The organism is Sphingomonas naasensis, assembly GCF_004792695.1.
GTDB classification, from domain to species: domain Bacteria; phylum Pseudomonadota; class Alphaproteobacteria; order Sphingomonadales; family Sphingomonadaceae; genus Sphingomonas; species Sphingomonas naasensis.
Map to the genome: position 1 here is coordinate 336175 of NZ_SRXU01000002.1, position 57671 is coordinate 393845.

The 57671-nt window shown below is 68.2% G+C and carries 38 protein-coding genes (2 of these 38 only partly in view); 16 read left to right on the plus strand and 22 right to left on the minus strand.

Annotated features, from left to right (window positions below; translation table 11 throughout):
* Together E5A74_RS06650 and E5A74_RS06655 are read right to left on the minus strand one after the other, a co-directional pair.
* Positions 1-1196: the 5' portion of a glycoside hydrolase family 127 protein gene (locus E5A74_RS06650; protein WP_240699702.1), read on the minus strand. Its footprint begins 1183 nt before the window's first position; only the first 1196 of its 2379 coding nucleotides appear in the window; the start codon lies at positions 1194-1196; the stop codon falls past the left edge of the window.
* A 75-nt stretch (positions 1197-1271) separates the two neighbouring features.
* Positions 1272-2018 (minus strand): FadR/GntR family transcriptional regulator, encoded by a 747-nt coding sequence (locus E5A74_RS06655; RefSeq protein WP_240699703.1) that lies wholly within the window; start codon positions 2016-2018, stop codon positions 1272-1274.
* Positions 2019-2158: 140 nt separating this feature from the next.
* On the opposite strand from E5A74_RS06655, the gene E5A74_RS06660 reads away from it, so the two are divergent.
* The 3 genes from E5A74_RS06660 (at position 2159) to E5A74_RS06670 (ending at position 7251) form a co-directional block, all read left to right on the plus strand.
* A complete protein-coding gene (locus tag E5A74_RS06660) occupies positions 2159-4900 on the plus strand; it encodes a DUF5695 domain-containing protein (RefSeq protein WP_135983474.1) in 2742 nt (913 codons plus the stop codon).
* A gap of 7 nt (positions 4901-4907) precedes the next feature.
* On the plus strand, positions 4908-6740 hold the full coding sequence (locus tag E5A74_RS06665; protein WP_135983475.1) for an Svx/AvrXca family virulence/avirulence protein: 1833 nt from the start codon (positions 4908-4910) through the stop codon (positions 6738-6740).
* 100 nt (positions 6741-6840) lie between these two features.
* On the plus strand, positions 6841-7251 hold the full coding sequence (locus E5A74_RS06670) for an endonuclease domain-containing protein (protein ID WP_338111799.1): 411 nt from the start codon (positions 6841-6843) through the stop codon (positions 7249-7251).
* Between the two features lie 71 nt (positions 7252-7322).
* On the opposite strand, the gene E5A74_RS06675 is transcribed toward E5A74_RS06670, so the two are convergent.
* The 6 genes from E5A74_RS06675 to E5A74_RS06700 all read right to left on the minus strand — a co-directional run bounded on the left by E5A74_RS06675 (position 7323) and on the right by E5A74_RS06700 (position 21254).
* Complete coding sequence (locus E5A74_RS06675; protein ID WP_206365786.1) at positions 7323-10352, minus strand: TonB-dependent receptor domain-containing protein; 3030 nt, start codon at positions 10350-10352, stop codon at positions 7323-7325.
* A gap of 29 nt (positions 10353-10381) precedes the next feature.
* Positions 10382-11380 carry a glycosylasparaginase gene (locus E5A74_RS06680; protein ID WP_135983476.1) on the minus strand — a complete coding sequence of 333 codons (999 nt, stop codon included), beginning with the start codon at positions 11378-11380 and terminating at the stop codon, positions 10382-10384.
* Positions 11381-11840: 460 nt separating this feature from the next.
* Positions 11841-13757 carry an alpha-L-fucosidase gene (locus E5A74_RS06685; protein WP_135983477.1) on the minus strand — a complete coding sequence of 639 codons (1917 nt, stop codon included), beginning with the start codon at positions 13755-13757 and terminating at the stop codon, positions 11841-11843.
* Positions 13758-13768: 11 nt separating this feature from the next.
* The gene (locus E5A74_RS06690; RefSeq protein WP_135983478.1) at positions 13769-16087 is read right to left on the minus strand and encodes a GH92 family glycosyl hydrolase; all 2319 of its coding nucleotides are present in this window, start codon (positions 16085-16087) and stop codon (positions 13769-13771) included.
* The gene (locus tag E5A74_RS06695) at positions 16084-18648 is read right to left on the minus strand and encodes a glycoside hydrolase family 3 C-terminal domain-containing protein (RefSeq protein ID WP_135983479.1); all 2565 of its coding nucleotides are present in this window, start codon (positions 18646-18648) and stop codon (positions 16084-16086) included. The genes E5A74_RS06690 and E5A74_RS06695 overlap by 4 nt, the downstream gene beginning before the upstream one ends.
* On the minus strand, positions 18645-21254 hold the full coding sequence (locus tag E5A74_RS06700) for a beta-mannosidase (protein ID WP_135983480.1): 2610 nt from the start codon (positions 21252-21254) through the stop codon (positions 18645-18647). Before E5A74_RS06700 ends, E5A74_RS06695 begins: the two co-directional genes overlap by 4 nt.
* Before the next feature lie 247 nt (positions 21255-21501).
* Here E5A74_RS06700 and E5A74_RS06705 point away from each other — a divergent pair, with 247 nt between their 5' ends.
* From E5A74_RS06705 to E5A74_RS06740, 8 genes are all read left to right on the plus strand, one after another.
* A complete protein-coding gene (locus E5A74_RS06705) occupies positions 21502-22239 on the plus strand; it encodes a GntR family transcriptional regulator (RefSeq protein ID WP_135983481.1) in 738 nt (245 codons plus the stop codon).
* Positions 22240-22261: 22 nt separating this feature from the next.
* Complete coding sequence (gene galA / locus E5A74_RS06710; RefSeq protein ID WP_135983482.1) at positions 22262-25171, plus strand: beta-galactosidase GalA; 2910 nt, start codon at positions 22262-22264, stop codon at positions 25169-25171.
* 91 nt (positions 25172-25262) lie between these two features.
* Positions 25263-27395: a TonB-dependent siderophore receptor gene (locus tag E5A74_RS06715; protein ID WP_135983483.1), complete on the plus strand. Its 2133-nt coding sequence runs from the start codon at positions 25263-25265 to the stop codon at positions 27393-27395.
* A 29-nt stretch (positions 27396-27424) separates the two neighbouring features.
* On the plus strand, positions 27425-27718 hold the full coding sequence (locus E5A74_RS06720; protein WP_135983484.1) for a ketohydroxyglutarate aldolase: 294 nt from the start codon (positions 27425-27427) through the stop codon (positions 27716-27718).
* Positions 27715-29214, plus strand: coding sequence for a PepSY-associated TM helix domain-containing protein (locus tag E5A74_RS06725; RefSeq protein ID WP_135983485.1), 1500 nt, complete (start codon positions 27715-27717; stop codon positions 29212-29214). The genes E5A74_RS06720 and E5A74_RS06725 overlap by 4 nt, the downstream gene beginning before the upstream one ends.
* On the plus strand, positions 29211-29531 hold the full coding sequence (locus E5A74_RS06730) for a DUF3325 domain-containing protein (protein WP_135983486.1): 321 nt from the start codon (positions 29211-29213) through the stop codon (positions 29529-29531). Before E5A74_RS06725 ends, E5A74_RS06730 begins: the two co-directional genes overlap by 4 nt.
* 83 nt (positions 29532-29614) lie before the next feature.
* The gene (locus E5A74_RS06735; protein WP_135983487.1) at positions 29615-29806 is read left to right on the plus strand and encodes a hypothetical protein; all 192 of its coding nucleotides are present in this window, start codon (positions 29615-29617) and stop codon (positions 29804-29806) included.
* A gap of 61 nt (positions 29807-29867) precedes the next feature.
* Entirely contained in the window at positions 29868-30248 is a 381-nt protein-coding gene (locus tag E5A74_RS06740; protein ID WP_135983488.1) for a group III truncated hemoglobin, read from the plus strand.
* Here the strand turns inward: E5A74_RS06740 and E5A74_RS06745 are convergent.
* The 7 genes from E5A74_RS06745 to E5A74_RS06775 all read right to left on the minus strand — a co-directional run bounded on the left by E5A74_RS06745 (position 30224) and on the right by E5A74_RS06775 (position 40575).
* Complete coding sequence (locus tag E5A74_RS06745) at positions 30224-31465, minus strand: MFS transporter (RefSeq protein ID WP_135983489.1); 1242 nt, start codon at positions 31463-31465, stop codon at positions 30224-30226. The genes E5A74_RS06740 and E5A74_RS06745 overlap by 25 nt on opposite strands.
* Positions 31462-32883, minus strand: a complete 1422-nt coding sequence (locus tag E5A74_RS06750; protein ID WP_135983490.1) for a glycoside hydrolase family 30 protein — start codon at positions 32881-32883, stop codon at positions 31462-31464. The genes E5A74_RS06745 and E5A74_RS06750 overlap by 4 nt, the downstream gene beginning before the upstream one ends.
* Before the next feature lie 20 nt (positions 32884-32903).
* Positions 32904-34403 carry a tryptophan halogenase family protein gene (locus E5A74_RS06755; RefSeq protein ID WP_135983491.1) on the minus strand — a complete coding sequence of 500 codons (1500 nt, stop codon included), beginning with the start codon at positions 34401-34403 and terminating at the stop codon, positions 32904-32906.
* Positions 34404-34548: 145 nt separating this feature from the next.
* Positions 34549-37371 carry a TonB-dependent receptor gene (locus E5A74_RS06760; RefSeq protein WP_206365787.1) on the minus strand — a complete coding sequence of 941 codons (2823 nt, stop codon included), beginning with the start codon at positions 37369-37371 and terminating at the stop codon, positions 34549-34551.
* Positions 37372-37612: 241 nt separating this feature from the next.
* Positions 37613-38680, minus strand: a complete 1068-nt coding sequence (locus E5A74_RS06765) for a LacI family DNA-binding transcriptional regulator (protein WP_135983493.1) — start codon at positions 38678-38680, stop codon at positions 37613-37615.
* Between the two features lie 87 nt (positions 38681-38767).
* Entirely contained in the window at positions 38768-39964 is a 1197-nt protein-coding gene (locus E5A74_RS06770; RefSeq protein WP_135983494.1) for an exo-beta-N-acetylmuramidase NamZ family protein, read from the minus strand.
* Positions 39961-40575 (minus strand): DOMON-like domain-containing protein, encoded by a 615-nt coding sequence (locus E5A74_RS06775; RefSeq protein ID WP_135983495.1) that lies wholly within the window; start codon positions 40573-40575, stop codon positions 39961-39963. The genes E5A74_RS06770 and E5A74_RS06775 overlap by 4 nt, the downstream gene beginning before the upstream one ends.
* 75 nt (positions 40576-40650) lie before the next feature.
* On the opposite strand from E5A74_RS06775, the gene E5A74_RS06780 reads away from it, so the two are divergent.
* The gene (locus E5A74_RS06780; protein ID WP_240699704.1) at positions 40651-41094 is read left to right on the plus strand and encodes a DUF4126 domain-containing protein; all 444 of its coding nucleotides are present in this window, start codon (positions 40651-40653) and stop codon (positions 41092-41094) included.
* A gap of 4 nt (positions 41095-41098) precedes the next feature.
* Here the strand turns inward: E5A74_RS06780 and E5A74_RS06785 are convergent, their stop codons facing one another.
* Positions 41099-41638 (minus strand): DOMON-like domain-containing protein, encoded by a 540-nt coding sequence (locus E5A74_RS06785; RefSeq protein WP_135983496.1) that lies wholly within the window; start codon positions 41636-41638, stop codon positions 41099-41101.
* Positions 41639-41670: 32 nt separating this feature from the next.
* Between E5A74_RS06785 and tyrS the strand changes: the two genes are divergently transcribed.
* On the plus strand, positions 41671-42897 hold the full coding sequence (gene tyrS, locus E5A74_RS06790; protein ID WP_135983497.1) for a tyrosine--tRNA ligase: 1227 nt from the start codon (positions 41671-41673) through the stop codon (positions 42895-42897).
* A gap of 129 nt (positions 42898-43026) precedes the next feature.
* On the plus strand, positions 43027-43350 hold the full coding sequence (locus tag E5A74_RS06795) for a PilZ domain-containing protein (RefSeq protein ID WP_240699705.1): 324 nt from the start codon (positions 43027-43029) through the stop codon (positions 43348-43350).
* A gap of 17 nt (positions 43351-43367) precedes the next feature.
* On the opposite strand, the gene recG is transcribed toward E5A74_RS06795, so the two are convergent.
* The gene (recG, locus tag E5A74_RS06800; protein ID WP_135983498.1) at positions 43368-45428 is read right to left on the minus strand and encodes an ATP-dependent DNA helicase RecG; all 2061 of its coding nucleotides are present in this window, start codon (positions 45426-45428) and stop codon (positions 43368-43370) included.
* A 189-nt stretch (positions 45429-45617) separates the two neighbouring features.
* Between recG and E5A74_RS06805 the strand changes: the two genes are divergently transcribed.
* Both E5A74_RS06805 and mfd read left to right on the plus strand, forming a co-directional pair.
* Positions 45618-45884, plus strand: coding sequence for an FAD assembly factor SdhE (locus E5A74_RS06805; RefSeq protein ID WP_135983499.1), 267 nt, complete (start codon positions 45618-45620; stop codon positions 45882-45884).
* Positions 45885-46026: 142 nt separating this feature from the next.
* Positions 46027-49485, plus strand: coding sequence for a transcription-repair coupling factor (gene mfd, locus E5A74_RS06810; RefSeq protein WP_135983749.1), 3459 nt, complete (start codon positions 46027-46029; stop codon positions 49483-49485).
* A gap of 67 nt (positions 49486-49552) precedes the next feature.
* On the opposite strand, the gene trxA is transcribed toward mfd, so the two are convergent.
* The 5 genes from trxA to E5A74_RS06835 form a co-directional block, all read right to left on the minus strand.
* On the minus strand, positions 49553-49873 hold the full coding sequence (gene trxA, locus E5A74_RS06815; protein ID WP_135983500.1) for a thioredoxin: 321 nt from the start codon (positions 49871-49873) through the stop codon (positions 49553-49555).
* Positions 49874-49929: 56 nt separating this feature from the next.
* Positions 49930-53358: a double-strand break repair helicase AddA gene (gene addA / locus E5A74_RS06820; RefSeq protein ID WP_135983501.1), complete on the minus strand. Its 3429-nt coding sequence runs from the start codon at positions 53356-53358 to the stop codon at positions 49930-49932.
* Positions 53345-56275: a double-strand break repair protein AddB gene (addB, locus tag E5A74_RS06825; protein ID WP_135983502.1), complete on the minus strand. Its 2931-nt coding sequence runs from the start codon at positions 56273-56275 to the stop codon at positions 53345-53347. Before addB ends, addA begins: the two co-directional genes overlap by 14 nt.
* A gap of 140 nt (positions 56276-56415) precedes the next feature.
* The gene (locus E5A74_RS06830; protein WP_135983503.1) at positions 56416-57177 is read right to left on the minus strand and encodes a nucleotidyltransferase family protein; all 762 of its coding nucleotides are present in this window, start codon (positions 57175-57177) and stop codon (positions 56416-56418) included.
* On the minus strand, positions 57174-57671 hold the 3' portion of the coding sequence (locus E5A74_RS06835; RefSeq protein ID WP_206365808.1) for an aminoglycoside phosphotransferase family protein. It continues 477 nt past the right edge of the window; 498 of the gene's 975 nt are visible here — the last part of the coding sequence; the start codon falls outside the window, past its right edge; its stop codon occupies positions 57174-57176. Before E5A74_RS06835 ends, E5A74_RS06830 begins: the two co-directional genes overlap by 4 nt.

The following is a 57671-nucleotide window of genomic DNA, read 5'->3' on the forward strand; positions in this document are numbered from 1 at the left end:
TAGGTGAAGCCGCCGGTCGCGGGGTCCTGCGCCGACATCACGTGATTGAGATGCGCGCGCTCGTAAAAGTCGAACAGCGCGCCATCGGGCTGCCAGCCATAGAGGTGCCGGGTCAGCTTGAGCATGTTGTAGGTGTTGCAATGCTCGCAGGTCTGCTCCGTGACGTGATCGGCGACCGTGTCGGGGGTGAAGAAATATTCGCGGTCGGCATTGCCGCCGATCACATAGCTGTGGTGCTGCGTCACCCGTTCCCAGAAGAAGGTCGCCGCGGTCCGCCGCTTCTCGTCGCCGGTGATGTCGTAGATCCGCGCCAGCCCGATCAGCTTGGGCACCTGGGTATTGGCGTGGAAGTTGGCGAGCTTGTCCTCGCGGTTGCCCAGCGGATCGAGCACGCGATTGTCGTAGAGCGTCTCGGCCATCTTCAGCCAGCGGGGGTTGCCGGTGCGCTGATGCATCTCGGCGTAGCTCTCGTTGAGCCCGCCATATTCGCAGCCCAGCACTTCCTGCACCTGCGCCGGCGTCAGCGCCGCGAACACCCGCTCGAAATAGCCGCCAAGCCCCTCGACGACCGTCAGCGCCTTCTTGTTGCCCCACGCGCCATGGACGTCGAGCAGCCCGGCAAAGAGCTTGTGAACGGTGTAGAGCGGCGACCATGAGCCGTTGAGATCGAACCCGCCGGACTTGATCTCGCCCTTCATCACCTCGCCGAAGATCTCCTCGCCGTCGACGACGGTCCCGTCCTTCCGCTTGCGGCCGAGCGCGCCGACATAGCCGGTCCCGCGCTTCGCCTGCGCCTCGGCGAGTTCGTCGACGATGTAATCGGCACGGCGGCGCATCTCGGCGTCGCCGGTCTGCTGCCACATCAGCGTGAGCGCGGTGAGATAATGGCCGAGCGTGTGGCCCGCGATGGTGTCGCTCTCCCACCCGCCATAGATCGCCGCCCTGGGCTCCAGCCCGGCATATTTGCGGAAATTATGGAGCAGCCGGTCGGGGCTGAGCCGATGGAGATACTTGCGATTGACCTCGACGGCGGTGGCATAGTCGGAAGGCCGCAGCCGCACCGATCCGAGCGGCAACGGCTTCACGCCTTTGGGCGCGAACGCCCCCGCCCCGACGGCCCGCGCGACCCTCGCCTGCCCTCCCACCGCCAGCACGGCGGCACCGAACATCAGTTCCCGGCGGGAGGCACGCATCATCGGCATCTCGATCTCCTGAATACCGTATACGATTATCGCCGGTGATCCGGAGCGTCAATCCGCTTTCCGTCCTTCCTATTCGTCCCGCAGCGAAAGCTCGGTGTCCGCCAGCGCCAGCCGCACCAACTCGGTCATCGCCGCGCGCGACGCTTCGGGATCCGCCGCGGCGATCGCCTCGAGCAGCGCGCGGTGCTCGGGGATCGGATCGCGCGGCAAGGCGCGGTTGCGTTGCTTGTAGATCGTCGTCCACGCGATCGCCGCGAGGATCGAGCTCGCCAGCGCGATCATCGCGTCGTTGCGGGTCGCCTCGAGCATCGTCATGTGGAAATGCTGGTCGGCGATGCGGCCCTGTTCGGTGGCGAGTCCGTGCCGCGCCATCGCGTCGAGCGCTTCGCGCATCGCCGCCAACTGCACCTCGGAACGGCGTTCGGCGGCGAAGGCGGCAGCGGTAGGCTCGACCACCATGCGCAGCTCGAACAGGTCGAGCACGAATTTGAGGCTCGGCTCGGCCTCGAACTGCCAGGCGAGCAGATCGGGATCGAGCAGGCTCCACTGGCGCCGCGGCGCAACCCGGGTGCCCGCCCGCGGGCGGCTCTCGACCAGCCCCTTGGCGGCAAGCGTGCGGAACGCCTCGCGCAGCGCCGGGCGCGAGATGCCGATCTGCTCGGCATGCTCGATCTCGCTGGGGAAGACATGCCCCTCGGGCAATTCCCCCGAGAGGATCATCACGGCGAATTGCTGGGCGAGCGACCCCGTCCGCCGCAATGCCACCGCGGCCGGCAGCAGCGCGCCTCGTCTGTCGTCGGTGCGAAATGCGGACAAGGCCCTCTCCTCGCTGACAACGCTAGCGGCTCGCCACCGCAAAGCAATGCGTCATACATTATACGGTATAATTTTGTTGAGCTAGTTGGATGCGCTCGATATGCAGCAAGGCCAACGCCATCGACGCCATCGGGGAAGCCATGTCCAACGCCCGCACTCTCGCCCCCGCGGCGCTCTTCCTCGCCGGTATAACGACCGTGCTCTGTCTACCGGCCCTGCACGCGCAGGAACAACCCAAGCCGGTCTTTGCCCCGATCCAGACCAGTACGCACCGGGTCGGCGCCTTTCAGGTAGCCCTACGCGCCGACACCCAGACGCTCGCCCGCCTCTCCCCCGCCGCCGAGCCCGGCTTCAGCTTCGTCCCCACCGCGCGCGAGCCCGAGCGCGCCGGCGACGGCTACAACCATGTCGGCGACCTCAACCTGCGCGTCCGCGCGCCCGGCGGCGCATGGCAGGACTTCGCCTCGGCCCATGCCCGCAAGCCGATCCGCCGCCTGCCGGCATCCGGCAAGACCCTCGCCGCCGCCGACATCACCGCGAGCATGGGCGAGAACGCACCGTTCACGGTCGAGCGCCGCTGGCTCGACGAGGCCGGTCTGCTCGCGCTGCGCTTCCGCATCACCAATCGCTCGGGCGCCCCGCTCGAGATCGGCGCGCTCGGCATGCCGATGGTGTTCGACAACATCATCACCGATCGCAACCTCGATCAGGCGCATGCCGAGGCGAGTTTCGTCGATCCCTATATCGGGCGCGATGCGGGCTATCTGCAGGTCACCCGCCTCAACGGAAAGGGCCCGGCGCTGCTGGTCCTTCCCGAAAAGGGCAGCCCGCTCGAAGCCTGGGCCCCGCTCAAGAACCCGCGCGAGGCCGGCGAGTCGATCTTCACCGACAAGAGCCCGCGCGGCCAGACCTCGGAGGGATTCTACGACTGGACCGTCCACAGCCTCGGCTATGCCGATCGCGAGTGGAAGCAGGCCGGCGAGCAGTGGAACGCCCCTACCGGGCGCACCCTCGCCCCCGGCCAGACGATCGAGGTGGGCGTCCGTATGACCGAGGCGCCGTCGATCCGCGCGATCGAGGCGACGCTGATCGCCAACAAGCGCCCGGTCGCGATCGGCATCCCCGGCTATGTCGTCCCCGCCGACCAGTCGGCGACGCTGTTCGTCAAGGCGCCGTCGGCGATCCGCAAGATCGAGAGCTTTCCCACCGGTGCAGTCGAGGCCACGCCCGCCGGCAGCCGCAAGGGCTGGACCCGTCTCGACATCCGCGGCCGGCAATGGGGCCAGGCGCGCCTCACCCTGACCTATGCCGACGGTCAGGCCCAGACCGTCAGCTATTTCGTCACCAGGCCGCTCGAGCAGACCATGGCCGATCTCGGCCGCTTCTCGACCAATCAGCAATGGTATGAAGGCAAGGGCGACCCCTTCGGCCGCTCGCCCGCCATCCTCACTTACGACAACGAGGCGAAGAAGATCGTCGATGTCGAGCCGCGCGTGTGGATCGCGGGAATGAGCGACGAAGGCGGCGGCGGGGCATGGGTCGCGGCGACGATGAAGCAGCTCGACAATCCCGATCCCGCCGAGATCACGAAGATCGAGCGCCTCGTCACCGAGACCGTGGTCGGCAATCTCCAGGTGGCCGACGGTCCGCAGGCCGGCGCGGTCAAGAAGAGCCTGTTCTACTACGACCCCGCCAAATTCCCCGATCTCTACAAGGACGCCGACAAGTGGAAGTCGTGGACCTCGTGGAAACCGAAGGACGCCGGCGATCTCGGCCGCGCCTATAACTACCCCCATGTCGCGATCGGCCATTGGGTGCTCTATCGCACCGCGCGCAACCATCCCGGCCTCGTCACGCGCCACGACTGGCGCTGGTATCTCGACCACGCCTACCGGACCACCGTCGCGATGATGCGCGACGCGCCTTATTATGCCGAGTTCGGGCTGATGGAAGGCGATGTCTTCGTCGACATCCTCAAGGACCTCAAGCGCGAGGGCCTCACCGCCGAGGCCACCGAGATGGAGCGGCTGATGAAGCAGCGCGCCGATCACTGGCGCACGCTCAAATTCCCCTTCGGTTCGGAGATGCCGTGGGATTCGACCGGCCAGCCCGAAGTCTATGCGTGGATGCGCTATTTCGGTTACCAGCCGCAGGCCGAAATCACCCGCGAAGTGATCCTCGGCTATGATCCGACGATCCCGAGCTGGGGCTATAACGGCAATGCCCGCCGCTATTGGGACTTTCTCTATGGCGGCAAATATCCGCGGATCGAGCGCCAGATCCACCATTATGGCTCGGCGCTCAATGCGGTCCCGCTGTTCGACGCCTATCGCCAGAACCCCGGCGACCTGCATCTGCTCCGCGTCGCCTATGGCGGGATGATGGGCGGCATCACCAATATCGATCAGCAGGGCTTCTCGTCGGCGGCATTCCACGCCTGGCCCGATATGATGAAATGGGATCCCTATACCGGCGATTACGGCATGGGGTTTTACGGCCACGCCCTCGCCGCCGCGACCTATCTGGTCAACGACCCGACCTTCGGCTGGCTCGGCTTCGGCGGCGACGTGACCCAAGGCAAGGACGGCGTCCAGATCCAGCCGAGGGACGGCGCCCGTGCGCGGCTGTTCGTCGCGCCCGCCGGCGCGTGGATCACGCTCGACGCGGGCAAGATCGCCAATGTCACCTACACGCCGATCAACGGCGCGATCACGCTGACGCTCGATCCGGCAACAGCGGTGACCCCCACGGCCCGGCTCCGCATCGAGACCACGACTGCGAATGCTCGCGCGCTGACACCCTCGGCCGGCACCCTCGAGCGCGGCGCCTGGACGATCCCGCTCGGCACCGCGCCGACCCTCGTCAAGCTCAGCCCGCGCTGAGCCCCGCATGCGCCTGCGCACCGCCGCCCTCGCCGCCCTTCTCGGCGGCGTCCTCGCCGCACCCCCGGCGTTGGCCGGGGAGAACGCCCGCTGCGCGGCGGGCAGCTGGAAGCCGGTCGCGACCGACCCCGCCGACCCCAACGCCAAAATCCCGCTGCGCTACGAGACGCCGCATTTCGCCTTCCACTGGCAGGGCGACCTCGTCTCGCCCGAGATCGCGCGCGCGGCCGGCGCGCACCTCGAAGCCGTCTGGACGTATTTCCTCGACACGCTCGACTTCCCCGAGCCCGATTGCGCCACTGCCGCCAAGCGCAAGGCCAACATCTTCATCGCCGCCGATTACGGCCTGACCGGCGGCGTCGACGAAGCCGGCAATATCGGCATGTGGATCGGCCCGGGCGGGCTCGAGGATCGTTTCGGGCTGGCGCACGAGCTGACGCACGCGCTGCAGGGCGGCACCGGCGCGTTCCGCGACACGCCCTATGGCGGCTGGCTGTGGGAGAGCCATGCCAACTGGATGACCGTCCAGCTCCCCGAGTTCCGCGGCAACACGCATTGCTCGGTGCTGTCGGTCAACCATCCGCACCTCTATTACGGCTCCACCCGCGTCCGCTACTGCAACTGGCAGTTCCTCGAATATCTGAAGGACCGTTTCGGCTATGCCGCGATCAACGCCATCTGGCGCGACGCTCCCAAGCGCGGAACCGCCGGCGCCGACAGCGCCGATCCGATCGAAGTGCTGATGCGCAGCCGCGGCTGGACGGTGGCGCAGCTCAACGACGCGTTCGGCGACTGGGCGATGCACAATGCGCATTGGGACTATACCAATCCCGACGGCTCCGATCAGGGCGCGATCTATCGCCGCGCCTATGGCGGCTACGAACCGTCCGACGCCCGGCCGCTGCGCACCACCATCCTCGACCCGCTCGATCGCGACCGCCGCCGCTTCGCCGTCGCGCCCGCAGGCGCGCCGCAACGCTGGGGCTACAATATCGTCCCGCTCCACCCCGATGCGAAGGCGACCAAGGTCAGCGCCACCTTCCGCGGGGTGGTCCAGCGCGCTCCGGCCGTCACCAGCCTGCCCGGCCTCGCCGACGAGCCGACCACCATCCCCGCCCCCGCCTCGGACTGGCGCTGGGGCCTCGTCGCGGTCGATGCCGCCGGCAAGAGCCGCTACTCCGCCCTCCAGCGCGGCCCCGACGGCGCGGCGACGATCGCGCTCGAGCCCGGCGACCAGGGCCTGTTCCTTGTGGTGGTCGCCACCCCTTCGCAGTTCCACCACATCCAGTGGGAACAGCCCTACCATTCGATCTATCGCTACCCATGGATGGTCCAGCTCACCGGCGCGATGCCCGAGGGCTTCCAGCCCGACGCGCCCGCGCCCGTCCGCGGCGGCCACCGCCACCCGAACGGCGGCGGCTGGGTGGCTCCCGGCGCCGTGGTCGACGCGACCGCCTGGGTCGGCCCCTATGCCCGCGTCCTCGCCGGCAGCGTCCGCAACCATGCCCGCGTCGAAGACCATGCGGTGATCGCCAGCGGGCAGATCCTCGGCAATGCCCGCGTCTCGGCGCTGTCGGTGATCCGGGGCAACACCATCGTCAAGGACCGCGCCCGCGTCGCCACCACCTTCCTCGGCATCGGCGAGCTCGAGCAGAACATCGTGCTCTCGGGCACCGCGCAGCTGATCGGCGATGTCGAGCACCGCGGCGGCACCTTCGCGAAAGGCATCTATTCCGGCTTCGTCGACTCCGCCGCCGCCAACGACCCGCGCCGCGGCGCGAACCTCGCTGCGCCGCCGCCGGAGGTGACCGCCGCGCCGCGCTACGTCTGGCGCCCCTGATATGTGAACACGCCGTACGCGGCGCACTTATTCCCCTCCCTGCAAGGGAGGGGTCAGGGGTGGGTTGGCGAGCGCAGCGAAGCCATTTTACCCTCCTCGCATGCTGCGCCGAGTCGATCCGCGCCTGACCGCTCGCGCACGCGAATTGCGCAACAATCCGACGCCTGCCGAGATAGCGATCTGGCACCGCGTGTCACGCTATCGCCCGCCCTTCACGCGTCAGCATGTCGAAGCCCCGTTCATCATCGATCTCGTGTGCAGAAAGGCGAAACTGGCGATTGAGCTCGACGGCAGCCAGCATATCGAAACGGCCCACGCCGATGCCCAACGGACTGCGCACCTTCAATCCTTGGGCTGGCGCGTGATCCGGCTGTGGAACTCAGAGGTGCTCGCGAACCCCGATGGAGCGGCCCGGTATATTCTGTCCACCGCCGCCGAGTGCCTCGGCGGCACCCACCCCCAACCCCTCCCTTCCAGGGAGGGGCGTGCGAGACGGCCGAGATATCGCTGAGCCCCCAAAAAAAGAAAAGGCCCGCCTCCGGAGAGGCGGGCCAGTTGGGATCTGCAGGGGTGCAGAAAGGATCAGAAGTTGATCGTCGTCCCGAACGCGATCTGCCGGCCGAGCGAGTCGTAGCGGGCCGAGATCGTGTTCGCGCGCGACAGGCCGATATTGTACGAGTTCGGCAGGATCGGCGGAGTCTTGTCGAGCAGGTTGTTCGCCGCGATCCGGAACGAGAAGTTCTTCTCGACGCGGAAGTTGAGCGCGAGATCGAAATAATCGACCGCCGCAATGCGGTAGAAGGTCGTGCGCACGTCGGCCGGCTTCCAGCCGAGGCTTTCCTCGCCCGAGTTGGACACGTTGGTCAGCGGCCCGAGGTGGCGCCAGTTCAGCGAGGCGCTGAAGAACTGGTCGGCCGTGGTCCAGGTGGTGCGCAGATTGTGCGTCCACTTGGGGATGAACTGGCCGCAGCCCGCGCCGCCATAATAGCCGACGCAATTCTTCTCGAGCAGGATCGGCGAGTCCTGGCCCCCGGCCAGCGTGGTCAACGACCCCGCAAAGTCGAAGTCCAGCCGGCCGGCGCCGCCCAGCGGCAGCGCGTACTGGGCCTGGAAGTCCCAGCCGTGCGACTTGCTCTTGTAATAGTTGGTCGTGCCCTGACGGATGAAGCCCGTCGCGGGGTTGCCGTCCGGATTGCTGAACAGCGTCCCGTCGGCATTGCGCACGAACATGCTGCAGAAGAAGTCGCTGCCGGTGATGCGGCAGCCCTCCGAGAAGTAGCTATAGTCGTTGTAGCCGATCGAGTCGTTGAGATCGATCATGTAGCGATCGACCGAGACGACCAGGCCGGGCAGGAAGCGCGGCTTGAGGACGATGCCGATCGTCTTGGTATAGGCGGTCTCGGGATCGACGGTGAAGCCGCCGGCCCGATAGGTGCAGCCGATGTCGGTCGGGCAGAGCAACGAGGCGCTGCCGTAGAGATTGTCGGCAAGGCCGGTCGCGGCGCAGGTCTCGCGCGATGCCGCCGGGGCGCCATAGGTCGGGATCTGCTGGCCGGTGTTCGGATCGATCGTCGTGCCGGTGATCGTCGGCGCGCAGATGTCGTTGAACGCGGTGGTGATCCGGCCGTAGCTGATGTTGCTCCCCTGGAACGCCTCGACCACGGTCGGTGCGCGCTGGGCGCGGTTGATCGAGGCGCGGAAGGTGATGTCCGGGATCGGCGACCAGATCGCCTCGGCCTTCCACGTCGAGAAGGTGTTGGGGTTGCTGCTGTACTTCGACAGGCGATAGGCGCCGTTGACCTGCAGCAGATCGGCGAAGGGCTTGTCCTGCGCGATCGGCACCTGAAGCTCGACATTGCCTTCCCAGACATGCTGGGCGAGCGACTGGTCGCTGCCGCCATTCTGCTCGCGCCAATTGGCGTCGGCATAGCTCTTCAGCTGGTCCTCGCGATATTCGGCGCCGAACGCGATGGCGAGGCCGTCATCGGCCCAGGGGCTCTTGATGCCATAGGTGCCGAGATCGCCCTGCACGGTCGCGATCGCATTGTAGAGCGTGTTGACCGTGGTCTGGGTGCCGTAGGTGCCCTCGAGCAGATAGTCGAACAGCGCCGGGGTGTTGATCGTCGAGCCCGCGCTGAACGGGTCGAACGGCAGGCAGCCATTGGCCACGTCGTTCACGCAGCTGATCGAGCCGCCATTGTTGACGACGTTGAGCGCGTTGTTGATCCGGTCATAGCTCGGCGTCGCCCAGCTGGTGTCCATCTTGTTGCGGGCATAGACGCCGCCGACGTCATAGCTCCAGCCCTTGGCGAATTCGCCGCGGATGCCGCCGGTGATGCGGGTGCCCTGGTTGAGGTAGCGGTCTTCCTGGTCGGGCACGCCGCTGAAGCGGTAGCGCAGCTCGATCGGCACCATCGTGTTGGTGCCGGCCTGCGCGCCGCAGATCGTCGATGCCTGCGCGGCCGAGAGGAACGGATTGGCGCAGCTCACCTGATACGGGCCCGAATAGATGCCCGAGGTCAGCACGCGCGCCGGATAGAGGTTCACCGACTTGTCGCGGAACCACATCGCATTGGCATAGAGCTCGACAGCGTCCGAGATCTCGAACGACGTGAAGCCGCCGGCATTCCAGCGCTCGTCGGCGCGCTGGAACGAGTAGCCGTCATAGGGATTCTCGGCGACTGCGTTCGAATAGGGGATGAAGCTGCGCGACCCGTTGGGGTTGTTGACATAGGCGTTGCCGGCGTTCGGCCCGCTCTGCGGCGAGACATAGCCGGTCTTGGTGTAGGTCGAGAGCGTGCAGGTGAGCGGGCCGTCCTTGACCGCCTCGGTCAGCTGGCAGCCTGAGGTTTCGCGCGCGCCATAGGGGACGAGGTCGGCCTTGCGGTAATTGACATAGGCCGAGATGTGGAAGCGGTCGTCGAACAGCTTCTTGCCCGCGGTCAACGACAGGTCGACGCGGCCGCCATCGGTGACGAAATTGTGGTTCGGCTGTGCGAAGCCATATTGGCTGGCGACCTGCGAGATCAGGCCCGGCTTGTTCTGGTGCGCGTAGAAATTGTAATTGGCGTTGGCCTGGATGCCCTCGAAATCATCGTTCATGATGAAGTTGACGACACCGGCCACCGCATCCGAGCCGTAGACCGCCGAGGCGCCGCCGGTGAGCACGTCGACGCGCGAGATCAGCGCGGTCGGGATCATGTTGGCGTCGAGGCCGTTCATCGTGCCGAGGCGCTTGCCGTCGACGAGGATCAGCGTGCGCTCGAAGCCGAGATTGCGCAGCTTGATGCGCTGGCGGCCGTCCGAATCCTGATAGTTCTGCTGGCTGTCCGGGGCGATCTGCGGGATGCGGTTGAGCACTTCCTCGATGTTCACCGCGGCCTGCGCCTGGATCGACGCCGCAGTCACCGACTGGATCGGTGCTGCTGCCGCGGCGTTGGGCCGGTTGATGCGCGAGCCGGTGACGACCACCGCGCCTTCGTCGGTGACGCTATCCGCCGGCGCGGCCTGCTCGGCCTCGGGCGCGGCGCTCTGATCCTGCGCCAGCGCGGGAACCGCGAACAGACCCGCTGCACAGGTCGACGCCAACAACAACGCATTCCACTTCTTCATCGCCATTTTCCCTTTTGAGTCCCTGGTGCTCATTTCGTCCGGCCCGGCCCTTTCAGGCTCTCCGCTGCCCGAACCTCGGTGCGCCCCTGCGGATCGGTGACCGCAAAGGTGAATCCCGGCTGGAGGGCGAACGCCCCCACTGCGCCGCGCGTATCGATCGCCAGAAAGCCGACCTGCACGTCCCTGACCGCGTCGCCGCGCAGCTGCGCGATGTGCAGCACCGCCTCGCGGCACGCCGCCTGGGGGCTCATTCCGGCGCGCATCGACGCGACCACGCGCGCCGTGCCGACGATCCGCGTCACTTCCTCGCCGACGCCGGTCGCGGTCGCCCCGCCGACGCCCTTCTCGACGAACAGCCCCGAGCCCGCCTGCGGCGAATCCCCGACCCGTCCGCGCAGCTTGAACGCCATGCCCGAAGTCGTGCACGCCCCGGCCAGCCGCCCGTCGGGTCCACAGGCGAGCATGCCGATCGTGTCGTGATCGAGCGCCGAGCCGCGCTGGTTCTCGCTATTGGCGATCGGCTGATATTTCGCGGTCTTGAGCCAGTCGCGCCACGCCGCCTCGGCCTCGGGCGTGAGCAGCTTGACCGGTGCGAACCCCTCGGCCAGCGCGAACTGCCGCGCCCCCTCGCCGACCAGCATCGTGTGCGGGGTCTTCTCCATCACCCGGCGCGCCACCGAGATCGGGTGCATCATGTCCTCGAGCGCCGCGACCGCGCCGACATTGCCGGCATCGTCCATCAGGATCGCGTCGAGCGTCACATGGCCGTCACGGTCAGGATAGCCGCCAAAGCCGACCGAATGGTTCGACGCGTCGCTCTCGGGCACCTGCGCGCCCGCCTCGAGCGCGTCGATCAGCGAGCCCCCGGCCTTCCAGCGCGCAAACGCCGCCGCATTGGCAGCCGCGCCGAAGTCCCATGTCGAGACGAACAGCGCGCGCGCCGCCGGCGCCGCAACGGCGGCGGCAGGCGCAGCGGCCGCGACGCCGCCCAGGCCGAGCGCAAGCGCTCCCCGACGTGAAGTCTCCATCCCAACCCTCCGTCGACTCGCTTGATCGCGAGTCGTCCGTTGTGCGCCCGCGACGTTCGTGCCGCTGATCCGCAACACAGAATTCTCACAGGTGAAATATCATTTCAATACCAAAAACGAAATTGGTTTTATAAAATCTCGTCCTCGATAGGACCAATGGTCCTGCGCAGGCGCGACGTATCGTGCGCGGGCGGCTTCCCGCACGCGGGCGGGAACGGTATGGGATTGCCAGCGCCGGCATGTGGCGCTCCCCGATCCTCCCTCGCGTTAGCGGGGGAGGTGGCGCCGAAGGCGACGGAGGGGGCCTTTCCACAAGCGACGTCGCCCGTGGAGTGCGGGGTCGGATCGTCGCCCGGACGATCCTCGAACATGCGGGGCATGTTCGACCCCACACTCCCCCTCCACCACCGCTTCGCGGCGGTCCCCCTCCCCCGCTGCGCGAGGGAGGATTTGGTCGCCGCTACTGTGCGGCGGTGAATCCGCCGATCCCGGCGATCGCCAGCCGCGGCTCGGGCAGCGCGGTCTCGTCGAAGCGCAGCCGCAGATAGCGGGCATCGCGCGGTGCCGCGAAAGCGATGCGCTGGGTCGACAGCGCATAGGCGATGTTGCCGAATTCGCCGTTCGCAGCCGGCTGCCAATTGGTCCCATCCACGCTCGTTTCGGCGACATAGCCCTTCGGCGGCGAGGCTTTGGACATGACGTGCCGCGACGGCGTGAGGCTGAACCCGGCAAGTCGCGCAGCCTTGCCGAGATCGAGCGTGACGCTCGCCGGCGCGGCCGCGCTCGGCGTCGGGAGCACCCATATCGTCGCCGCGTCATTGTCGAGCAGTTTCTCGGCGCCGGGCGCGCTCGCCGACGCGACGCGCCAGCGGGTCGTGTCGAGCACGGTCGGATCGCTCGATACGATCGCCGCGACCGGCATCGGCGCTACCGCGCGGAACAAGGCGAACTCACTGATCGCCGGCGATACCGGCGCCTCGACGATGCGCAGCCGCACCCGTCGCGGCGCGATCGGTTCGGCGAGCCGGATCACGCGCTGCGCCGAGATGCATTGCCCCTCGGCGAGCGTCCGCCACGTGCCGTCGATCTCGGCATCGACCGCGAAGCGCGTCACGCGCACGCCGAGCGGCAGATATTCGCGCAGCCGGATCACGTCGAAGCGGGTGCCGGGCTTGAGATCGAGCGTCAGCGCCGGCGCGGTCACGCCGTCGGGCGTCGACCAATAGCTCTCGCGGTTCCCGTCGAGCACGCGCGCCGGCTCGAAGCCTTGCCCACGGCTATGGCTGGCATGCGCGAGCGCGCCCTTTGCGAGGTCGCGCGCGAAGGTCGCGCGGATCGTGTCGCCGAAGGATTTGAGGATCTTGACGTCCTGATCGGGAATCCGCCCGCGGCGGTCGGGCGGCAGATTGAGGTTGAGATTGGTCCCCCGCCCCACCGATTCGTCATAAAGCCGCACCAGCCGCGCGGGGCTCTTCACCTTCGAATCCTCGTCGGCATGGTAGAACCAGCCCGGCCGGATCGAGACGTCGGTCTCCGCCGGCCACCATAGCGGCCCGCCGCGCACCCCCGAATTGCCCTCGCTCTGGACATAGGGATGGTTCGGCATGGTCGGCCAGCACGGATCGCCGGCCACCCCGTCCTCATTGCCCACCCAGCGGATATCGGCGCCGAGCGGATCGAAGGTGCACGCGTCGGGCTGGAGTTTATGCACCAGCGCGACGATCGAAGGCCAGTCATAGTAGCGCGGCGCGTCGATCTTCCGCGCCTCGCGCGCGCCGCCATAATAGCCGTCGCCGCCATTGGCGCCGTCGAACCACACTTCGAACAGCCGGCCATAACGCGTGCACAGCTCGGTCAGCTGGGCGCGATAGTAATCGACATAGGCGGGCCGGCCATACTCGGCATGGTTGCGGTCCCAGGGCGAGAGATAAAGGCCGAAAGGCAGGCCCGCCCGCCGGCAGGCATCGGCCATCTCGCGGACGATATCGCCCTTGCCGTCCTTGTAGGGGCTGTTGCGGATGCAGTGCTCGGTGAGCCTGGTCGGCCACAGGCAGAAGCCGTCATGATGCTTGGCGGTGAGGATCAGCCCGCGCAGGCCGCCCGCCTTGGCCGCGGCGACGATCTGGTCGGCGTCGAAGTCCGAGGGATCGAACAGCCTCGGGTCCTCGTCGCCATAGCCCCATTCCTTATCGGTGAAGGTGTTTATCGAGAAATGGACGAAGGCATATTGCTCGCGGCCGTGCCAGCGCCACTGCCGGGGGCTCGGCACCGCGCCGAAGGGCCTGGGCGGCGCCACCCGCGCCAATGCGGGCGCAGCCGGAAGCGCGCTGGCGGCAAGGCCGGTGGCGATCAGGTTGCGCCGGGAAAGCTCGGTCATTCCTTACCTCTTCAAGCGGGAGTGCGGCCGAACGACGGCGGCCGGTCGGCCGGCGCATGGCCGAAGGCGCGATTGGGCGTGCGCGCCATGGTGAAGCGCAGCGTGCCACCCTTGGTCAGTTCGGAATGGCCGATCCAGCTCTTCGTCCACGGCCGCCCGTTCCACGTCACCGCGACGACGTATGGTGTATCGGGGCCGTTGCCCGGCGCCTCGATCACCAGGCTGCGCCCGCGCCCCACCGAGACCTCGGCGCGTTCGAACAGCGGCGAACCGAACACATAGGCGGCCTCGACCGGATCGACCGGATAGAAGCCCAGCGCCGCGAAGACGAACCACGCGCTCATCTGCCCGCAATCGTCGTTGCCGATGATCCCGTCGGGATCGTTCCGGTACATCTCGGCGCACAGCCGCCGCACCATCGCCTGCGTCTTCCACGGCGCACCCGCATAGGCATAGAGCCAGGGCGCGTGCTGATCGGGCTCGTTGCCATGGGCATATTGGCCCACCAGCCCGGCGATATCGGGCGGCGCATTGGCGGGGAGCGTCGAAGGCGCGCTGAACAGCGCGTCGAGCTGCGCCTCGAACTTCGCGTCGCCGCCCAGATGCGCGATCAGGCCGTAAATGTCGTGCTGGTTGAGGAAGCTCGCCTGCCAGCCATTGGCCTCGGTGTAGTCGCGCCAGTCGGGCTCGGGCATGTGGCCGAGCTGGATCGGATCATAGTCCTTCCACCAGCTGCCATCGGCGAAGCGCGGCCGGGCGAACCCGATATCGGCGTCGATGACGTTGCGCCAATTGCCCGATCGCTTCAGCAGTCGATCGGCGTCGGCGTCCGCCCCCGCCGCACGCGCGAGCCATGCCGAGGCCCAGTCGTCATAGGCATATTCCTGCGTGCGGCTGACGCTCTCGTTGACCTTGTCGGCGGGGACATAGCCGAGCCGATCGTAGAAATCGCGGCCGCGGCTGTTGGCGAGATCGGGCGCGCCGAAATCGAAGCTGCGTTTGGCGATCGCCGGCCAAGCCGCGGCATAGTCGGCGGGGATGCCCTTGGCGTGCGCCTCGGCGATCGGCACCACGCCGTGCCAGCCGATCATCGTTCCCGTCTCCCTGCCCTGGAGCGGCCAGACCAGCGGGCCGTACGGCGATTGCGCCGTCTGGCGGATCAGATCGTCGACCAGCGCCTTCGCCCGCTCGGGCGCAACGAGCGTGAGCAGCGGGTGGAGCGCGCGATAGGTGTCCCACAGCGAGTAGCTGCTGAACGCCGCCTCACCCGCGGGTGCCCGCTGCACCTTGCCGTCGAGCCCGGGATAGCGGCCGTCGACATCGGAGAGCAGGGTCGGCGCGACCTGCGCATGATAGAGCGCGGTGGCGAAGATCGTGCGCTGGTCGGGGGAACCGCCCTCGACCCGGATCGCGCCGAGCGACCCGGCCCAGCGCGCCTGCGCGGAGCGGCGGACCTTGTCGAAGTCCCAATGCCGCGCCTCCGCCGCCAGATTGGCCCGCGCGCCGGCGACATCGACCGCCGAGATCGCGCAGCGGATCAGGATCGGCGCGGCGCCGGCGTCGTCATAGTGGAAGACGGCCTTGAGCCGCTTGCCGGCGACGCGGCGCGTGCCTGCGGGCTGTTCGGCATCGCCGTCGCCGTAAAAGGTGACGCGGTCGGGCGCGCGCGAGAATTGCATCGCGAAGAAGACCCGCCGCCCCTTGGCCCAGCGGAACACGCGGCGTCCGCCGGTCAGCGTGCCGTCGGCGTCGAGTTCAAGCGCGGCTTCGTCGATCAGCGGCCGCCCGCGCGGGCTATCGGCGACCAGATGCGAGAGATCGACCAGCACATGGCCGCGGCCCTTGGGGAAACGATAGCGGTGCCACCCGACCCGGTCAGTGACGCTGAGCTCCGCCTGCACTCCGCTTTCGAGCGCGACGCGGTAATAGCCCGGCTCGGCATGCTCGCCCGAGAAACGCTGGCGATAGCCCTGATCGGGATCCTCGCGCGGCCCCGGCAGCAATTGCACCGGCCCGCGCGTCGGCACCACCAGCACATCGAGCATGTCGCCGATGCCGGTGCCCGAAAGATGGGTGTGCGAAAAGCCCATGATCGACGTGTCGGTGCGATGATAGCCCGAACACGCATCCCAGCGCTCGACATCGGTATCGGGGCCGAGCTGGACCATGCCGAAGGGCAATGTCGGGCCAGGATAGGTATGGCCGTGCCCGCCGGTGCCGATGAACAGGTTGGGCGCGGCGCCCGCCCGCCCGCGCGCACCCGCCGGCGCGGCGGCAAGCGTCAGCCCCACCGCGCTCGACGCGAGCAATTGCCGCCGCGTCACGTTCATTTGGGCAGTCCCGCTGCGTCGCCGGTGAGCGTGAATTCGGTCCACGCCCCCGCCCCGTCTCCGGGCTGGCCGCCGCCGAGCCAGAGCTTGTAGGTGCCGGGCAGCACACGCCGCGTGCCGTCGCGCGCCACGCTGCTGATGCTGCGCGGATCGAGCGTGAAGGAGAGCGTGGCCGTCTTGCCAGGGACGAGCGTGACGCGGCGGAAGCCGACCAGCTGGCGCTGGAGCACCGGTGCGGTCATCCCGCCGGCACCTTTGGGCGCGGGGGGCACCAGATAGGCCTGGACGACTTCGTCGCCGACGCGTGCGCCGGTGTTGCGCACGCTTATGGTCGCAGTGATCGGCGCACCGGTCGTGCCGCTCTTCGCCTGCGCACCGGCATAGGCGAAGCTGGTATAGCTGAGGCCATGGCCGAAGCCCCAGAGCGGGGTGCCGGTGAAGTAGCGATAAGTCCGCTCCTTCATGCCATAGTCGATGAACGCCGGCAGATCCGAAGTCGATTTGTAGAAGGTGACCGGCAGCCGGCCCGACGGGTTGTTCAATCCGGCAAGCGTCTCGGCGAGTGCGGTGCCGCCCGCCTCGCCCGGATACCAGGCGGCGAGGATCGCGTCGGCCTGTGCCGGATCGACGGCGACCGCGCTGCCGCTGGCCAGCACCAGCACGATCGGCTTGCCCGTGTCGCGCAGCGCCGTCAGCAGGCGCTGCTGGACGAGCGGCAGCGCGATATCGGTGCGATCGCCGCCGACGAAGCCCGGCACGCTCACTTGCAGCGCCTCGCCTTCGAGATCGGGCGACAGGCCGAGCACCGCGACGATCACATCCGCATCCTTCGCCGTCGCCACCGCCTGCTGGAGCAGCGGCTCGGCGGGCGGCAGCCAGAGCAGGCGGATGCCTTCGTCCTCGCCGGCATGATCGAGCTCGAGCCGGAAGCTGTGCCGGCGCCCGTCGCTGTCGATCGGGAACTCGATCCGGCCCCTGCCGAGCACGCCATTGTGGAGCTGCTTGCCGTCGATCCAGAGCCGCACCGCGTCGTGCGTGGTGCAGTCTTTCCAGCAGGCGGGGATGTCGATCGTCAATGTGGTGCGTCCAGGCCCCGGCGGCACCAGTTCGCCGCTCCAGCGCACCGCGAAGCCCTTGGGGTCGAGCCCGGGCAATGGCGCGACGCGGGTATAGTTGAAATCGATCCGGCGATCCTGCCGCACCGCGATCGGCATGCCGCCGACGCGCGGGGCGGCGAAATACTCGGCCTTGAGCCCCGGCTGGCCACCGGCGGCGAGCGCGGTCTCGGGCACCACCACCGGCGCGCCGTCGGCGAGCACCGATCCCTGCGCGTAGGTCACCTTGTCGGCACCGAACTGGCGGCGGATACCGTCGAGCGGCGTCACGGGGGCGACTGCGGTGCCGTGGTAATTGGCTTCGAGCGCGCCGAGATCGTCGGCATTGGCGCCGATCACCGCGATCCGGCTGCCCGGCTTGAGCGGCAGGCGCTCCGCATCGTTCTTGAGCAGCACGATTGCTTTGCGCGCGGCCTCGAGCGCGCGTGCACGGTGCGCGCGGGTGCCGATCTGGTCCGGGCGGATCGTGCTCCATGGGCTCGTCGCCCCGAAGATCGTGCCCAGTGCCTGCCGCGCCGAGAGCGCGCGGGTCAGCGCGGTGTCGATCTCGGCCTCGGTCACCAGCCCGCGCTGCACGGCTTGCGGGAGCGCCGCATAGGCCGAGCCGCAATTGAGGTCGTTGCCGCCACGGATCGCCGCCGCCGCGGCCGCCGCGCCGTCTAGCTTGTAATGGTGAAACAGGTGGATGTTTGCGACTGCGTCGCAGTCGGAAACGGTAAAACCGCTGAACTTCCAGTCACTTCGCAACCGCTCGATCATCAGCGACGGCATTGCGCACACCGGAGTGCCGTGAATCGCGTTATAGGCGCACATCAGCGAGCGCGCGCCACCTTCGGTCACTGCGAGGCGGAATGCGGGCAGATAGGTCGCCTCGAGATCCTGCGGGCTCGGGTCGACGTCGAAGCCGTCGCGCCCCGCCTCGGGGCCGCTGTGCACCGCGAAATGCTTGGGCGTCGCGATCACCTTGGGGTGGCGCGGATCGGGCCCTTGCAGCCCGCGAATGAACGCCACGCCCAGCTGCCCGGTGAGATAGGGATCCTCGCCATAGGTTTCCTGCCCACGGCCCCAGCGCGGGTCGCGGAAGATATTGATATTGGGGGACCAAATCGTCAGTCCCTCATAGATCCGCCGGTCCGCGCCGACCGGCCGGGCATTGAACTTCGCCCGCGCCTCGGTCGCGACAACATCGCCAACTTTGCCGAGCAATTCGACGTCCCAGGTCGCGGCGAGCGCGATCGCCTGTGGGAACACCGTCGCGTCGCCGTTGCGCGCCAGCCCGTGCAGCCCCTCGTTCCACCAGTCATAGGCCGGCAGCCCCGCCTCCCTGTCGGCGGGCGCGGTGCTCTGGAGCTGCGCGGCCTTCTCCTCGAGCGTCATCGTGGCGATCGCCTTGGCAACCGCATCGGGATCCGGATCGGCGGCGGCGAGCAGGAGGAACGGGATCATTGCTGCGGCCCCAGGCTGCGCAGCGTCAGCGCACGCGCCAACGCCGTGGAAGATGCCTCCGAAGCGATGTCGAGCGTCACGCTCTCGCCCGGCAGCAAATCGAACCCGTCGTCGCTCGGCTGCGCGGCGATGTCGCCGAAATCGAGCATCACCGCGCGGGCGAGCGCCGTCGCGGTGACCGTCACGCGCTTGCCCTCCCAGCGCGCCGACAGGCCGGGTGCGGGATAGGCCATCTCCTTCGGCACACCGCGCTCGACGATCTGGCGCGAGACGCTGCGCCCGTCGACCAGCAGTTCGGCGACCGCATAGCTGGCATTCGCCGCGGCTCCGGCGAAGAGATCACCATCGGCGAGGCTGGCGACTTCCTGCGCGGACAGCGGATCGAGCGTCATCGCCCCACCTTTCGCGCCCAGCTTGCCGCCAGCCATGTCGAACGCTGTCACGCGCCATTCGGCGGTGATCGGCGCGGTCGCGTCCGAGACCAGCACGATCCGCGTCGCGCCGTCGCGATGCTCGGCCACCACCGCCTGCGGCGCGAAGAAGCGCCGCGCGGCGTAGTGGAGCAGCTTCCACCGGCCGTGATAGTCGATGCTCGCCCACGAGATCGCCGGCCAGGTGTCGTTGATCTGCCAGTAGAGCGAGCCCATCGTCACCGGGCGGCAGGCGCGGTGGTGGCGCGCGGCGAGGTCGATCGCCTGCGCCTGATTGACCTGCGTCAGATAGACGAGATCGGCGAAATCCTTCGCGGGCCGCAGGCGCTGGTCGAGATAGAGCTGTAGCCGGGCATTGCCTTCGCCGGCGAGGAACTTCTGATGCGCCTTGAGCACCGGGCTGTCGATCGCCAGGCCGCCCGGGCCGGCAAAGCCACGGATCGTCGCCAGATCGGGCATCGCCTGGAAGCCATATTCGGACATGAAGCGCGGGCAGCCGTCGGTATAGCGCGCGACCGGCTTCGAGCCCGACCAGACATCCCAGAAATGACGGTCGCCATCCTTGTCGGTATCGGTCGGCCCCTCATAATCGGTCGAAGGCGAGCCCGGCCAATAGGGAATGCCGGGCGAACGCGTCAGCACCGCGTCGCGCAGCACGCGATCGAACAGCACTGCCATGCCCACGCCGATCCGCTCCTGCTCGTCGGCGCCGACGTGCTTCTTGAACGCCTTGCGATCGGACCAATTCTCCCAGCCCGACAGCACTTCGTTGTTGCCTGCCCAGACCACCAGCGAGGGGTGCGGCTGGAGCCGCTCGACCTGCTCCTCGGCCTCGATGCGGACATTGTCGCGGAACGCAGCGTCGGGCGGGGTGATCGCGCCGCCGAACATGAAGTCCTGCCACACCATGATGCCGAGCCTGTCGGCCAGCGCGTAGAACGCGTCGTCGAGATAATAGCCGCCGCCCCAGACACGCAGCATGTTCATGTTGGCGTCGCGCGCGCCCTGCACGATGCCGCGCATCTGGGCTTCGCTCACCCGGCCGGGAAAATTGTCGAACGGGATCAGGTTGGCGCCCTTGGCAAAGACCGGCACGCCGTTGATCTTGAACCCGAAGCTGCCCTCCTTGCGGATCAGCTCGACCGTGCGCAGCCCGATCGTCTGCGATACCGCATCGCTCGCCGCGCCCTGCACGATCAGGCTACCGGCGACTCCATAGAGCGACTGATCGCCATAGCCGACCGGCCACCAGCGCCGCGGCCGCGCGACACTGAGCGGGATGCTCACCTCGTTGATACCCGCCGCAACCTGCACATGGCGCTCGACGGTCTGCAGCGCGCCGTCGGGTGCGGTCAGCGTGGTGCGCAGCGTCAACGAGGTGCCACCATCGGCGACGATGCGGTAACGCGCGACCAGCCGCGCCTCAGCGTCGTTGAGCGCTTCCTGCTCGACGCGCAGCGCGTCGATCCACGCATCGTCCCACGCCTCGAGCCGCGCCGGGCGCCACACGCCGATATTGACCAGCCGCGGCCCCCAGTCCCAGCTATATTGGTATTTGGGTTTGCGGATATAGGGCGAGGTCTGCTTGCCCTTGGGCTCGTCGCCAAATGCCGAATCATACTCACCCGGCAGCGGATGCGCCTCGGCCAGCACCATCGGCTGCAAAGTCTTGATCGGCGAGGCGATCGCGATCACCAGCTCGTTGCGCCCCGCCTTGAGCGCGGCCTTGGCGTCGACGCGCCAGCGGCGATGCGCGTTGGCGGTGGCCAGCAGCACCTTGCCGTTGAGCGAGACGGTTGCGAAGGTGTCGAGCCCGTCGAACACTAGGTCGAGATGGTCGCGCGCCAGCATCGCCGGCGTCACGTCGATCACGCGCCGGAACTGCCAGTTGGTCAGCCCGGCCCATTGGATCGGCGCCTCGTTGATGCCCTTGAACGGATCGGGCACGCGCTTCGCGGCGATCAAGTCTTGCTGGACGCTGCCCGGCACGCGCGACGGAAACCAGCGCGCCTCGTGCGGATGCGCCCTGGCTGCCTCCGCATCGGCGGGATCGATCCGGACCTCCCACGCGCCGTCGAGCCCGATCGTCTGCCTCGGCGCACCCTGCGCCTGCGCGGCGGAGGCCACCAAGAGCGCACTCCACGAAACGCAGCCGGCCAGCCTGACGATGCCCATGCAATCTCCCTCATCGGGCGTCCCGCCGGACGCAGCGCCGCGGATGTAACCAATATGGGACCGGGCGCACAATAGGTTCATCAGTGAAAACTTTTTCAAAACAGCCGTCTCGCCGACGGCGCCGATCTGCCGGAAATAGTGCAGAAATACCAATTCAAGACCTATCCTTTTGGCCGGTTGCCTCGAAGGGTGCCTTGCGATAGCCGTCCGGCCGGGCGATGCGGCGAATACGCCGTCAGGAGGATCAATGGGGTTTTCGGATCAGGTGGGAAGGCTGCGGGCCGACAAGTCGGCGCCGCTCTATGTCCAGCTCCAGCAGCTCATCCGCGACGCGATCGGCGAGCAAGTCCTCGATCAGGGCGACGCGATCCCGCCCGAGCGCGACCTCGCGGTCGAATATGACGTGTCGCGGATCACGGTCCGCAAGGCGATCAGCGGTCTCGTCGAGGAAGGGCTGCTCTCGCGCCGGCGCGGCGCCGGCACCTTCGTCGTCGGGCGCGTCGAGAAGAGCTTCTCCAAGCTGTCCTCCTTCACCGAGGACATGGCGGCGCGCGGCCGCGTGGCGAGCAGCAGCTGGATCTCGCGCGCCGCCGGCCAGGTCTCGCCCGAGGAAGCGATGGCGCTCGGCCTGTCGCCGGGCGCGCCGGTGCTCCGCTTCGCACGGATCCGCTATGCCGACGAGGTCCCGATGGCGCTCGAATTCTCGACCATCGCGGGCTATTGTCTCGCCTCGGTCGATGCCGTCGACAATTCGCTCTACGCGGCGCTCGAAAAGGCCGGCACCCGGCCGGTGCGCGCGCTACAGCGGCTGCGTGCCGTCCCCTTCACCGGCGAGCATGCGAAGATGCTCGGCGTCGATCCAGGCCATGCCGGACTGTTGATCGAGCGGCGCGCGTTCCTTCGCGATGGCCGGCCCGCCGAGGTCACGCGCTCTTATTATCGGGGCGACGCCTATGATTTCGTCGCGGAACTCAGCGACATCTGACCTCTCCGCCGGAGCCATGATCATGCATCGCCGCACTCTTCTGCTCGGAGGCGCCGGCGTCGGCGCCTTGCTCGCCGGCGAACCGGTACTCGCCTTCGCTCCGGCTGCATCACGGGATCGGCCGGCTTCGGGCGACGGTTTCCCCATGCCCGCGCCGGGCAAGTCGCTCCCGCCCCGGCTGCCCGATCCCGACCCCTCGCGCACCTTGCTCGAGCTCGGCTGGCGCTTCCACGAGGGCGATATCGTCGTGCCGGAGCCCGCGGACCACAACGCGACCTATCTGAGCGTCAAGGCGGGCAATGCCCGCGGCGCCGCGGCCCCGGTCTATGACGACAGCGACTGGCGCGGCGTGCGGCTGCCGCACGACTGGGCGGCCGAACAGCCCTTTGTCGAGACCGCCAATGTCTCGCAGGGCTATCGCCCACGCGGGATCGGCTGGTACCGGCGCACGCTGCGGCTCGACCCCGCCGATCGCGGCAAGACGATCGAGCTGCATTTCGACGGCATCGCCACCAACGCGACGATCTGGATCAACGGCAGCCTCGTCGCGCACAATTGGTCGGGCTATAACAGCGTCTATGTCGACTTGACGCCGTTCGCGCGTTTCGGCGACGAGACCAACGTCGTCGCGGTCCGCGTCGACGCCAACGCCCGCGAGGGCTGGTGGTACGAAGGCGCCGGCATCTATCGCCATGTCTGGCTTGTCCGCCGCGCCGGCGTGGCGATCGTCAGCGACGGCGTCCTTTGCGATCCCCGCCACGACGAGGACGAACGCTGGCACGTCCCCGTCACCGCGACGCTCGCCAATATCGGGCGCAGCCCCGCGCAAGTGACGGTCGAAGCCACGCTGATCGATCCGGACGGCCGCGAAGTCGCCACTGCGCAGTCGTCCGCCAAAGTGCCGGTGCTCGACAGGATCGATGCCGCGCTGCAGCTCGACATCGCGACGCCGCGCCGCTGGTCGATCGAGACGCCGACGCTCTACACGGTGCGCACCCGGGTGCTCCGCGAAGGCGTGAGCGTCGACGAGCGCAGGGTGACGATCGGCTTCCGCACGATCCGCTTCGACGCCGACAAGGGGCTTTTCGTCAACGAGGTGCCGATCAAGCTCAAGGGCGTATGCCTCCATCAGGACCATGCCGGTGTCGGCGTCGCGGTGCCCGACGCGCTGCTCGGCTGGCGGCTCGAGCGACTGAAGGCGATGGGCTGCAACGCGATCCGCATGTCGCACAACGCGCCCAATGCAGAGCTGCTCGACTGGTGCGACCGCATGGGATTCCTCGTCATGGACGAGAACCGCAACTTCAATCCCGCGCCCGATTACATGGCGCAGCTCGAATGGCTGGTGCGGCGCGATCGCAACCATCCGAGCGTGATTCTCTGGTCGGTGTTCAACGAGGAACCGATGCAGGGCAGCGAAGCGGGCGTCGAGATGGTCCGCCGCATGGCCGCCGCGGTGCATCGGCTCGACGGTAGCCGGCCGGTGACCGCAGCGATGAACGGGGCATTCTACGATCCGGTCAACGTCTCGTCGGTCGTCGATGTGATGGGCTTCAATTACTATCAGGGCGATTACGACAAGTTCCATCGCCTCAACCCGACCAGGGCGATGACCAGCTCGGAGGACACCAGCGCGTTCGAGACGCGCGGCGCGTTCGCCACCGACAGCGCCGGCCATGTCATCACCTCGTACGACACCGAGGCGGCGAGCTGGGGGGGCACGCACCGCGACACGTGGAAGAACATCGTCGAGCGGCCCTTCGTCGCCGGCGGCTTCGTATGGACCGGGTTCGACTATCATGGCGAGCCGACCCCGCACGCCTGGCCAACCATTTCGAGCTTTTTCGGCATCCTCGATCTCTGCGGATTCCCCAAGACCGCGTTCGACATCCACCGCGCGCATTGGATCGACGACGCGCCCGTCGTCGCGATCGCGCCGCACTGGACGTGGCCGGGGCGCGAAGGTCAGCCGATCAAGATCTTCGTCAGCTCGAACGCCGAGACCGTCGCGCTGCGCCTCAACGGCCGCGACCTGGGCGTCCAGAAGGTCGATCGCGTGATGGGCAATGAATGGACCGTGGCTTATGCCCCGGGCCGGATCGAGGCAGTCGCGATGCGCGGCGGCAAAGCCGTGGCGACCGCGGCGCACGAGACCGCCGGCGCGCCGATCGCGCTCCGCCTCACCCCCGCGCGCAACGTGATGGCGGGCGACGACGAGGATTGCCAGCCGATCACGATCGATGCGGTCGACGCGAAGGGCCGCCATGTCCCCATCGCCAATCTGATGACGCAGTTCACAGTCGAGGGCGCGACGATCATCGGCGTCGGCAATGGCGATCCCAACAGCCACGAGCCCGAACGGGGCGACAGCCGCTCGCTGTTCAACGGGCTGGCGCAGATCCTTCTCCGCGCCGGACGCGGGCGCGGCAGCATCACGCTGCGCGCGACTGCGCCGGGGTTGCGGCCGGCGCGCCTGACGATCGCGCGCGCCGACATCGCGCCGCGCGCGCAGGTCGCCGACACGCCGCCGGTGTTCGCGGTGCGCGATTGGCGACGCTCTCCTGCGCTCGCCACCCGGCCCGATCCCGGCCTCGCGCCCGCCGATGGCGACAACAACAGCTGGGCGTTCGTGCGCAGCGGCACCCCCACCCCCGCCGAACCGACCCCCGGCTGGCGCATCTATCGGACGCGCGTGCTCCCGTGGAAGCGCGTCGCGGCAGAGGGCGGCACGATCACCTTCGCCGCGCTCGCCGGGCGCGCCGAGCTGTGGGTCGACGGCACGCTGCGCGGTCGCAAGACCGATCCCGCGGCAGGCGCGTTCAGCGCGGACCTGCCTGCGGGTCCCGGCGCGCGTACGATCGCGCTGCTGATCGAGGCCACCCCCGGCGCGGCTTCCGGCATTCTCGGGCCCGTGTCGATCGGAACGCGCTGAGCATTCCGCACTGCAATTGCTGCTAATGCGTTTGACTCGCAATAACACCTTGCCTAGAGAGCCCGCGTCGCACGTCCCACGGGGGTAATCTATGGCTTTGTCTCTCCGCCGCGCGCTGCTTTCGAGCGCGCTGTTCGTCCTGCCCTTCGGCCCCGCCCTCGCGGCGCCAGGCCCCGATCCGGTCGCGGAGACCGAAGAAGACACGCAGGCGCAGGACAAGACGGAGATCGTCGTCACCGGCTCGGTGGCGACCCAGTCGAGCTCGGCAACCGGCCTCACCCTCTCACCGCGCGAGACCCCGCAATCGGTGACGATCGTCGATCGCCAGCGCATCGAGGACTTCCAGCTGACCAACGTCAACGATCTGCTCAACCAGGTCGTCGGCATCAATGTCGAGCGCGTCGAGACCGACCGAACCTATTTCAACTCGCGCGGGTTCGACATCACCAACTTTCAGGTCGACGGGATCGGCTTGCCGCTGATCTGGGGCATCCAGTTCGGCGATCTCGACACCGCGCTGTTCGACAGCGTCGAGGCGATCCGCGGCGCCAACGCGATCATGAGCGGCGTCGGCAATCCTTCGGCGACGATCAACTATGTCCGCAAGCGCCCGACCGACACGCTGAGGGCCAGTGCCTCGGCGCAATTCGGCTCGTGGGACCAGAAGCGCTTCGAGGCCGATATCTCCGGCCCGATCAGCGACACCGTTTCGGCGCGGCTGATCTTCGCGCACGAGGACCGCGATTCATGGCTCGACTATAATCATGTCGATCGTAACGTGTTCGGTGCGCTGGTCAGCTGGAAGGTGACCCCCGATCTCACCGCCACGGCCGGCTATTCGCGGCAGGAGAACAAGGCCGACGGCGTGCTCTGGGGCGCGCTGCCGCTGCTCTACACCGACGGCACCCGGATCGATTATCCGGTCTCGGCCTCGACGTCGGCCGACTGGACGTTCTGGAACGTCACCGACCAGAGCGTGTTCGCCGAGCTCAACTATCAGTTCGGCGGCGGCTGGTCGGCCAAGGGCGTGTTCACCTACAAGCGCTTCGAGGAGCTGTCGAAGCTGCTCTACGCCTATGGCTATCCGGACAAGGCGACCGGGCTCGGCGTCGGCGGCATGACCGGCATCTATCCCTCGACCTATGACCAGTATCTCGGCGACTTCTATGCCTCGGGCCCGGTCAAGCTGTTCGGCCGCGAGCATCAGTTGGCCTTCGGGGTCTCGACCGCGCGCTCGGACGCGCTCGAATGGGAGGATTTCTACCTCGGCGCGATCGATTTCCCGGCGGTGCAGGATTGGGGAACCCAGCAGGTCGCCGAGCCCGACTATCCCGGCGAGTATCTCGCCGCCGACTATACCGACCGGCTGACCCGCGCCTATGGCGCCGCGCACCTCAACTTCTCCGATCAGCTCAAGGCCGTGGTCGGCGCGAGCGCGATGTGGATCAAGTCGACCGGCACGTCCTACGGCACCGATCAATCGCGCAAGGAGAGCGGGGTCAGCCCCTATATCGGCGCGGTCTACGACGTGACGCCGCACCTCTCGCTCTATGCGAGCTACACCGGCATCTTCAATCCGCAGAGCGAGATCGACGTCAACAACCGCAAGCTCGATCCCGCCAAGGGTACCAGCATCGAGGCCGGCATCAAGAGCGACTGGTTCGGCGGCCGGCTCTACGCCACGGCCTCGCTGTTCCGGGCGAAGCAGAAGGGGCTCGCGGCGTTCGTCGGTGTGCTGCCCAATGGCGACAGCTATTATGAAGGCGAGGACACCACCTCGAAGGGCTTCGAGATGGAGCTCGCCGGTCGCATCACGCCCAACTGGACGTTGAGCGGGGGCTATACCGGGCTCAAGATCGAGAACGAGGCAGGCGAGCCGACGCGCACCTTCCTGCCGACCAAATCGCTCAAACTGGCGACGACCTACACGCTGCCCCAGCTCAACGATCTCCGCTTCGGCGCGCAGCTGCGCTGGCAGAATCAGATCAGCGCGGTCGATTCCGACGTGCAGGGATATGGCGTGGTGACCGGCGACGTGACCGTGACGCAGAAGAGCTATGCGGTGGCCGATCTGATGGCGGGGGTCCGGCTGCTCGATCGGCTCCGCGCGACGGTCAATGTCCGCAACGTCGGCAACGCAAAATATCTGGGCAGCCTGATGTGGGGTCAGGCCTATTACGCCGCGCCGCGCAGCGCGAACGTCACGCTCAGCTTCGCCTATTGATCGCGATGGGCGTGGCGGGAGCACCGGGCATGGCACAGGACCGGCGAGGCTGGCGCTACCGCGTCAACATCGCCGCCCGCACGCTCGCCGGCACGATCGGCGCCTATGCGGTCGCGGCGCTGTTCGGCGCGGCGCTCGCGCGGACGCTGCCGATCGGTCGGCTCGATGCGGTCATCCCGGCGACCCTGCTGGCGTTTCTCGTCGCGCCCGCGGTGACGATCTGGGCCTTCCTCGCGCGCGGACCGTGGCTGGCCTGGGCGGGAGTGATCGCGCTCGCTGCGCTGTTCGGCGCGATCGCGTGGTTCACCGGGCAGCCGATATGAGCGCGGTCCGCGAGGGTGCCCGCCAGGTGATGGCGTGGCTGCACGGCTGGACCGGGCTGCTGCTCGGCCACGTCCTGTTCCTGATGTGCCTCGCCGGCACGCTGAGCCTGTTCAAGCCCGAGATCGGCCGCTGGATGCGCCCCGAGGCAGTCGCCACCGCCGCGCCCGTCGACGCCGTCGCCGCGGCGACCGGCTGGCTGGCGAAGAACGCGAAGGACTCGACCGGTTGGTACCTTACGGCGCCCGACGGCCGCGCGAACACCGTCGAGGCCGCCTATGACAGCGGGGGCGAATTTCTCTATCGCGCGCTCGATCCGGTGACCGGAGCGCCCGTGGCGCGCGAGACGATGGGCGGCGAATTCTTCTATCGCCTCCATTTCGAGCTCCAGCTGCCTTTTCCCTGGGGACGGCTGCTCGCCTCGCTCGCCGCTCTGGTGATGCTCGTCGCGCTGATCACCGGGATCATCGCGCATCGCCGCATCTTCCGCGATTTCTTCACCTTCCGCCCCGCCAAGGGCCAGCGCTCGTGGCTCGACGGGCACAATGCGCTCGGGGTGCTGTCGCTGCCCTTCCACCTGATGATCACCTTCACCGGGCTGGTGACGCTGGCCTCGCTCAGCATGCCGTGGCCGATCACCGCCAATTACGGCGACGAGCTCATGGCGATGTACCAGGAGCTGACTCCCGGCCTCGCCAATCGTTCGCCGGCAGGCACCAGAGCGCCGCTCGCTCCGGTCGCGCCGATGCTCCGCGAGGCGGAGCGCCGCTTTGGCGGCGCGCCGATCGGGCGCGTCTATGTCGTCAATCCCGGCGATGCCGCGGCGGTGGTGACCGTGTTCCGCAGCGACGCCGCGCAAATCGGCTTCACGCCCGCCGAGATCAGCTTCGACGGCGTCACCGGCAAGGTGCTTGCCGAATGGACCGAGAACCGACCGGCGGTGAAGACCTACAACGTCGTCTATGGGCTCCACATGGCGCGCTTCGCCCCGGGCGTGCTCCGCTGGCTCTATTTCCTCGGCGGCGCGATGCTCACGCTCGCGATCGCCACCGGGCTGGTGCTGTGGGTGGTCAAAAGGCGCGAGCGGGCGCCGCTGTCGCTCGGCAACCGCCTGCTCGAGCGGCTCAACGCCGGCGCGATCGGCGGGGTGCTGCTCGGCTCGGTCGCCTATCTCTGGGCCAACCGCCTGTTGCCCCTCGAGCTGCCTGGCAGGGCCGAGGTCGAGGTATCGATCGCGTTGTGGAGCGCGACGGTCTCGCTCGTCGCCGGCGCTGCTCTGCGGCCCGCCATCGCATGGCCGGCATTGCTCGGCGCGCTTGCGCTGGGCTGCGCCGGCGCAGGGCTGCTCGGCTTCGCGACCTCGGGCGTCGGCCAATGGGGGATGAGCCTGATGCTCGTCGCCACCGCCACCGCGCTGTCGCTGATCGTGCGACGCCAGATCCGCGCGTTGCGCGCGCCCCCCGCCCCGCGCCGCGGCCGTGCGAGGGCGGCCGCATGATCTTTGGCGGGTTGCTCTATCTCGGCCTGTTTGCCCTCGCCGCGAGCATGGGCCGCCACGCCCAGCTGCTCCCGGCACATTGGGGCTTGGCGAAACGCGCCGCGCGGCTGCGGCTCGCGGCGTGGCTGCTGATCCTCGCATCGCTCGTCATCGCTTTGTGGTCCCCGGACTGGGCGTTGCGCCTGCTCAGCTGGATCGGGCTCGTCGCGGTCGCCGGCGGAATCGTGCTGCTCAGCCTGACCTATGGGGTGCGCTGGGCGCGGAGCGCGGCCTTGCTCGCCATTGCGCTCGTGGTCGCGGGCCTCGTCGGGCCATGAGGGAAATTTTTTGCGGCATTTCCCCCGCGATCCCGACTCCGCCTCTACAATAGTAAACAAGATGCTAACGCGGAGACGATCCGGTGATCAACGCGACGATGTTCGACCCTTTCGCCACCACCACCAGCCAGCGCCGTGGCCGTGCGGCTTCGCACGAGGATGAGCTGCGCCATTTCGAAATCTGCCCGATGTGCAGCCAGGCCGTCGACCGGCGCGACATCTACGCGGTGATGCATCACCTCCCCGTCGGTCACGCGCCCCGCCCCGTGCACTAGGACCATTGCCGGCGGCCGCGGCAATTCCCAACTTGCTTCGATACGCGCCTTCCCGGACGGCATGACCATGGAAATCACCGAAGACGACATCGCCCTGCTTGTCCCGGCCTTTTACGAACGCATCCGGCACGACGACGTGCTCGGCCCGATCTTCGATGGCGCGATTGCCGATTGGCCGCATCATCTCGGCATCCTCGAGGCCTTCTGGTCCTCGGTCATGCGCACCAGCGGCCGGTACAAGGGGCAGCCGATGGTCGCACATGTCCGTCACGAGGCAGCGATGACGCCCGAGAATTTCGGCCGCTGGCTAGCGCTCTGGCAGCAGACCAGCGACGCGTTGCTCCCGCCCGAAAAGGCCGCCCTGTTCCAAGATCGGGCACGTCGCATCGCCGAGAGCCTGCAGCTTGGCGTGCAATATTATCGCGACAGAAACGCCGCCTGAGGCGCGCGCCGCGCCGAAGCGGCGACAGCGAAACCGAGAATGTAGCAATAAGCGAGCAGCGCGACGGCGAAGCTCCAGTGCAGCCCGATGCGATCGGCAATCTGGCCGGCCAGCAGCGGCACCACCGCTCCCGCGCCGATCGCCGCGCAGAGCAGCCCCGAGGTCGCCGATGCCGATGCCGTCGACCGCTCGAGCGTGAGCGCGAAGATGGCAGGGAACATCACCGAATTGAACAGCCCAACCGCCATCAGGCACCATGCGCTTGACGGGCCCTGCATCAGCAGCGCGCCGGCGCAGAGCGCGGCCGCGACTGTCGCGGCGGCGGCCAGCAAGCGTGCCGCCGGCAGATGGCGCAGCGCCCAGCTCCCCGCGAAGCGCCCGACCAGCGCACCGCCCCAATAGAAGCTCGCCACCCGCGCGCCGGCATCGGCAAGCGACAGGCCAGCGCCTTGGGGCGCGGCGAGATAGAGGATCAGCAGACTGCCGATCGTGACTTCGGCACCCACATAGAGCGCGATCCCGCCCGCCCCCAGCAACGCCCAGCGCGCGTGCAGCGCGTCGCGCAGCCGGGCGCCGGCCGGCGCCGCGATCGCCACCGCGGCGATCTGGCGCCGGGCGAGCGCGACGAGCAGCACCAGTCCCAGCAAGATCGCCGCGATGATCAGAAAGGCGCGACTGACCGCCCCGATCCCGGCCGCCTGCGTCGCGCCTGCGCGCAGCCCTTCGCTGCCGAGGATCAGCCGCGCTCCGAAATGCACCCCGCAGACCATGCCGAGCGCGTTGAAGCCGTGCGCTAGCGTCAACCGAAAGGCACTGCGCTCGGGCGGCCCGAGCAGGGCGGCCAGCGGATTGGCGGCAACCTGCAGCCCGACAACGCCGCTCGCCAGCACGAACAGCCCCGCCAGCACGAGCGCGAAATGCGGTACCAGCGCGGTGCCTTGCAGGATCAGACAGGCGAGCAGCATCGTGGCGAGCGCGGCGAGGATCGTCCTGAGCGCGCCAACCCGCCCGAGCACCCACGCCAGCGGCAGCGACATCGTCGCAAAGGCGACGAACGAGACGATCTGGGTGAACAGCGCGGCGGTATAGGAAAGATGAAAGATCGCGCGCATCGCGGCGATCAGCGGATCGTTGTTGGCGGAGACGAAGCCCCAGGCGAAGAACAGCGCGGTGACCGGCGCGAACGCCCCGCCGACGCGTCCTCGCCCTGAGGTCATCGCGCCCCGCGCCAGCGGAAGGTCACCGCAGCGTTGGACGGCAGCGCATAGGCGAAATGCCCGCCATCGGCGGCAACCGTCACCGTCTCGTTCGCGGCGCCCGCATTGAAGACGAGCAGCACGCGCGACCCGTCGGGATTGGCGAACGCCACGGTCTCGATCCCGCCCGGCCGGCTGTCGGACGCGATGCGATGCGCGCCGCGCGCGACGAATTTGCTGGCATGGCCGAACGCGTAATATTCGACATTGCGGGTCACCCCGCCGGTGGTGCTGTCGATCTTGACCACGCCGCGGCAATTGTCGCAGCCGCCGAGATGCGGGCCGTATTTCTCGTCGAGCGCGAGGTTCCACATCAGCACGCCGCGCGCCCAATGGCGCGGCGCGCCGATCACGAGGTTGCGCATCGTCCATGCCCAGCTGTCGGGCCACGCCTTCGACCATTCGCCGCCCGAGCATTCGGTGAAGAACACGTCCTTGTCGGGATGCTTGTCGCGCACCACGCTCTGCGCCGCGACATCGCCCTTGTAGCAATGCCACGCCACGCCGCTGACGTAGCGTGCCGCCGCCGGATCGGCGAGCACCCCGAGCGGCTGCTCGGGCAGGTCCCAATTATGATCCCAGTCGAGGATGCGTGTCTTCAGCCCCGCACGCGCGAGCTCCGGGCCGAGCAGCGCGATGGCCTTGGCGCGCTGCGCCGGGCTCAGCCGCATCCCCGGATAATTCTCCGGCTCGAAATCGGGCTCGTTCTGGATGCTCAGATAGTCGACCGGACCGATCTCGGCGGCGAAGCCCTGCACCGTGCGCCGCATATAGGCGGCGAAGGGCCGATAGGCGTCGTCGCGCAGCGTGCCCTTGATCAGCGCGTCGGTGGTCTTCATCCAGCCCGGCGCGCTCCACGGCGAAACCATCACCGCGAGCTGCGGATTGATCGCGCGCGCCGCGCGCACCGTCGGCAGCACCTCGGCCCGCGCCGGCGCGATCGAGAAATGCGCGAGCTCGGGATCGCGCTCGCCCTTGGGCCGGTCGTCATAGCTGTAATGGCTGCGCGAGAAATCCGACGCACCGATCGTCACCCGCGTGAACGACAGCGCGATCCCCTCGGGGCCGAACAGATCGGCGAGCAGCGCCTCGCGCTGCGCCGGGGTCATGTGCCGCTGGATCAGCCACGCCGAGGCGTCGGTGATCGCGGCGCCATAGCCGACCATCTCCTGGAAGCGCTGCGCCGGATCCACGTTGATCGCGCCCGCCGCCGGCCCCGGGGCGAGCGCCAGCGACGGCTGGCGGGCAAGCAGGACCGACTGGTCGGGCAATGTCAGCCATATCTCGACCGTGCCCGGCGCCGGCGCGACAGCGGTCGGACGCGCTGCCGGCGCGCAGCCGGCAAGCGCCAGTGCGCACAATCCTGCCCATAGCCGCATTGTCTCTCTCCCCTTGCCGGTCAGGACGCCGGACACGTCTTCGCGACGAATTCGGCGTGCCCCGGCATCACCGCGACGCATTTGGCGATCACCTTCTCGATATTGTCGAGGAACTGATCCACCTGCACCTCGCTGCGGATATCGACCAGCGGGTCGTAGCCGCGCGGGATCACACCCTGGCCGAGGAACACCTGGATCCAGCTCTCCTCGGTGAACAGCTCCTCGTCCTCGCGGAACACCCGGCCATTGGCAGCGAACAGGTCGATCTTGCGCTGGAGCGTGGCGGGTATTTCCATGTCGCGGCAATGCCGCCAGAAGGGCGTGTCGTCGCGCTCGGTCGCCTTGTAGTGGAGGATGATGAAATCGCGGACACGCTCATATTCGAAGTCGGTCTGGCGGTTGAACTCGGCGATCGTCGCCGGATCGAAACCGGTATCGGGCAGCAGCCGCACCATCCGCACGATCGCCGACTGGATCAGATAGAGGCTGGTCGATTCGAGCGGCTCCATGAACCCCGCCGCCAGACCGATGGCGACGCAATTGCGGTTCCATGTCCGGTTGCGCTTGCCGGTGGTGAAGCGGAGGCGGTTGGGCTCCGCCAGCTGCGCCCCGTCGAGATTGGCGAGCAGCTGCGCCTCGGCTTCGGCGTCGTCGATGAAGCTGCTCGCATAGACGTGGCCGTTGCCGGTGCGGTGCTGGAGCGGGATCCGCCATTGCCACCCGGCCGTCCGCGCGGTGGCGCGGGTATAGGGCGTGAACGGCTCGGTCCGCGCGCACGGCACCGCCATCGCGCGATCGCATGGCAGCCAGTGCGTCCAGTCCTCGTAGCCGGTCTTGAGCGCTTCCTCGATGATCAGCCCGCGAAACCCCGAGCAATCGATGAACAGGTCGGCGGCGATCACTTCGCCATCGTCCATCGTCACCGATTCGACGAAGCCGTCTTCGCTGCGCAGCGCCACGCCCGCGACTTTGCCCTCGCGCCGCCGCACCCCGCGCGCCTCGGCGAGCCCGCGCAGATATTGCGCGTAGAGCCCCGCGTCGAAATGGAAGGCGTGGGCGATGTGCCCGATCGGCGATTCCGCCAGTTTGGGATCGGCGCGCATGAACTTGTTGGCGAGCGCCGCGGCGGTGTTGATCGAATAGGCCGAGAAGTCGCTCGCCTTCCCCGCGGCCTGCGCCTTGAGCCAATATTGATGGCAGCGCAGCCAGCCGAGATCCTGCCCGATCACGCCGAAGCCATGGATATAGCTGTGCCCGCGGCGCCACCAGTCGACGAACTGGATGCCCAGCTTGAAGCTGCCCTGGGTGCGGCGCATGAAGTCGTTCTCGTCGAGCCCGATCAGCTCGTTGTACTTCTTGATCGCCGGGATCGTCGCCTCACCCACCCCGATCGTGCCGATCTGCTCGGACTCGATCAGCGTGACCTCGTAGAGTCCCTCGAAGAGCTTCGCGAGCAGCGCCGCGGTCATCCACCCGGCCGATCCGCCCCCGACGATCAGGATCCGCTTCAGCTGCTGCATGCCTCTCCCTGCGCCTTGTCTTCGCGCCTGTTGCCGGTGTCGCAGGTTGCCGCCGTGCTTGGCAAGCGCGCGCCGCCCCGGAAAAGCCGGGGAAGCATGGGCGCCGCCCATGCTTCCCCGTTATGACCCGGAGGGGCTCCGGAACCTAGAAGCGGTAGTTGAACCCGAGCAGGAACTGCCGGCCATATTTCTCATAGGTCTCGAGCAGCGAGCTGCCATCGGCGGTGTGGGTGCCGCCGGTGTCGAGCCCGAGCCGCGTTCGATAGGGCGAGTCGGTCAGATTGTTGACCTGGAAGAGCACGCCGAAGCCGTTGAGCGGACCGTTCTCGAAGGTGTAGCCGATCTGCGCGTCGACCTGCCGGTCGGCGAGGATTTCGGTATAGCCGCGCGTCGCGAACAGCTGCACCACCTCGCCCTTGAACGCCGAGCGGTAGCGATAGCTCGCGCGCGCCTGGAAGCCGCCATTCTCGTAATAGCCGGTGATGTTGTAGATCCTCCCGGACAGTCCGGGGATGCGGACTTCCTGGCCATTATCCGCCGGATTGAGATCGGATTCGGTGAGCGACAGGCTGCCGATCACGCCGAGCCCCTTGAGCGGGCTGATGATGGTACCGAAATCGAATGCGCCGCTGAATTCGACGCCCTTGATCGTCCCGCCGGTTCCGTTCGCCGGCAACGTGATCTGCCCGATCGGGCTGATTACCACCCCGGCGGGGATTGCAGACGCGGTGGTCGGCAGCGGGATCCCCGAGAAGTCGAACGTGTCGGTGCGCTGATAGATGTAGCTGTGCAGCTTCTTGTAGAAGCCGGCGATCGAGAAATAGGTGGTCGGATTGACGTACCATTCATAGGCCACGTCGACCGCGTCGGCGCGCCACGGCTTGAGATTGGGATTGCCGCCCGACGCCGACCACGGATTGACCACCTGCCCCGGCACGCAGGGCTGGCCACTACACACCAGCGAGTTGAACCCCGGGGTCACGTTGGCGCGCATTTCGTCCATGCGCGGCCGCGCCATCGTCTTCGAAGCGGCGAAGCGCAGGCGATGGCCACCGCCGAGCTCCCAGATCACGTTCAGGCTGGGCAGCACGTCGGTGTAACTCTCGCCGTCGGTACGCAGCACCGGCACGATCGGCTGGCCGGGCTCGAGCCCGTTGATCACCACGCCGGTCGAGCTCTGGCGTTGCTCGACGACCTGGACGCCGAGATTGCCGCGCACCGGCCCCGCCTTGAAATCGGCGCGGATGAAACCGGTGAGCAGTTCCTCCTCGATGTCCCAGTTCTTGTCGAAATAATTGGCGTCGAGGATCGGCGCGCGGTTCCAATATTTGTCCAGCGCCTGTTCGAGATCGACGCTGAGCACATTGCCGAAGCCGGTAAAGCCGAGCGAGGTCGGCGCGACGAGGTCGGCCTGATCGACCAGCACCTGCTGGCGCCCGTTCTTGAGGAACAGATCGAAATCGTCGACGCGCTTGCTCTTCTCGCGATGCGTGAAGTTGATGCCACCGGTGAGCTTGCTCAGCAGCCCGTCGAAGCTGTGATCGAGCTTGAGGTCGATCGCGTAGATGCTCTCCTCGACATCGGGGAAGCGGATCGCGCCGTCATGCCCCCAGCCGCCCCATGCCGCGCGGTCGCCGAGCGAGACCTGCGCCGCGTCGGCATAGTTCAGCCCTTCCGAATAGGTCGGAAAGCCGTCGTCGGGCACTTCGAACGCGATCGTGTCGAAGCTCCGTCCGACATCAGGCGTGGCCGGCGTGACGCCGCCGGTGCCGCGGCCATAGCCGGCATAGGTCTCGAGGATCTGCTCCTTGCGCTTGTTCTTCGAATAGGAAAGATCGGCGATGAAGCGCGTGCGGTCGTCCATCTGGAACTCGTTGTTCCAGCCGGCCGAGAAGATCTCGTCGTCGCGCTTGTTGAAGTCGTTGCGGATGATCGGCACGCCGCGGTTGAGCACGCCGCTGGTCGCGATCAACGTGCCGCCGCGGTCCTCGGTCGTGACGTTGGTGAAGGTCGCCCCATCGGCCCAACCGTTCGAGAACCATTGCGCGCCACGCGTGGTCTCTTCCTGGTGAAACTTCGAATAATAGAGGTCGAGCGTCGAATGAACCATCGGGCTCGGCTGCCATTCCAGAATGCCGATCACCGCGTCGCGCCGGTTGAGGCGTGAGGTGGCGAAGACTTCCTGACCGTTGAGCAGCAGCGCATCGGCCGCCGAGGCCGGCTGCACCGTCGTCGGGCTCACCCCGCCGAACGATTCATAGCCATAGGCCTTGAAATGCCTGTTCTGCGATGGACTATCGAGATGCGCATAGCCGAGCGCGATGCCCAGCGTATCGTTGGCGAACTGGTCGATATAGCTCACGCTCGCGCGTCCGCCCCAGTTGCGGACGTCGTCGTTGAGCCTCGAACCCTCGGTCTTTTCCCCGCGGATGTTGAGCGCGATCGCACGCTTGCCGAAGGCGAGCGGACGCACCGTGCGCAGGTCGGCGGTGCCGGAAAGCCCCATGCCCGAGATCGCCGCGTCGGGGGTCTTGTAGATGACCACGCTCGACAACAGCTCGGACGGATATTGGTCGAACTCGACCGCGCGATTGTCGCCCGAGCTCGCCTGCGGACGACCGTTGAGCAGGGTCGTGGTGAAATCGGGGGCAAGGCCGCGGATCGAGATGACCTGTGCGCGGCCGTTGACGCGCTGCGCGGCGAGACCCGGCAGACGCGCGATCGATTCGGCAATCGAAACGTCGGGGAGCTTGCCGATATCCTCGGCCGAGATTGCCTCGACGATCGAGGTCTCGTTCTTCTTGGTGTTGATCGAGTTCTGCAGGCCGGCGCGCAACCCGGTGACGACCACCTCCTCGCTGTCCGCAGGCGTCGATTGATCGTCCTGCGCCGCAGCCTCCTGCGCCTGCGCCACACCAGGCAGCGCGGCGGCAAGCGCGAGCGCCGAAGCGGTCAGTGCGAACTGCATGCGAAAGCGGCCCTGGCGATCCGCGCGACCGTATTGCCCCATCATCACTCTCCCCATTGGCCTCTGTCCGGGCCTGATTTCGACCTTTGCGATCGTTATGGCGCCGCCAGTCGATCGACTGGAAGCGCTTCCAATTTGCTACGGCGCTTCCGTCAACGGTGTCAACGACAAAGTCCCGACACATCGCAGGTTGTGCGAATAGCGTGACAATCCGGCCACCTCCGGATCGTTCCCTCGACTATCAATCGCGCGGCGGCGCCAGCGACTCGCGTTCGACGAGATGATAGCCGATCGTCTCGAATCGCGGCCGCGGCGGCTGGCCGCGGAGCACGATCTCGACGAGTTGATCGAGCGCCGACGCGGCGATGCGTCGGATCGGCTGATGCACCGTGGTCAGCGGCGGCCAGATACGTCCGGAGATCGGGGCATCGTCGAAGCCAACGATCGAGATGTCGTCGGGGATGACGAGATGCCGCCGATGCGCCGCGAACAGCGCACCCACCGCCATGTCGTCATTGGCGCAGATCAGCGCCGTCGGACGCTCGGCGCCGTCGAGCATCGCCTGGCCCAACTCCACTCCCGAGCGGAAGCTGAAATCCCCGCGCAGCACCGTCACCGCGTCCGGGTCGAGCCCCGCCTCGGCGAGCGCCTCGAGAAAGCCGGCGAAGCGCTTCTCGGCGGAGAAATGCCCCTCGATGCCGAGCAGATAGCCGAGCCGACTATGCCCCTTCGCCAGCACGCGCTCGGCGATCTGCTTGCCCGCGGCTTGCTCGTCGAAGCCGGCGCCGGGCAGCAGCGCGCGGACCGCGTCGCTCGGCGAGATGCAAACCGCCGGATAGCCGCGCTCGACGAGAGTCGCGGCCAGCGCGGCGTCGTCCGACAGCGGCGGCGGCAGGATCACCCCTGCGGTCCGCCCCGACTCGAACAGCTCGATCACCTTTTCGCCGCGGCGCGGATCATTGGCGTCGACATTGAGCGTCGAGAGTTCGAACCCGGCGATCGCCGCGGCGCGCAGCGCGCCGAGCTCGAGCGCGGCGAAATAATAGGAATTGGGTTCGGCATCGAGCGCCGGGCAATTGATCAGCGCCAGCGCCTTGCTCGCCCGACTGGCGAGGCTGCGCGCCTGCGGATTGGCGCGGTAATTGAGCGCCTCGGCCGCGCGCAGCACCCGTTCGCGCATCTTCGCGCTGACATTGGCCTGATCGTTGAGCGCGCGCGAGACCGAGGCGCGCGCCACGCCCGCCAGCGCGGCGACATCGTCGATCGTCGCCGGTCGGCCCGACTCCGCCCCGCCTTCCCCACTTGCCATATTCAGGTTCGAAACCCCGCGCATCGCGGGTGGGTGACACAGCCTCCGGCTCGACGGCAAGTGCCTAATGCGCCGCCGGGCCGTGGTTCAGTAGAGCAGATGCGGCGCCCGCGCCTCCGTCCAGGCCGCCTCGTCGGGCAGCGTGATCGCATCGAGATCGCCTGCTTCGGCTCCCGCATCGTCGACCCATTCGCGCAGTCCTGGGCCACCGTTGATCACGTCGATCGCGAGCTTGTCGAAGACATATTCATAGGGGAAATCGCGCCATAGGTCATAGTCCGGGTAGAGCGCGCGGATCGCCTTGAAGCCCAGCGCCTGCAGGCGCCATGGCCGGAATGCTTCATCATCATAAGCGCCGCCCTCGGCGTGGATGAACACGCCCGCGCAGAGCTGGCCGACATGCTTGTGGAAGGTCGGCTGGAACCAGATGTCGCGCAGCGTGCAGCCCGCGAGCCATTGCGGCGCGATCCGCCGCATCTCGGCGATCACCGCCCGGGCGTCGATATCGGGCGCGCCGAACAGCTCGAGCGGCCGCGTCGTCCCCCGCCCTTCGGACAGGGTCGTGCCTTCGAGCATCACCGTCCCGGCATAGGCGCGCGCCATGTTGACGTTGGCGGCATTGGGGCTCGGGTTGATCCATGGTCGCTCGGAGGGCCAGCCGAAGCCCGGCCCGGTCTCGGGCGCCCAGCCTTCCATCGCGATCACGCGATAATCGAGGTCGAGCCCGAACTGCTCGATGAACCAATGCCCCATCTCGCCCAGCGTCATGCCGTGCCGCATCGGCATCGGCCCGGCGCCGACGAAGCTCTCCCAACCCGGCAGCAGCGTCAGCCCCTCGATCGGCCGTCCCGCTGGATTGGGCCGATCGAGCACCCAGACGCTCTTGCCGTGCGCCGCGGCCGCCTCGAGCACGTAGAGCAGGGTGGTGACGAAGGTGTAGATCCGGCAGCCAACGTCTTGCAGATCGACCAGCAGCACGTCGAACGTGCTCATCGATTGTCCCGTCGGACGCCGCACTTCACCGTAAAGGCTGAACACCGGCATGCCGTAAGTCGGGTCAGTATAGTCCGGCGACTCCATCATGTTGTCCTGCAAGTCGCCACGCACGCCGTGCTGCGGGCCGAACACTGCGGAGACATTGAGCCCCGCCGCGACGAGTGCGTCGAGCGAATGAGTCAGGTCTGCGGTCACCGAGGCGGGATGCGCAAGCAACGCGACGCGCTTGCCTTCAATGGGTTTGCGCAATTCAGGGTCGGCGAGCAGCCGGTCGATACCGAAGTTCATGCTGGCCTCGCTGCCGGGAGTTCGAGCGCGAAGCAAGCCTCGTGGTGGAAATCGGGCGCGCCAGGCGGATGCGCCAGCGCCCACCACGACTTGCGGCCGTTGCGCTCCTCGATCACCGCCGAGAAGCCCAGTTGCCAAGGCCGGTCGATCGGCAGGTCCAGCGCCTGGCCGAGATCGACATGGGCGCTCTGCCAGCCATGGGTGCGACCATAGTCCTGATGTTCCGTCCAGCTGTGCGACACGCCGTGCTCAGGAGGGTACATTTGCTCCCACCAAGTATCGGACACTGCGACGCGCGCCGGCGCCATGCCTTCGCGATAGTTGGTAAACCGATAAGCGCTCCAGTCCTTCGACGGCGCGAACGCGAGCGCATAATATTCGGGCTCGCCTTGCGCGCGAAGGAACATCTCGAAGCAGGTCGTGCGCCACAGCTCGTCGCGGCGCTCGCCCTTTCCGCCCCGCCAGCGCGACAGCTTCAAGGTTCGCATCGGCCCATGCGCCAGGAAACGCAGCGTCAGCGTGCGCTGGCGGGTGCGCACGAGCTCGACTTCGATGCTCTCGATCGACGAAGCGGAATCGGGGTGGCGGACAAGCGGCACGCGCAGGGGCATGCTTCTGCTTAGTATCGCGGACCCGAAGCCGCCATCCATTGGTTGAGCCGACACCGTCGACACAGGGAGCAGGGCGTGATCCGATCGATTCTCATGGGAATAGTCGCCGGGGCGCGCTCGATGACTCCGCTCGCCATGGTCGCCAATGCCGCGCGCAAAGGCGAACTGCCCGCCGACAATGGCGCGCCGCGCTTCCTCGCACACCCGCTGGTCTCGCTCGGCACCACGGCGCTCGCGGTCTATGAGCTGGTCGGCGACAAGCAGAAGAGCGCACCCGACCGGATCATCCCGCCGGCAGTGGTGATCCGCAGCCTCAATGCCGCCTTCGCCGGAATGGCGCTCGCTCCGCGCCGCCACCGCTTCGCCGCCGCCGCAGCGGCGGGCGCGACCGCGGCGATCGCTTCTTACGTCACCTTCTCGGCGCGGATGCGCTCGATGCGCGACCACAGCCAGGCGTCGACAGGCTTTGTCGAGGACGCGATCGTCCTCTCGGCGGCCACCGCCGCCGTCCGCGCCTGACTCGTCACTCGCGCGCCGCGGCCGGAACCTCCCAAGCGAACCCCGCCTCGTGGTGGAAATCCGGCTGCCCCGGCGGGTGCGCGAGCGACCAGAAGGAGCGCTTGCCGCCTTCCTCCTCGATTACTGCGGTCACCCCGACGCACCAGTCGCCGTCAGGCAGACCGGACAGGTCCACCGCCGCGCGCATCTCGCCGCCCCACCATTCGATCGCCGGCGTCACCAGCGGCAGATCGGCCATGCCGTCGCGATAGCCGGTGAAGCGATAGGCGGCCCATTGCCCCGAGGGCGAGAAGTTGAACTCATAATAGCCATCGCTTTCGGCGGGCTTCACGAACAGCTCGAAACAGGTGCGTTTCCATAGTTCGTCGGTGCGCTGCGGAGGCGCGAGCGCCGGCGCGACCAGCGCGTCACCGCCGTGCACGCGATATTCGATCAGCCATCGCCCGTCGCCGCCGCACGCCAGCATCACCCCGATGCCGTCCACCGAGGCCGGCGCGAAATCGGGATGCGGCGTCAGCGTCCCATTGCCCAATCCTCTCCCCAAGGCACTTCCTCCATGCTAGGCGGCGCGGCATCATGACCGAATACCAGTCCGATCTCCTCCGCCTGCTCTCTTCGCGCGGCTATATCCACCAGGTCACCGACCCCGAGGGGCTGGATGGTCTTGCCGCGCGCCAGATCGTTCCCGGCTATATCGGCTTCGATCCGACGGCGCCGTCGCTCCATGTCGGCAGCCTCGTTCAGATCATGCTGCTCCGCCGGCTCCAGCAGGCGGGCCACAAGCCCATCGTCCTCATGGGCGGCGGCACCGGCAAGGTCGGCGATCCCAGCTTCAAGGACGAAGCCCGCAAGCTGATGACGGTCGAGACGATCGCGAGCAACATAGCCTCGATCAAGACGGTGTTCGAGAACTTCCTTACGTTCGGCGATGGCCCCACCGACGCGGTGATGGTCGACAATGCCGAGTGGCTCGATGCGCTCGAATATCTTCCGTTCCTGCGCGATTACGGCCAGCATTTCTCGGTCAATCGCATGCTCAGCTTCGACTCGGTCAAGCTGCGGCTCGATCGCGAGCAGTCGCTGTCGTTCCTCGAGTTCAACTACATGATCCTCCAGGCCTATGATTTCCTCGAGCTCAACCGCCGCGCCGGCGTCCGGCTGCAGATGGGCGGGTCTGACCAATGGGGGAACATCGTCAACGGCATCGAGCTGTCGCGCCGCGCCGACGGTGCCGAGGTCTATGGCGTCACCACGCCGCTGATCACCACCGCCGATGGCGGCAAGATGGGCAAGACCATGTCGGGCGCGGTGTGGCTCAATCCCGAGCAGCTCTCGCATTATGATTACTGGCAGTTCTGGCGGAACACCGACGATCGCGACGTCGGCCGCTTCCTCCGCCTGTTCACCGATCTGCCGCTCGACGAGATCGCCCGGCTCGAATCGCTCGAGGGCGCCGGTATCAACGAGGCCAAGAAGATCCTCGCCAACGAAGCGACCGCGATGTGCCGCGGTGTTGCCGCCGCCGAGGAAGCGGCGGAGACCGCGCGCCGCACCTTCGAGGAAGGTGCAGCGGGCGGCTCGTTGCCGAGCCATCCGGTCGAAGGCGGCAGCATCGACATCGTCGATGCGCTGATCGCGCTCGGCCTGTGCCCCTCGAGAGGCGAGGCCCGCCGCAAGATCGCCGAGGGGGCTATCCGCGTCGACGATCAGCCGGTGAGCGACCCCGCGGCGAATGTGCCGGTAACCGGTCAGGTCAAGATCAGCTTCGGCAAAAAGAAGCACGGGCTGCTCGTCCCCGCCTGATACTCCTCCCCCGCGAAGGGGAGGAAGCACCCGCGCGCCGAAACCATGTGTTAAGCAGCTTCGTTTGAACGGAATTCACGCGCGTCAATTATCCGATCATTCGTACCTCAAGGTTCGAGCGAGGCGCGTGTGGGTTTGAGCATCGGCAATCTGGCAATCGCCGACGACCGGCAGGAGATGCGCGACGACGTGCATTATCGCGCGCGCGCCTTCGGCCCCGACGCGCGCCAGCTGAGCTTCCTCGTGGTCAACATCTCGCCGCACGGGCTGATGGCGCGCTGCGACACTCCCTTCCAGACCGGCGATCGCCTGCGCCTCGTGCTGCCGGTGGCCGGCACCGTCGCCGCCGAGGTCCGCTGGTCGCTCGGCGGCCGGCTCGGCTGCCAGTTCGATCGGGCGATCGACCTCGCCGCCTATTACGAGCTCATCGCGCAGCTGCTGAAGAGCAAGTAGCCTCCGACCCTCCGGCGCTAGCCCGCGCGTAGCAAACTCACCGCCGCATCGCGCTCGAACAGGTACAGCGCCACCCGCGCCGCCTCCCCGCGCGGCGTCTTGAGCCCGCGATCCTGATCGACCAGCAGCCGCGCATCGGCATTGGCCGCGACGATCAGTGCCTGCATGCTCTCCGGAGTCGCCAGCCGGAATTGCTGCTCGCCCGACTGGCGCGTGCCGAGCAACTCGCCGCCGCCGCGCAGCTCGAGGTCGCGCTCGGCGATCAGGAACCCGTCATTGGTGTCGCGCATCAGCGCCAGCCGCGCCCGCGAGGTCTCGCTCAGCCCGGCGCCGCGCAGCAGCACGCAATGCGATTTACCCCCGCCACGCCCGACACGTCCGCGCAGCTGGTGGAGCTGGGCCAGTCCGAATCGATCGGCATGCTCGATCACGATCAGAGTCGCATTGGGCACGTCGACGCCAACCTCGATCACCGTCGTCGCGACGAGGACACCGGTCTCGCCGCTGGCGAAACGCGCCATCACCGCGTCCTTCTCGGGTCCCTTCATCCGGCCATGCACCAGCCCGATCTTGTCGCCGAACCGCGCCTGCAGCTCGGCGGCGCGCGCCTCGGCCGCGGCGAGATCGACCTTCTCGCTCTCCTCGACCAGCGGACACACCCAATAGGCCTGCTTGCCCGAAGCGAGATGCCGCCCCAGCGCCTCGACGATCTCGGTCAACCGATCCTCGGAGATCACGCTGGTGTCGATCGGCTCGCGCCCCGGCGGCATCTCATCGAGGCGGCTGACGTCCATCTCGCCGTGCGTCGCGAGCTGGAGGGTGCGCGGGATCGGCGTCGCGGTCATCGCCAGCAGATGCGGCGGCATCTCGGCCTTGCCCTGCAGCATCAGCCGCTCGGCGACACCAAAGCGATGCTGTTCGTCGACCACGACGAGGCCCAGATCCTTGTAGCGCACGCCTTCCTGGAAGATCGCATGCGTGCCGACGAGGATGTCGATCGATCCGTCGGCGAGTCCCATCAACGTCGCCTCGCGCGCCTTGCCCTTGTCGCGCCCGGTGAGGATCGCGACTCTTACGTCCAATCCTGAAAGCATGCGCGTAAGCGTCTCGAAATGCTGCCGCGCGAGGATCTCGGTCGGTGCCAGCATCGCGCCTTGTGCGCCCGCCTCGGCGGCGATCAGCAGCGCCATCGTCGCCACCAGCGTCTTGCCCGAGCCGACATCGCCCTGGAGCAGCCGCAGCATCGGCTGGCTCTGCGCCATATCGCCCTCGATCTCGCGGATCGTCCGCGCCTGCGCGCCGGTCGGCGTGTAGGGCAGGTTCAGCCGGTCGCGCAGACGCCCGTCGCCGGCGAGCGGGCGCCCGCGCCGCGCCCGCGCCTCGCCGCGGACGAGCAGCAGGGCGAGTTGGTTGGCGAAGATCTCGTCATAGGCGAGCCGCTCGCGCGCCTTGGCGTCGGCGGGATCGGCATGGATGCCGGCGAGCGCCTCCTTCCACCCCAACCAGCGATGCTGCGCCTTGAGGCTCGGCTCGATCCATTCGGGAAGCTCGGGCGCGCGCTCGATCGCCTGCGCGGCGAGCGCCGCGATCCGCTTCGAGGTGATCCCCTCGGAGCACGGATAGACCGCCTCACGGCCGACTGATTGCGCCTCCTCCGGCGGAAGGACGAGATCGGGATGAACGATCTGGAGTTCCTGCCCATAGGTCTCGAGCTTGCCCGAGACGAAGCGCGGTTCGTTCAACGGCAGCAGCTTCTTCGCCCAGCCTGAATTGCCCCCGAAGAAGACGAGGCTGACGTAATTGCCTTTGACGTCGACCGCCTGCACCCGCGCCGGCGCGCGGGCGCTGCCGCCGAAGCGATAGTTCACGGCGGTGAGCGTGATCGCGATGATCCGCCCGGCATCCGCGGCGTCGAGCTCTTCGCGCGACACCCGGTCGATGAACCCGGTGGGCAAGTGAAAGGCGACGTCGACTGCGCGCGCCAGCCCGAGCCGCTCGAGCGGCTTGGCCAGCCCCGGCCCGATGCCCTTCAGCGCGGTCACTTCCGCGAACAATGGATTGAGAATGTCCGGCCGCATTACGCCCGACCTAGTCCATGCCGTGCTCCTGCGAAAGCAGGAGCCCAGGGTCACAAGCGACATCGCGCGCGGCCTTGGGCTCCTGCTTTCGCAGGAGCACTGGCGTTTGATTGGCTCGACGCCTATCTGGATCCCAACCCCAGCCGACCGCGCCCAAAGCGCCGCCGGCTTATCTGCGTTGGAGATTTCGTGGATCGCGAACACCGCCTCAAGCGCCTGCGCTTCCGCGCCTGGCACCGCGGCGTCAAGGAAGCCGATTTGCTGATCGGCGGCTTCTTCGACGCGCACGCCGAGCGCTGGAACGACGAAGAGATCGCCCTGTTCGAGACTTTGCTCGAGGAGCAGGACGTCGACATCATGGCCTGGGCGATGGGAACCGCTACGGTCCCCGAACGCTACCACGGCACGATAATGACCGCGCTCAAGACCCTGAACTACGTACCGATTTCAAATTAGCACACCTCCCTGGAAGGGAGGGGTTGGGGGTGGGTCGCGAGCGCAGCGAGCGTCCAGAACCATCCTCGCGCATTGACGCCGACGCTGGCGCGTCGGCACCCACCCCCAGCCCCTCCCTTTCAGGGAGGGGAGTCAGATGAAGATGCCCGACCTCAAGACCATCCTCGCCGCCACGCGCCCGCTCACCCTCTCCGGCGCCCCCACCGGCTTCCTTCCGTGGATGCTCGCCGATCTCGCGCGCGCCGGCGGCACCGCAATATTCGTCGCGCCCGACGAGGCGGCAATGCGCGCGGTGGCCTCGACCACGCCCTTTTTCGCGCCCGAGCTCGACATCCTCAGCTATCCGGCATGGGACTGCCTTCCCTATGACCGCGCCAGCCCGACCCTGCGCGTCATGTCCGAGCGGCTGGCGACGCTCCACGCGCTGCAGAGCAAGTCCGACAAGCCCCGCCTGCTCGTCACCACGATCAACGCCGCCACCCAGCGCACCCTCACGCCGTTCCGCATCCGCCAGCTCGTCGCGAGGCTCGCTCCCGGCGAGCGGATCGGCCTCGACCGGCTGACTACCTTGCTTCAGGCCAATGGCTATGTTCGCGTCGACACGGTCAACGACGCCGGCGAATTCGCGGTGCGCGGCGGCCTTGTCGACCTGTTCCCGAGCGGCGCCGAGCAGGCGCTGCGCCTCGACTTCTTCGGCGACGAGATCGAGAGCCTGCGCACCTTCTCGCCCGAGGACCAGCGCACCACCGGCCGGGTCGACGGCTTCACATTGCTCCCCGCGTCCGAGGCGCTGCTCGACGAAGAATCGATCAAGCGTTTCCGCACCCGCTATCGCGAGAGGTTCGGCGCCACCGCGACCGGTGATCCGCTCTATCAGGCGATCAGCGACGGCCGCCGCCTCGCAGGGATGGAGCATTGGCTGCCCTTGTTCGAGGAGCGACTCGACACGCTGTTCGCGCACCTTCCCGACGAAGCGGTGATCGTCCGCGACACCGCCACCGCGGGCGCCGGCGAGCAGCGCTTCGAGGCGATCGCCGATTATCAGGCGAATCGCGTCCGCGCCGAATCGACCGCGCCGGGCATCTATCGTCCGCTCGCCGCCGACGCGCTCTACCTCTCGCCCGACGAATGGGCCAAGGCGCTCGATCACGGCCCGGTCCATGTCTCGACGCCGTTCCACGAGCCCGAAAGTGCCACCGTGCTCGACTTCGCGGTCGACGGCCCGCGCGATTTCGCCCCCGAGCGCGCCGCCGGCAACAATGTCTACGAGGCGGTGGTCGCGCACCTCGCCAAGACCCGCAAGGACGGCCGCAAGCCGGTCCTCGCTAGCTATTCGAACGGCGCGCGCGAGCGCCTCAAGGGGCTGCTCGAAGACCATGGGCTCAAGGGCGCGCGCAACGCCGGCAGCTGGCAGGAAGCGCTCGGCACCGCCGACAAGGGCATCGCGCTGGTCGTCCTGCCGCTCGATCACGGCTTCACCGCACCCGATGTCGCCGTGCTCACCGAGCAGGACATGCTCGGCGACCGCCTCGTCCGCCGCTCGAAGCGCCGCAAGAATACCGACGCGTTCCTCCAGGAGCTCGCCACGCTCACCCCGGGCGACCTCGTCGTCCATATCGAGCACGGCATCGGCCGCTATGACGGGCTGACCCAGATCCCGGTGCAGAAGGCGCCGCACGATTGCGTCGCGCTTGAATATGCCGGCGGTGACAAGCTCTACGTACCCGTCGAGAATCTCGAGGTGCTGAGCCGCTACGGGGCCGGCGAGGAAGGCGCGACGCTCGATCGCCTCGGCGGCGAGGCCTGGCAGCGCCGCAAGTCGCGGATGAAGGAGCGGATCCGCGAGATCGCCGGTGAGCTCATCGCCACCGCCGCCAAGCGCGCGACCCGCCCCGCCGAGGTCGCCGAGCCCGATCATGGCGGCTATCCCGCCTTTGTCGATCGCTTCCCCTATGAGGAGACCGACGATCAGGATCGCGCGATCGGCGACGTGCTCGAGGATCTCGCCGCGGGTCGTCCGATGGACCGGCTCATCGTCGGCGATGTCGGCTTCGGCAAGACTGAGGTAGCGCTGCGCGCCGCCTTCGTCGCCGCGATGGCGGGGATGCAGGTCGCCGTGGTCTGCCCGACCACGCTGCTCGCGCGCCAGCACCACCGTAATTTCGTCGAGCGTTTCCAGGGCTTCCCGATCGAGATCGGCCGTCTGTCGCGCCTCGTCCCCGCCGCCGAGGCCAAGGCGACTCGCGAAGGGCTTGCCGAAGGCAAGATCGACATCGTCGTCGGCACCCATGCGATCCTCGCCAAGACGGTCGACTTCAAGCGGCTCGGGCTCGTCATCGTCGACGAGGAGCAGCGCTTCGGCGTGACGCACAAGGAACGGCTCAAGGCGATGAAGGCCGACGTTCATGTCCTCACCCTCACCGCCACGCCGATCCCGCGCACGCTCCAGATGGCGATGAGCGGCTTGCGCGAGCTTTCGGTGATCCAGACCCCGCCGGTCGATCGCCTCGCGGTGCGTACCTACGTGATGCCCTGGGATCCCGTGGTGCTGCGCGAGGCGCTGCTCCGCGAGCATTATCGCGGCGGCCAGGCCTATTTCGTTACCCCACGCATCTCGGACCTGCCCGATATCGAGGAGTTCCTGCGCAACGACGTGCCCGAGATCAGCTATGTCGTCGCGCACGGCCAGATGGCGCCGACCGAGGTCGAGGAGCGGATGTCGGCATTCTACGACCGTCGTTACGATCTGCTGGTCTCGACCACGATCATCGAATCCGGGCTCGACATCCCCAGCGCCAACACGTTGATCGTCAACCGCGCCGACAAGTTCGGCCTCGCCCAGCTCTACCAGATTCGCGGCCGCGTCGGGCGTTCCAAGACCCGCGCTTACGCCTATCTCACCACGCCGCCCGAGCGGCTGATGACCGAGGCGGCCGAGAAGCGCCTCAAGGTCCTCTCCGATCTCGAGACGCTGGGCGCCGGCTTCCAGCTCGCCAGCCACGATCTCGACATCCGCGGCGCGGGCAATCTGCTCGGCGACGAGCAGTCGGGGCACATCAAGGAAGTCGGCTACGAACTCTACCAGTCGATGCTCGAGGAGGCGATCCTCGAGGCACGCGCGGGCGGGCTGCGCGAGGATCTCCGCCCCAGGGATCTTTCGCCGCAGATCACCGTCGACGCGCCGATCATGATCCCCGAGGATTATGTCCCCGATCTCGATCTGCGCATGGGGCTCTATCGCCGCCTCAACGAAGTCGAGGACAAGCAGGGCATCGAGGCCTTCGCTGCCGAGCTGATCGATCGCTTCGGCAAGCTCCCCGAGCCGACCGACAATCTGCTCCAGCTGATCGAGGCCAAGCTCAACGCCAAAAAGGCGTGCATCGCCAAGATCGACGTCGGCCCCAAGGGTGCGCTGGTCACCTTCCACGAGGACAAGTTCCCCAACGTCCCCGGACTGCTCGCCTATGTCGACAAGCTCGGCGAGACCGCGCGGCTGCGCCCCGATATGCGGTTGGTGATCAACCGCGCCTGGGCCAATCCGGCGGCGCGGCTCCACGGCGCGCTCCAGCTCTCGCGCGGGCTCGCCAAGGCAGCGGGCTGAGCCGCACGAAAACCCCCGCCGTCCGCGATCGGACGACGGGGGTGATCTTCGCGTCAGTACGAAGCGATCAGAGCTCGCGCTCGATCCACTGCTTGATGCCGCTCTTGGGCATCGCGCCGACCTGAGTCGCGGCCGGCTGGCCGTTCTTGAACAGGATCATCGTCGGGATGCCGCGCACGCCGTACTTGGTCGGCGCGTCCGGGTTCTCGTCGATGTCGATCTTGACGATGTTGACCTTGTCGCCGAGCTCGTCGGCCAGCTCCTCGAGCGCCGGCGCGATCATCCGGCACGGCCCGCACCACTCGGCCCAGAAATCCACGACCACAGGCTTGTCGGCCTGGAGGACATCGGCGTCGAAGCTGGCATCGGTGGTAGCCTGGGTGGCCATGGAAACTTCTCCTGAATGCGTCTTGGATCGATATCTATGTGCGCGATCGTTCCGGCTCAAGCGCGCGAAGCCAAGCTTTGCTCCGCGGCGAGCAAGTCCGCCTTTTGCGCCGCAAGCAGCTCGGGCGGCAACAGATGGAGCGTCGGCCCGGCGGTGTAGAGCAATGCCGCCTCGATTCGCCTGCCCGGGAAGATCACTGCCAGCGCCCCGGCATAGGCGGCCATCTGGCGCAGATGATAGGGTGGGATCGCGTCGAGCCGCGCCGGCGCTCGCCGTGCGGTCTTGAAGTCGACGACGCGCACCGCGTCGGGAGTCACGATCAGCCGGTCGACCGTTCCCGATACCACCAGCCCCTCGACCACCGCCGCGATCGGCGCCTCGGCGAGCGCGTCGGGGGCGAACCATTCGGCGAGGCGCGGATCCGCGATCACCGCCAGCGCCGCCGTCGCGATCTCGCGCCGCACTTCGGCATCGGCGACTCCGCCGGGTCCCGCCAGCCAACGCTCGGCCGCGTCCGCCCGCGCCGCCACCGCCAGCCCCGGCAGTCGCTCGAACAGCGCGTGGAGCAATCGCCCGCGCTCCGCCGCCACCCGCATCGCCGGCGTCGGTGGCGGGTCGGCGGCGAGATCCTCGCCGAGCGAAGAAGGCGCGAGCGGTCGCGGGGGCCGCGCCTCGGCCGGCGCCGGCCGCGCGATCCAGTCCGGCAGCGCGGTCGCTGCGGGCAGCGCGTCGCCAGACCCGGTCTTCACCGGCAGCGGCAGCGCCGGCGAGACGCCGCGGAACATGCGCAGTTCACCCTCGGGCACGCCGAGCGCATCGAACGCGCGTGCGCATGCCGCATACCAGCTCGCTTGCGGAGGCACGCCCTTGGCGAGCGGCCCCAACGCCCCGGCGACCACCAGCCGTTCCTCGGCGCGCGTCGCCGCGACGTAGAACAGCCGCCAATGCTCCTGCAGCTCGCGCGCGTCGGCCAGCGACAGCACCGCATCCAGCGCCCCGCCCCGCTCGGCCGCGCGCGGGCGGAAGATCGGGAAGGGCGCGCCGCCATGCCCTTCGGGTCCCCAGAGCAGGAAGTCGCGGGGCGAGCGCGTCGGATCGACGGTGGCGTCGGCGAGAATCACCAACGGTGCCTGCAGCCCCTTCGCGCCGTGCGCGGTCATCACGCGCACCGCCCCCGCCGGCTGCGCCGCATCGCGGACGATCTCGACGTCGCCGCGATCGAACCAGTCGAGGAAGCGCTGGAGCGACGGCGTCGCGACATTCTCGAAATTGAGCGCGGCGTTGAGCAATTCCTCGATCGGATCGCGCGCTTCCTCGCCCAGCCGCAGCAGCAATTTCCGCCGCCCGTCGAGCGGTCCCGACAGAATCTCCTCGAGGAAACGATAGGGCGTGGTGAAATCGGCGCGGTTGAGCAATGCCTCGAGCGGCGCGATCCGGGCCCCGCCGGTCGCGCGCAGCTGTGCCCAGAGCGACGCGCCCTTCGGCCGCAGCGCCGCTTCCATCAATGCGTCCTGGCTCCACCCGATCAGCGGCGAGACCAGCAGCGAGGCGAGCGACAGATCATCCTCGGGCTGGAGCACGAAGCGCACCGCGGCGAGCAGATCCTGCACCGCCAGCGGCGCGTTGAGCCGCAGCCGGTCGACCCCCGCCACCGGCACCCCCTCGGCATAGAGCCGCGCGACGATCAGCGAGGCGAGCTCGCCGCGGCGCTTGACGAGGATCATCACGTCCTCGGGCCGCAGCGCCCGGCCCTTGCTCTCGAGCAGCAGCCCCTCGGCGAGCCACGCCTTGATCGCCCTGGCGATATCGCCGGCGAGCTTGCGCGTCGCGTCGCCGACCCATTCCTCCTCCTCGGCCTCGCTGCCGCCCTCGACCGTCACCGGCCACAGCGTCACCGTCCCCGGACCCGGCACTTCGCTGGCGTGCGGCTCGGCGTCGCTCAGATCGCCCATCCCCGGCGCCGGCAGCGTCCCGATCGCGGCGTCGACGAATTCGAGCACCGGTCGCGTCGAGCGGAAGCTGTGGGTAAGCGACAGCGACTCCAGCTCGGCCGCATCGACGTCATATTCGGCCTGCACCCGCGACGCGCGCCAGAAGCGCTCGAACGCCGCGCGAAAATAGATCGGGTCGGTGCCCTGAAAGCCGAAGATCGCCTGCTTGTAGTCGCCGACGGTGAACAGCGTCCGCACCGCGTTCCCGCGTGCGCCCTCGCCGGCGAAGAACTCGTCGGCGATCGCGCTGACGATCGCCCATTGCTGCGGATTGGTGTCCTGCGCCTCGTCGATCAGCACATGCTCAGTCACCTGATCGAGCTTGTAGCGCACCCATTCGCCCATGCCCGGCTCGCCGAGCAGCGCGACGGTCTTGCGGATCAGGTCGTTGAAGTCGACCGCGCCCACCCGCCGCTTGGCCCGGGCATAGGTATCGGCATAGGCCCGCCCCGCCGCGAGGCCGCGCGCGAGCAAATCGGCGAACTCGGCCTGGACTTTCATCCCAAGCAGCGCGCCGCAGCGTTCGTGCAGCCGCATCGCGAGATCGGCATAGCCCGGCTCCGGTGGCGCCTGTCCCTTGCCGAACGAGCGCGGCTCGCCCTTGGCGGTCGCCCAGACCGAATGGAGATCCGCCAGCCGCCGCGCGCGCTTCGCCGGGGAGAGCGTCAGCCACATCGCGATTTCCTCGGCGCGCGCCAGCCCCGATTTGGTCCCCCAGGCCGCGTTCATCGCCGCGACTTCGCGCAGTCCCGCGAGGTCGAACGCATCATCGCCACAACGCGCCTCGATCTCGGCGTCGATATCGCCTCGCGGAAGCGCCATCGCATCCCGCAGGAACGGCTGGATTCCGCTCGGCAACCCCGCCATCGCCTCGGCATTCGCCGCGCACAGCTTGAGGAACGTCTCGGCCTTGCCCTCGCCCAGTCGCAGGCTCAACGCGCCCACCGCGTCGATCAGCCCGACGCGCCCCTCGCGTCCGGCATCGATCAGCATCTCGGCGAGCGCCTCGCGCGCGAGCACGGCTTCCTCGCGCTGGTCGAGCGGGCGGAAGCCGGGCACCAGCCCCGCCTCGACCGGAAAGGCCGAGAGCAGCGACTGGCAGAAACTGTGGATCGTCTGGATACGGATCCCCCCGCCCGGCGCGTCGAGCACCTTGGCGAACAACGTCCGCGCCCGGGCCTGCGCTTCCGGCCCCGACTCCTCACCCAATGCCTCGAGATCGGCGAAGAGCTCTTCGCGCCCCGCGCGCACCCAGCGCGCCAGCCGGCTGGTGATCCGTTCGGACATTTCGGCCGCGCCGGCCTTGGTGAAGGTCAGGCACAGGATCGCGCCGGGATCGACTCCCGCGAGCAGCAACCGCCACACCCGCGCCGCGAGCACCTGCGTCTTGCCGGTACCCGCCGAGGCAGACAGCCAGATATGCCGCGCCGGATCGCTCGCCCGGCGCTGGTTGCCCTTGAGGGCGTAGAGGGGTCGTACCTCACTCACGACCATACCATTCGTCGCGCCGCATCAGCTGGTCATATTCGGCATAAGGCGCATAGTCCGGGTGCAGCTTCGCCGTGAACGGCTCGTCCCCGGTCAGCCACATCCGTGCCGCGCCCTCGAACTGCGCCACCGCCGCATCGACGAAATCGTCCGCCGGCAGATAGTCGCGCCGCCGCGTGTCGCACGGGCTCTCGACATAGCCGAACCCGCCGCCGCGATTGCGCGACAGCGACCAATATTCGAAATGCTTCGCCCGTCCCGTAATCCCCTCGAACCCGCCGCGCTCGGCGATCAGCCCCAGCAGCCCCAACTGCAGACTGAACCCGTTGCGCACCGCTGCCAGGCTCGGCGGCTTGCCGGTCTTGTAGTCGACGATCGCGAGGCTGCCGTCGCCCATCCGGTCGACCCGGTCGAACGTGCCGCTGAGTTCCACCCCCGCGAACGGGATCACGCCGCGCTTCTCGACCGCGATCACCTTGCGCGATGGATCGACGGCGATCTGCCCGGCGATCCACTCGATCGCCTCCATCAGCCGCGGCGCCCAGAGCGCGCGCATCATCGGATGGGTCCGCTCGTCGGCGAGCATCGCCTCGGCGCGCGCGCGCAGTCGCTCCGGCGCGCACTCGTCGCGTTCGAACCATTTCTGCAGAACCTCGTGCACGGCTGTGCCGCGCCATGCCGCGCTCGGATCGGCGTCGACCGGATCGAGCGGTATCAGCCGCAGCATCCGCCGCGCATAAAAGGCATAGGGATCGGCCTTGAGCCGGTCGACCTCGGTCACCGACAGCGCCTTGGGCCGCAGCGCCACCGCGGGCTGCGGCGCCGGCCGCTCGGCCGGAGCGTAGTAGCCCGGATCGTCGATCGCGCGCAGCCACGCCTCGACGTCGCGCGCCCGCTCCAGCCCGCCCGACAGCGCCTCGAGCCGCAGCCAGAAGCGCGAGGCGATCGTCGGCGCGCTGGCATCCCGCCGCGCCCGCGTCAGCAATACCTGCGGCGCGCCGAGTGCACCCGCCAAATCGTGCGCCGAGAGCCCGATCCGCCGCTCCAACCCCGGCAACCCCAATTCGGCGCGAATGCGCGGCGCCAGCCACGGATCGGGCGCGGGCAGCCCCGGCCACACGCCTTCGTTCAATCCGCCGAGGATCATCAGATCGGCGGTCTGCAGCCGCGCCTCGATCAGGCCGAGGATTGCCAGCCGCGGATGCCCGCCCTGTGGCGGGCGCACCGCTGCCTCGTCCATCAGCGTGCGCAGCATCGGCGCCAGCGCCTCGGGCTCGGCGCGCGGCGGTCCATTGGCCGCCTCGCGCTCCGCCGCATCGAGCAGATCGGCGGCAGCGCGCCCCTCGGCACGCGCCCACAGCGCGTCGCCGCCCAGCGCCTGCGCGGTCTCGCGCAGCGCCGCGAGCAACGCCGGCAGCGGCTGCGTCCCGCCCGCGAACACCGCCTCCAGCGGCGCGAGCAACGCCCGCGCCTCGGGCCACCGGCCAAGCGCGGCGCGGCGCAGATGCCCGTCCCTGCCCTCCTGCTCGGCGAGATGCCGGTCGATCCCGGCCAGCCCCGGCGCCGGACGCGGCCCACGCAGCGCGCGATCGAGCAGCCGCACGCCCTCGAGCCACTCACCGCGCCGCTCGGCCATCACCAGCGGGTGCTTGAGCAACGTCAGCAACGGCAGCGGCGCGAAGCCCTGCGCGGCGGCATCGGCGAGCGCGAGCAGCAAGGTGCCCGGCGGCAGGATCGACAGCGGCTGGCCGGCCGAATCGTCGACTGCGATTCCCCAGCGCGCGCAATGCGCCGCCACTCGCCGCGCCAGCGCGCGATCGGGCGTCACCAGCGCCGCGGTCCGCTCGGGCGTCTCAAGCACTTCGCGCAGCGCCAGTGCGATTCCCTGCGCCTCCTCGGCCGGCGCGGCGACATCGAGCGCGCGCACCCCGTCAAGCCGCCGCTCGGCCGCCGGCAGCGCGGTCCAGCCATGCGTCAGCTCGGGCGGCGCCATCGCGGAGGCGATCGCCTTGCTCCGTGCCGGCGGCGCGTCATGCTCGCTCGCCGCGCGCCACGGATCGAACTCGCTGCGATGCACGCCCATCCGGTCGAGCAGCAGCTTCAAATGGAATTGCGGATGGCTCTCCAGACTGCGCCGCCGCCGGCCGGTGACCGGATCGGCCTTATGCGGCCCGAGCGCGTCCCACTCCGCATCGCTGATCGCGGTGGCCAGCCCTGGCAGCACCACCATCCCCTGCGGCAGTCCCGCCACGGTGCGCAGCAGCCGTGCGAACGCAGGCGCCGAAGCGGTGACGCCCGCCGCGCAGACGAATCCCTGCGGTGGCGCGTTCCGCCAGCTGCGCGCCACCTTGTCGACCAGCCGCCGCCGCCGTTCGGCGAGATCGATCCGGCCGAGCCGTTCGAGTTCCTTGGGCCATCGCGTCAGCACTACTTCGAACAGCTTGAGCGAGCGCTCCCAATGTGCCGACAATTCCTGGCTCAGCTCGATCTCGCGGAGCGCGCGCGGTGCGACTTCCTCGATCAGCAACTGGTCGAGCGTGGTGGCCAGGTCGCCCGCCAGCCGCACCGCCTCGGCCGCGTCGACCGGCGCCCCCACCTCCTGGATCAGCCGCGCGAGGATCATCCGCCGCTGGAGCGGATCGACCGCCGCGGGGATCGGATCGGCATCGTCGGCCGCCTCGAACACCGCTTCGTCGAGCTCGGGGTCGCCCACCGCGACCAGTCGCGGCAGCAGCAGTCCCTGCGCGCTCTCGCGCACGAACGCATCGTGGATCGCCTTTTTGGCGCGGTTGTTGGGCAGCAGCACCAGCCCGCGCGCCAGTTTGAGCGGATCGCTCCCGAACCGCCGGATCAGCCCGATCGCCAGCGCATCGGCAAAGGCGCGGTGCGGCGGGATGGTGTAGAGATGCAGGTCTTCGGGCAATTTGCTCTCATTCCCCTCCCTGCAAGGGAGGGCTCGGGTTGGTTGGCGAGCGTAGCGAGCCTCCGTCGTCAGAGGCAAGAGCGTCGTCTACACGGCGCACCCACCCTTGGCCCCTCCCTTGCCGGGAGGGGAACAGAAGGTCACATCTCCGCCAGCACCGCCTCCGCTGCGCCGACCGCCGCCGGCGTACCGACGTCGAACCACAGCCCCTGGTGGACCACGCCCCACAGCCGCCCGGCTTCCATCGCGCGGTTCCAGAAGAGGTTGGTCGAGAACGGCCCCTCGGGCCAGTCGCGGATCACCCGCGGCGAGAGGATCTGCACCCCGGTATACACGAAGGGCGCGAGCCGGCCCGGCTTGCGCCGCTCGGTGATCCGGCCCATCGCGTCGAGCCGGAAGTCGCCCTGCCCGCGATGGCTGTGCGCCCGCGCCAGCGGCACCAGCAGCAGCAGCGCGTCCATCCGCTCGTCGTCCCACTGCGCCGCGAGCGCGCGGATCGCGTCGATCGGACCATCAACCCACAGATTGTCGCTGTTGACGCACAGGAACGGCCTGTCGCCGATCAGCGCGCGCGCCTGGACGATCCCGCCGCCGGTCTCCATCAGCTGCTTGCGCTCGTCGGAGATGACGAGATCGATGTCCTTCACCCGCGCCTTGAGATGCGCTTCCATCTGGTCGGCGAGATAATGGACGTTGACGATCGCCCGCTTGACGCCCGCCGCGCGGAGATGATCGAAGGTGTGGTCGATCAGCGTCTTGCCCGCGACTTCGACCAAAGGCTTGGGCCGCGTCGCGGTCAGCGGCCGCATCCGCTTGCCGAGCCCCGCCGCCATCACCATCGCCGTCTCGGGCACGCATGCCGTGGGCTGCGGCCGCAGCGAATAAACCGCGCTGGTGGTCATTCGCCGACGATCGCCAGCGGATCGCCGCGCAACTCGGCGGGCACATTGGCGTCGAACCAGTCCGCGACGGGCTTCAGCGCCGGATGCTTGAGGTCGCGCTCCAGATAGCCCCAGACGCGCGGACACAGCCCCGGATAGCGCGGCTTGCCGTCGCGCTTCCACAGCCGGGTGAAGATGCCGACGATCTTGGCGTTACGCTGCGCGCCGAGGACATGATAGGCGATGTCGAAATCGTCCCCGGCTCCGGTGATCCTCTTGTAGCGGTCGAGCATCGCGGTCTCGAGCTCGGGCGCCACGTCGCGGCGTGCGTCCTGCAGCAGCGAGACGAGGTCGTACGCCGGATGTCCCGCCAGCGCGTCCTGGAAGTCGAGCAGGCCCAGGCTCTCGCTACCGTCGATCAACATGATGTTCTCGGCATGGTAATCGCGCAGCACCGTGACCGGCGCATGACCGTCGAGCACCGGCGCGAGCGCCTGATCCCAGGCATCGACATA

Bases quoted from the DNA above. Each gene is read 5' to 3' on its own strand.
- E5A74_RS06740 (WP_135983488.1), top strand. From the start codon at position 29,868: ATGACCATGGAAATCACCGAAGACGACATCGCCCTGCTTGTCCCGGCC.
- E5A74_RS06680 (WP_135983476.1), bottom strand. From the start codon at position 11,380: ATGGAGACTTCACGTCGGGGAGCGCTTGCGCTCGGCCTGGGCGGCGTC.
- trxA (WP_135983500.1), bottom strand. From the start codon at position 49,873: ATGGCCACCCAGGCTACCACCGATGCCAGCTTCGACGCCGATGTCCTC.
- recG (WP_135983498.1), bottom strand. From the start codon at position 45,428: ATGCGGCCGGACATTCTCAATCCATTGTTCGCGGAAGTGACCGCGCTG.
- mfd (WP_135983749.1), top strand. From the start codon at position 46,027: ATGCCCGACCTCAAGACCATCCTCGCCGCCACGCGCCCGCTCACCCTC.
- E5A74_RS06670 (WP_338111799.1), top strand. From the start codon at position 6,841: ATGCTGCGCCGAGTCGATCCGCGCCTGACCGCTCGCGCACGCGAATTG.
- E5A74_RS06695 (WP_135983479.1), bottom strand. From the start codon at position 18,648: ATGATCCCGTTCCTCCTGCTCGCCGCCGCCGATCCGGATCCCGATGCG.
- E5A74_RS06685 (WP_135983477.1), bottom strand. From the start codon at position 13,757: ATGACCGAGCTTTCCCGGCGCAACCTGATCGCCACCGGCCTTGCCGCC.
- E5A74_RS06755 (WP_135983491.1), bottom strand. From the start codon at position 34,403: ATGCAGCAGCTGAAGCGGATCCTGATCGTCGGGGGCGGATCGGCCGGG.
- E5A74_RS06830 (WP_135983503.1), bottom strand. From the start codon at position 57,177: ATGACCACCAGCGCGGTTTATTCGCTGCGGCCGCAGCCCACGGCATGC.
- galA (WP_135983482.1), top strand. From the start codon at position 22,262: ATGCATCGCCGCACTCTTCTGCTCGGAGGCGCCGGCGTCGGCGCCTTG.
- tyrS (WP_135983497.1), top strand. From the start codon at position 41,671: ATGACCGAATACCAGTCCGATCTCCTCCGCCTGCTCTCTTCGCGCGGC.
- E5A74_RS06750 (WP_135983490.1), bottom strand. From the start codon at position 32,883: ATGCGGCTATGGGCAGGATTGTGCGCACTGGCGCTTGCCGGCTGCGCG.
- E5A74_RS06775 (WP_135983495.1), bottom strand. From the start codon at position 40,575: ATGCCCCTGCGCGTGCCGCTTGTCCGCCACCCCGATTCCGCTTCGTCG.
- E5A74_RS06770 (WP_135983494.1), bottom strand. From the start codon at position 39,964: ATGAACTTCGGTATCGACCGGCTGCTCGCCGACCCTGAATTGCGCAAA.
- E5A74_RS06660 (WP_135983474.1), top strand. From the start codon at position 2,159: ATGTCCAACGCCCGCACTCTCGCCCCCGCGGCGCTCTTCCTCGCCGGT.
- E5A74_RS06705 (WP_135983481.1), top strand. From the start codon at position 21,502: ATGGGGTTTTCGGATCAGGTGGGAAGGCTGCGGGCCGACAAGTCGGCG.
- E5A74_RS06715 (WP_135983483.1), top strand. From the start codon at position 25,263: ATGGCTTTGTCTCTCCGCCGCGCGCTGCTTTCGAGCGCGCTGTTCGTC.
- E5A74_RS06765 (WP_135983493.1), bottom strand. From the start codon at position 38,680: ATGGCAAGTGGGGAAGGCGGGGCGGAGTCGGGCCGACCGGCGACGATC.
- E5A74_RS06700 (WP_135983480.1), bottom strand. From the start codon at position 21,254: ATGGGCATCGTCAGGCTGGCCGGCTGCGTTTCGTGGAGTGCGCTCTTG.
- E5A74_RS06665 (WP_135983475.1), top strand. From the start codon at position 4,908: ATGCGCCTGCGCACCGCCGCCCTCGCCGCCCTTCTCGGCGGCGTCCTC.
- E5A74_RS06720 (WP_135983484.1), top strand. From the start codon at position 27,425: ATGGCACAGGACCGGCGAGGCTGGCGCTACCGCGTCAACATCGCCGCC.
- E5A74_RS06730 (WP_135983486.1), top strand. From the start codon at position 29,211: ATGATCTTTGGCGGGTTGCTCTATCTCGGCCTGTTTGCCCTCGCCGCG.
- E5A74_RS06725 (WP_135983485.1), top strand. From the start codon at position 27,715: ATGAGCGCGGTCCGCGAGGGTGCCCGCCAGGTGATGGCGTGGCTGCAC.
- E5A74_RS06675 (WP_206365786.1), bottom strand. From the start codon at position 10,352: ATGAAGAAGTGGAATGCGTTGTTGTTGGCGTCGACCTGTGCAGCGGGT.
- addA (WP_135983501.1), bottom strand. From the start codon at position 53,358: ATGGTCGTGAGTGAGGTACGACCCCTCTACGCCCTCAAGGGCAACCAG.
- E5A74_RS06760 (WP_206365787.1), bottom strand. From the start codon at position 37,371: ATGCAGTTCGCACTGACCGCTTCGGCGCTCGCGCTTGCCGCCGCGCTG.
- E5A74_RS06690 (WP_135983478.1), bottom strand. From the start codon at position 16,087: ATGAACGTGACGCGGCGGCAATTGCTCGCGTCGAGCGCGGTGGGGCTG.
- E5A74_RS06745 (WP_135983489.1), bottom strand. From the start codon at position 31,465: ATGACCTCAGGGCGAGGACGCGTCGGCGGGGCGTTCGCGCCGGTCACC.